63 protein-coding genes, 2 tRNA genes and 1 pseudogene (1 of these 66 running past the window's edge) are annotated in these 54,434 nt (G+C 61.1%); 46 read left to right on the top strand and 20 right to left on the bottom strand.

Features of this window, described 5'->3' with window-relative positions; genetic code table 11:
• The 5 genes from ACFOJE_RS21365 to ACFOJE_RS21345 all read left to right on the top strand — a co-directional run.
• Positions 1-247, top strand: partial view of a sulfonate ABC transporter substrate-binding protein gene (locus tag ACFOJE_RS21365; protein WP_377817032.1) — the final stretch only. Its footprint begins 716 nt before the window's first position; the window shows 247 of its 963 coding nt (coding positions 717-963); its start codon lies off the left edge, out of view; the stop codon is at positions 245-247.
• Positions 248-356: 109 nt separating this feature from the next.
• Positions 357-1,502 (top strand): FMNH2-dependent alkanesulfonate monooxygenase, encoded by a 1,146-nt coding sequence (ssuD, locus tag ACFOJE_RS21360; RefSeq protein WP_377817031.1) that lies wholly within the window; start codon positions 357-359, stop codon positions 1,500-1,502.
• Between the two features lie 33 nt (positions 1,503-1,535).
• A complete protein-coding gene (gene ssuC / locus ACFOJE_RS21355) occupies positions 1,536-2,330 on the top strand; it encodes an aliphatic sulfonate ABC transporter permease SsuC (protein WP_377817029.1) in 795 nt (264 codons plus the stop codon).
• A complete protein-coding gene (gene ssuB / locus ACFOJE_RS21350) occupies positions 2,327-3,127 on the top strand; it encodes an aliphatic sulfonates ABC transporter ATP-binding protein (protein ID WP_377817028.1) in 801 nt (266 codons plus the stop codon). Before ssuC ends, ssuB begins: the two co-directional genes overlap by 4 nt.
• 28 nt (positions 3,128-3,155) lie before the next feature.
• Complete coding sequence (locus ACFOJE_RS21345; protein WP_377817027.1) at positions 3,156-3,371, top strand: TOBE domain-containing protein; 216 nt, start codon at positions 3,156-3,158, stop codon at positions 3,369-3,371.
• 30 nt (positions 3,372-3,401) lie between these two features.
• Here ACFOJE_RS21345 and ACFOJE_RS21340 read toward each other — a convergent pair whose 3' ends face one another.
• The gene (locus ACFOJE_RS21340) at positions 3,402-4,460 is read right to left on the bottom strand and encodes a 3-deoxy-7-phosphoheptulonate synthase (RefSeq protein ID WP_377817026.1); all 1,059 of its coding nucleotides are present in this window, start codon (positions 4,458-4,460) and stop codon (positions 3,402-3,404) included.
• A gap of 847 nt (positions 4,461-5,307) precedes the next feature.
• Between ACFOJE_RS21340 and gacA the strand changes: the two genes are divergently transcribed.
• From gacA to ACFOJE_RS21315, 5 genes are all read left to right on the top strand, one after another.
• Positions 5,308-5,952, top strand: a complete 645-nt coding sequence (gene gacA / locus ACFOJE_RS21335) for a response regulator transcription factor GacA (RefSeq protein WP_377817024.1) — start codon at positions 5,308-5,310, stop codon at positions 5,950-5,952.
• Positions 5,952-7,775, top strand: coding sequence for an excinuclease ABC subunit UvrC (gene uvrC, locus ACFOJE_RS21330; protein WP_377817023.1), 1,824 nt, complete (start codon positions 5,952-5,954; stop codon positions 7,773-7,775). The genes gacA and uvrC overlap by 1 nt, the downstream gene beginning before the upstream one ends.
• 32 nt (positions 7,776-7,807) lie before the next feature.
• The gene (gene pgsA, locus ACFOJE_RS21325; protein ID WP_377817022.1) at positions 7,808-8,368 is read left to right on the top strand and encodes a CDP-diacylglycerol--glycerol-3-phosphate 3-phosphatidyltransferase; all 561 of its coding nucleotides are present in this window, start codon (positions 7,808-7,810) and stop codon (positions 8,366-8,368) included.
• Between the two features lie 63 nt (positions 8,369-8,431).
• Positions 8,432-8,507, top strand: a tRNA-Gly gene (locus ACFOJE_RS21320).
• Between the two features lie 43 nt (positions 8,508-8,550).
• Positions 8,551-8,624, top strand: a tRNA-Cys gene (locus tag ACFOJE_RS21315).
• Between the two features lie 100 nt (positions 8,625-8,724).
• Here the strand turns inward: ACFOJE_RS21315 and ACFOJE_RS21310 are convergent.
• The 12 genes from ACFOJE_RS21310 to ACFOJE_RS21255 form a co-directional block, all read right to left on the bottom strand.
• A complete protein-coding gene (locus tag ACFOJE_RS21310) occupies positions 8,725-9,795 on the bottom strand; it encodes a phage integrase (protein WP_377817021.1) in 1,071 nt (356 codons plus the stop codon).
• Positions 9,796-9,797: 2 nt separating this feature from the next.
• The gene (locus ACFOJE_RS21305; RefSeq protein WP_377817019.1) at positions 9,798-10,034 is read right to left on the bottom strand and encodes a DUF4224 domain-containing protein; all 237 of its coding nucleotides are present in this window, start codon (positions 10,032-10,034) and stop codon (positions 9,798-9,800) included.
• Between the two features lie 51 nt (positions 10,035-10,085).
• The gene (locus tag ACFOJE_RS21300) at positions 10,086-10,730 is read right to left on the bottom strand and encodes a hypothetical protein (protein ID WP_377817018.1); all 645 of its coding nucleotides are present in this window, start codon (positions 10,728-10,730) and stop codon (positions 10,086-10,088) included.
• Entirely contained in the window at positions 10,727-11,725 is a 999-nt protein-coding gene (locus tag ACFOJE_RS21295) for a phosphoadenosine phosphosulfate reductase domain-containing protein (RefSeq protein ID WP_377817017.1), read from the bottom strand. Before ACFOJE_RS21295 ends, ACFOJE_RS21300 begins: the two co-directional genes overlap by 4 nt.
• A gap of 53 nt (positions 11,726-11,778) precedes the next feature.
• A complete protein-coding gene (locus tag ACFOJE_RS21290; protein WP_377817016.1) occupies positions 11,779-12,249 on the bottom strand; it encodes a hypothetical protein in 471 nt (156 codons plus the stop codon).
• Between the two features lie 63 nt (positions 12,250-12,312).
• Entirely contained in the window at positions 12,313-12,675 is a 363-nt protein-coding gene (locus ACFOJE_RS21285; RefSeq protein WP_377817015.1) for a pyocin activator PrtN family protein, read from the bottom strand.
• A complete protein-coding gene (locus ACFOJE_RS21280; protein WP_377817014.1) occupies positions 12,672-12,827 on the bottom strand; it encodes a hypothetical protein in 156 nt (51 codons plus the stop codon). Before ACFOJE_RS21280 ends, ACFOJE_RS21285 begins: the two co-directional genes overlap by 4 nt.
• Positions 12,817-13,101, bottom strand: coding sequence for a phage antirepressor KilAC domain-containing protein (locus ACFOJE_RS21275; protein ID WP_377817013.1), 285 nt, complete (start codon positions 13,099-13,101; stop codon positions 12,817-12,819). The genes ACFOJE_RS21280 and ACFOJE_RS21275 overlap by 11 nt, the downstream gene beginning before the upstream one ends.
• An 8-nt stretch (positions 13,102-13,109) precedes the next feature.
• Positions 13,110-13,658: a hypothetical protein gene (locus ACFOJE_RS21270; RefSeq protein ID WP_377817012.1), complete on the bottom strand. Its 549-nt coding sequence runs from the start codon at positions 13,656-13,658 to the stop codon at positions 13,110-13,112.
• Positions 13,655-13,834, bottom strand: coding sequence for a hypothetical protein (locus tag ACFOJE_RS21265; RefSeq protein ID WP_377817011.1), 180 nt, complete (start codon positions 13,832-13,834; stop codon positions 13,655-13,657). Before ACFOJE_RS21265 ends, ACFOJE_RS21270 begins: the two co-directional genes overlap by 4 nt.
• A gap of 284 nt (positions 13,835-14,118) precedes the next feature.
• Positions 14,119-15,807 (bottom strand): Shedu anti-phage system protein SduA domain-containing protein, encoded by a 1,689-nt coding sequence (locus ACFOJE_RS21260; protein ID WP_377817009.1) that lies wholly within the window; start codon positions 15,805-15,807, stop codon positions 14,119-14,121.
• 187 nt (positions 15,808-15,994) lie between these two features.
• Positions 15,995-16,816: a LexA family transcriptional regulator gene (locus ACFOJE_RS21255; RefSeq protein WP_377817008.1), complete on the bottom strand. Its 822-nt coding sequence runs from the start codon at positions 16,814-16,816 to the stop codon at positions 15,995-15,997.
• Between the two features lie 20 nt (positions 16,817-16,836).
• Between ACFOJE_RS21255 and ACFOJE_RS21250 the strand changes: the two genes are divergently transcribed.
• The 32 genes from ACFOJE_RS21250 (at position 16,837) to ACFOJE_RS21095 (ending at position 43,421) form a co-directional block, all read left to right on the top strand.
• Positions 16,837-17,076, top strand: coding sequence for a transcriptional regulator (locus tag ACFOJE_RS21250; protein ID WP_377817007.1), 240 nt, complete (start codon positions 16,837-16,839; stop codon positions 17,074-17,076).
• 335 nt (positions 17,077-17,411) lie between these two features.
• Positions 17,412-17,933 (top strand): phage regulatory CII family protein, encoded by a 522-nt coding sequence (locus ACFOJE_RS21245; RefSeq protein WP_377817006.1) that lies wholly within the window; start codon positions 17,412-17,414, stop codon positions 17,931-17,933.
• Complete coding sequence (locus ACFOJE_RS21240; protein WP_377817005.1) at positions 17,926-20,139, top strand: VapE domain-containing protein; 2,214 nt, start codon at positions 17,926-17,928, stop codon at positions 20,137-20,139. The genes ACFOJE_RS21245 and ACFOJE_RS21240 overlap by 8 nt, the downstream gene beginning before the upstream one ends.
• Positions 20,136-20,507, top strand: coding sequence for a PA0613 family protein (locus tag ACFOJE_RS21235; protein WP_377817004.1), 372 nt, complete (start codon positions 20,136-20,138; stop codon positions 20,505-20,507). Before ACFOJE_RS21240 ends, ACFOJE_RS21235 begins: the two co-directional genes overlap by 4 nt.
• A 669-nt stretch (positions 20,508-21,176) precedes the next feature.
• Positions 21,177-21,551, top strand: a complete 375-nt coding sequence (locus ACFOJE_RS21230; protein WP_377817003.1) for a hypothetical protein — start codon at positions 21,177-21,179, stop codon at positions 21,549-21,551.
• A gap of 3 nt (positions 21,552-21,554) precedes the next feature.
• Positions 21,555-22,304, top strand: coding sequence for a hypothetical protein (locus ACFOJE_RS21225; protein ID WP_377817002.1), 750 nt, complete (start codon positions 21,555-21,557; stop codon positions 22,302-22,304).
• 129 nt (positions 22,305-22,433) lie between these two features.
• Positions 22,434-23,021: a terminase small subunit gene (locus tag ACFOJE_RS21220; RefSeq protein WP_377817000.1), complete on the top strand. Its 588-nt coding sequence runs from the start codon at positions 22,434-22,436 to the stop codon at positions 23,019-23,021.
• Between the two features lie 4 nt (positions 23,022-23,025).
• Complete coding sequence (locus ACFOJE_RS21215) at positions 23,026-24,984, top strand: phage terminase large subunit family protein (RefSeq protein ID WP_377816998.1); 1,959 nt, start codon at positions 23,026-23,028, stop codon at positions 24,982-24,984.
• A gap of 13 nt (positions 24,985-24,997) precedes the next feature.
• On the top strand, positions 24,998-25,339 hold the full coding sequence (locus ACFOJE_RS21210; protein WP_377816997.1) for a hypothetical protein: 342 nt from the start codon (positions 24,998-25,000) through the stop codon (positions 25,337-25,339).
• Between the two features lie 25 nt (positions 25,340-25,364).
• Complete coding sequence (locus ACFOJE_RS21205; RefSeq protein ID WP_377816995.1) at positions 25,365-25,589, top strand: hypothetical protein; 225 nt, start codon at positions 25,365-25,367, stop codon at positions 25,587-25,589.
• Positions 25,589-27,049, top strand: a complete 1,461-nt coding sequence (locus ACFOJE_RS21200; RefSeq protein ID WP_377816994.1) for a phage portal protein — start codon at positions 25,589-25,591, stop codon at positions 27,047-27,049. The genes ACFOJE_RS21205 and ACFOJE_RS21200 overlap by 1 nt, the downstream gene beginning before the upstream one ends.
• The gene (locus ACFOJE_RS21195) at positions 27,046-28,173 is read left to right on the top strand and encodes a head maturation protease, ClpP-related (protein WP_377816992.1); all 1,128 of its coding nucleotides are present in this window, start codon (positions 27,046-27,048) and stop codon (positions 28,171-28,173) included. The genes ACFOJE_RS21200 and ACFOJE_RS21195 overlap by 4 nt, the downstream gene beginning before the upstream one ends.
• Entirely contained in the window at positions 28,170-28,517 is a 348-nt protein-coding gene (locus tag ACFOJE_RS21190) for a head decoration protein (protein ID WP_377816990.1), read from the top strand. Before ACFOJE_RS21195 ends, ACFOJE_RS21190 begins: the two co-directional genes overlap by 4 nt.
• Before the next feature lie 64 nt (positions 28,518-28,581).
• The gene (locus ACFOJE_RS21185) at positions 28,582-29,583 is read left to right on the top strand and encodes a major capsid protein (protein ID WP_377816989.1); all 1,002 of its coding nucleotides are present in this window, start codon (positions 28,582-28,584) and stop codon (positions 29,581-29,583) included.
• Positions 29,583-29,906 (top strand): hypothetical protein, encoded by a 324-nt coding sequence (locus tag ACFOJE_RS21180; RefSeq protein WP_377816987.1) that lies wholly within the window; start codon positions 29,583-29,585, stop codon positions 29,904-29,906. The genes ACFOJE_RS21185 and ACFOJE_RS21180 overlap by 1 nt, the downstream gene beginning before the upstream one ends.
• Positions 29,903-30,361: a hypothetical protein gene (locus ACFOJE_RS21175; protein ID WP_377816986.1), complete on the top strand. Its 459-nt coding sequence runs from the start codon at positions 29,903-29,905 to the stop codon at positions 30,359-30,361. The genes ACFOJE_RS21180 and ACFOJE_RS21175 overlap by 4 nt, the downstream gene beginning before the upstream one ends.
• Before the next feature lie 96 nt (positions 30,362-30,457).
• A complete protein-coding gene (locus ACFOJE_RS21170) occupies positions 30,458-31,189 on the top strand; it encodes a phage tail tube protein (RefSeq protein WP_377816984.1) in 732 nt (243 codons plus the stop codon).
• Positions 31,186-31,536 carry a phage tail assembly chaperone family protein, TAC gene (locus ACFOJE_RS21165; protein WP_377816982.1) on the top strand — a complete coding sequence of 117 codons (351 nt, stop codon included), beginning with the start codon at positions 31,186-31,188 and terminating at the stop codon, positions 31,534-31,536. The genes ACFOJE_RS21170 and ACFOJE_RS21165 overlap by 4 nt, the downstream gene beginning before the upstream one ends.
• Positions 31,537-31,565: 29 nt before the next feature.
• On the top strand, positions 31,566-31,832 hold the full coding sequence (locus ACFOJE_RS21160) for a phage tail assembly protein T (RefSeq protein WP_377816980.1): 267 nt from the start codon (positions 31,566-31,568) through the stop codon (positions 31,830-31,832).
• A 47-nt stretch (positions 31,833-31,879) separates the two neighbouring features.
• Entirely contained in the window at positions 31,880-32,557 is a 678-nt protein-coding gene (locus ACFOJE_RS21155) for a hypothetical protein (RefSeq protein ID WP_377816979.1), read from the top strand.
• A gap of 56 nt (positions 32,558-32,613) precedes the next feature.
• On the top strand, positions 32,614-34,989 hold the full coding sequence (locus tag ACFOJE_RS21150) for a phage tail tape measure protein (RefSeq protein ID WP_377816977.1): 2,376 nt from the start codon (positions 32,614-32,616) through the stop codon (positions 34,987-34,989).
• Positions 34,989-35,573: a hypothetical protein gene (locus ACFOJE_RS21145; protein WP_377816975.1), complete on the top strand. Its 585-nt coding sequence runs from the start codon at positions 34,989-34,991 to the stop codon at positions 35,571-35,573. The genes ACFOJE_RS21150 and ACFOJE_RS21145 overlap by 1 nt, the downstream gene beginning before the upstream one ends.
• Positions 35,573-36,172 (top strand): hypothetical protein, encoded by a 600-nt coding sequence (locus tag ACFOJE_RS21140; protein WP_377816974.1) that lies wholly within the window; start codon positions 35,573-35,575, stop codon positions 36,170-36,172. The genes ACFOJE_RS21145 and ACFOJE_RS21140 overlap by 1 nt, the downstream gene beginning before the upstream one ends.
• A gap of 4 nt (positions 36,173-36,176) precedes the next feature.
• Positions 36,177-36,578: a DUF6950 family protein gene (locus tag ACFOJE_RS21135; protein WP_377816972.1), complete on the top strand. Its 402-nt coding sequence runs from the start codon at positions 36,177-36,179 to the stop codon at positions 36,576-36,578.
• Positions 36,575-39,193 (top strand): phage tail tip fiber protein, encoded by a 2,619-nt coding sequence (locus ACFOJE_RS21130; RefSeq protein WP_449224146.1) that lies wholly within the window; start codon positions 36,575-36,577, stop codon positions 39,191-39,193. Before ACFOJE_RS21135 ends, ACFOJE_RS21130 begins: the two co-directional genes overlap by 4 nt.
• A 15-nt stretch (positions 39,194-39,208) precedes the next feature.
• Positions 39,209-39,544 (top strand): hypothetical protein, encoded by a 336-nt coding sequence (locus ACFOJE_RS21125; protein ID WP_377816971.1) that lies wholly within the window; start codon positions 39,209-39,211, stop codon positions 39,542-39,544.
• The gene (locus ACFOJE_RS21120; RefSeq protein ID WP_377816970.1) at positions 39,544-40,230 is read left to right on the top strand and encodes a hypothetical protein; all 687 of its coding nucleotides are present in this window, start codon (positions 39,544-39,546) and stop codon (positions 40,228-40,230) included. The genes ACFOJE_RS21125 and ACFOJE_RS21120 overlap by 1 nt, the downstream gene beginning before the upstream one ends.
• Before the next feature lie 80 nt (positions 40,231-40,310).
• Complete coding sequence (locus ACFOJE_RS21115) at positions 40,311-41,342, top strand: tail fiber domain-containing protein (protein WP_377816969.1); 1,032 nt, start codon at positions 40,311-40,313, stop codon at positions 41,340-41,342.
• 124 nt (positions 41,343-41,466) lie between these two features.
• Positions 41,467-42,012 carry a glycoside hydrolase family 19 protein gene (locus ACFOJE_RS21110; RefSeq protein ID WP_377816967.1) on the top strand — a complete coding sequence of 182 codons (546 nt, stop codon included), beginning with the start codon at positions 41,467-41,469 and terminating at the stop codon, positions 42,010-42,012.
• Positions 42,009-42,494: a hypothetical protein gene (locus ACFOJE_RS21105; RefSeq protein ID WP_377816966.1), complete on the top strand. Its 486-nt coding sequence runs from the start codon at positions 42,009-42,011 to the stop codon at positions 42,492-42,494. Before ACFOJE_RS21110 ends, ACFOJE_RS21105 begins: the two co-directional genes overlap by 4 nt.
• Positions 42,379-42,630 (top strand): Rz1-like lysis system protein LysC, encoded by a 252-nt coding sequence (lysC, locus tag ACFOJE_RS21100; RefSeq protein ID WP_377816965.1) that lies wholly within the window; start codon positions 42,379-42,381, stop codon positions 42,628-42,630. Before ACFOJE_RS21105 ends, lysC begins: the two co-directional genes overlap by 116 nt.
• A 170-nt stretch (positions 42,631-42,800) precedes the next feature.
• The gene (locus tag ACFOJE_RS21095; RefSeq protein ID WP_377816964.1) at positions 42,801-43,421 is read left to right on the top strand and encodes a PIN domain-containing protein; all 621 of its coding nucleotides are present in this window, start codon (positions 42,801-42,803) and stop codon (positions 43,419-43,421) included.
• A 232-nt stretch (positions 43,422-43,653) separates the two neighbouring features.
• Here the strand turns inward: ACFOJE_RS21095 and ACFOJE_RS21090 are convergent, their stop codons facing one another.
• The 4 genes from ACFOJE_RS21090 to ACFOJE_RS21075 form a co-directional block, all read right to left on the bottom strand.
• A complete protein-coding gene (locus tag ACFOJE_RS21090) occupies positions 43,654-44,382 on the bottom strand; it encodes a hypothetical protein (protein WP_377816963.1) in 729 nt (242 codons plus the stop codon).
• Positions 44,383-44,512: 130 nt separating this feature from the next.
• Positions 44,513-45,823 carry a phage antirepressor N-terminal domain-containing protein gene (locus ACFOJE_RS21085; protein WP_377816962.1) on the bottom strand — a complete coding sequence of 437 codons (1,311 nt, stop codon included), beginning with the start codon at positions 45,821-45,823 and terminating at the stop codon, positions 44,513-44,515.
• 339 nt (positions 45,824-46,162) lie between these two features.
• On the bottom strand, positions 46,163-47,971 hold the full coding sequence (locus tag ACFOJE_RS21080; protein WP_377816961.1) for an AIPR family protein: 1,809 nt from the start codon (positions 47,969-47,971) through the stop codon (positions 46,163-46,165).
• Positions 47,972-48,056: 85 nt separating this feature from the next.
• Complete coding sequence (locus tag ACFOJE_RS21075; protein ID WP_377816960.1) at positions 48,057-49,136, bottom strand: type I restriction endonuclease; 1,080 nt, start codon at positions 49,134-49,136, stop codon at positions 48,057-48,059.
• 159 nt (positions 49,137-49,295) lie between these two features.
• Between ACFOJE_RS21075 and ACFOJE_RS21070 the strand changes: the two genes are divergently transcribed.
• The 4 genes and pseudogenes from ACFOJE_RS21070 to ACFOJE_RS21055 all read left to right on the top strand — a co-directional run.
• Entirely contained in the window at positions 49,296-50,081 is a 786-nt protein-coding gene (locus ACFOJE_RS21070; RefSeq protein WP_377816959.1) for a nuclease-related domain-containing protein, read from the top strand.
• A 312-nt stretch (positions 50,082-50,393) separates the two neighbouring features.
• Positions 50,394-50,843 carry a hypothetical protein gene (locus ACFOJE_RS21065; protein ID WP_377816958.1) on the top strand — a complete coding sequence of 150 codons (450 nt, stop codon included), beginning with the start codon at positions 50,394-50,396 and terminating at the stop codon, positions 50,841-50,843.
• A 978-nt stretch (positions 50,844-51,821) separates the two neighbouring features.
• Positions 51,822-52,205, top strand: a complete 384-nt coding sequence (locus ACFOJE_RS21060; RefSeq protein WP_377816957.1) for a DUF2750 domain-containing protein — start codon at positions 51,822-51,824, stop codon at positions 52,203-52,205.
• Positions 52,180-52,287 (top strand): annotated as a pseudogene (locus tag ACFOJE_RS21055) (IS1595 family transposase); the annotation flags it as partial. The gene ACFOJE_RS21060 and the pseudogene ACFOJE_RS21055, both read left to right, overlap by 26 nt.
• A 472-nt stretch (positions 52,288-52,759) precedes the next feature.
• Here ACFOJE_RS21055 and ACFOJE_RS21050 read toward each other — a convergent pair.
• The 3 genes from ACFOJE_RS21050 to ACFOJE_RS21040 all read right to left on the bottom strand — a co-directional run.
• Complete coding sequence (locus ACFOJE_RS21050; protein WP_377816956.1) at positions 52,760-53,809, bottom strand: tyrosine-type recombinase/integrase; 1,050 nt, start codon at positions 53,807-53,809, stop codon at positions 52,760-52,762.
• A 1-nt stretch (position 53,810) separates the two neighbouring features.
• A complete protein-coding gene (locus tag ACFOJE_RS21045) occupies positions 53,811-54,047 on the bottom strand; it encodes a DUF4224 domain-containing protein (RefSeq protein WP_377816955.1) in 237 nt (78 codons plus the stop codon).
• 105 nt (positions 54,048-54,152) lie between these two features.
• On the bottom strand, positions 54,153-54,434 hold a 282-nt coding region (locus tag ACFOJE_RS21040), incomplete at its 5' end, for a transposase (protein WP_377816953.1).

Raw genomic sequence — 54,434 nt, 5'->3', positions numbered from 1 at the left:
GGGCGAGTGGGTCAAGGGCAACGAGGCCCAGGCCACCACCCAGGTCGCACCGTTGCTGGGTCTTCCCGAGGACATCGCGAAGCTGGCGGTCGAGCGCCAGGGCTACGGGGCGCTCTTCATCTCGCCGCAGGTGACCGAGGCGCAACAGAAGATCGCCGACACCTTCGCCGACCTCAAGCTGATTCCCAAGCGCCTGAGCGTCAAGGACGTGATCTGGACGCCGCCGGCCAAGGTGGCGCGGCAATGAGCTTTCGCCGCCAGGGATGGCGGCGCCCGACGATAGCCAATCCGCAGCGCCGGCCCCGTGCATTCGCCGGGCGACGGCAGACGACCCGATTTCGCAAGGAGACCACTCCATGAGCCTCAATATCTTCTGGTTCCTCCCCACCCATGGCGACGGCCACTACCTGGGCACCTCCGAAAGCGCCCGCACCGTGGATCACAGCTACCTGCAGCAGGTGGCCCAGGCCGCCGACCGCCTCGGCTTCGGCGGCGTGCTGATTCCCACCGGGCGCTCCTGCGAGGACTCCTGGCTGGTCGCCGCCTCGCTGATTCCGGTCACGCAGCGGCTGAAATTCCTCGTCGCCCTGCGTCCCGGCATCATCTCGCCGACCGTGGCCGCGCGTCAGGCTGCGACCCTCGACCGACTTTCCGGCGGCCGCGCGCTGTTCAACCTGGTCACCGGCGGCGCTCCGGACGAGCTCGCCGGCGACGGACTGCACCTGTCCCATGCCGAACGCTACGAAGCGGCCGACGAGTTCACCCGTATCTGGCGCAGCCTGCTGGCCGGGGAGACCGTCGACTTCGCCGGCAAGCACATCCAGGTGGAGGGCGCCAAGCTGCTCTATCCGCCGACCCAGCAGCCGCATCCGCCGCTGTACTTCGGCGGCTCCTCGGAGGCGGCCCACGAGCTGGCCGGCGAGCAGGTCGACCTTTACCTCACCTGGGGCGAGCCGCCGGCCGCGGTCGCGGAGAAGCTCGACGACGTGCGCCGGCGCGCCGCCAAGCACGGCCGCCAGGTGCGCTTCGGCATCCGTCTGCACGTGATCGTGCGGGAAACCAACGACGAAGCCTGGCGGGCGGCCGAGCGCCTGATCAGCCATCTGGACGACGAAACTATCGCCCGTGCCCAGGAATCCTTCGCTCGCTACGACTCGGTCGGCCAGCAGCGCATGGCCGCCCTGCACGGCGGACGTCGCGACAAGCTGGAGGTGTCCCCCAACCTCTGGGCCGGGGTCGGCCTCACCCGCAGCGGTGCTGGCACCGCCCTGGTCGGCGATCCGGACACCGTGGCTGCACGTATCCGTGAGTACGCGGATCTGGGCATCGATACCTTCGTGTTCTCCGGCTATCCGCATCTGGAGGAAGCGTACCGGGTCGCCGAACTGCTCTTTCCCCGTCTGGATCTGGTTCGTCCGCAGGCACAAGGGGCCGCCGGACTCGCGCCGGTGGGCGAGATCGTCGGCAACGACCTGCTGCCTAAGACGGCGGTAGTCGGTTGAGACTGCCAGCCGACCTGCACGGGGAATCCTGAAATGAGCCTTATATCCCTCGACACCCTGACCCGGCGCCTGGCGCCCTGGGCCTTGCCGCTGGCGCTGCTGGCGATCTGGCAGACCGCGGTGAGCACCGGCTGGCTGTCCAGCCGCATCCTGCCGGCGCCGAGCGCGGTGCTGCAGGCCGGCTGGGCGCTGCTGGCGAGCGGGGAGATCTGGAACCACCTGGCCATCAGCGGCTGGCGCGCCGGTGTTGGCTTCGCCATCGGCGGCGGCCTGGGGCTGCTGTTGGGGCTGGTCAGCGGGCTGTCGCACTGGGGCGAACGCCTGCTCGACAGCTCGGTGCAGATGATCCGCAACGTGCCGCATCTGGCGCTGATCCCGCTGGTGATCCTCTGGTTCGGCATCGACGAGACCGCGAAGATCTTCCTGGTCGCCCTCGGCACGCTGTTCCCGATCTACCTCAACACTTACCACGGCATCCGCAACGTCGACCCGGCGCTGCTGGAAATGGCGCGCAGCTACGGGCTGTCGGGCTTCGCCATGTTCCGCCAGGTGATCCTGCCCGGCGCGCTGCCGTCGATCCTGGTCGGCGTGCGTTTCGCCCTCGGTCTGATGTGGCTGACCCTGATCGTCGCCGAGACCATCTCCGCCAGCTCCGGCATCGGCTATCTGGCGATGAACGCCCGAGAATTCCTGCAGACCGACATCGTGGTGCTGGCGATTCTGCTCTACGCGGTGCTCGGCAAGCTGGCCGACGTCGCCGCCCGCGCCCTGGAGCGTGCCTGGCTGCGCTGGCATCCGGCCTATCAGAGCAAGGAGACCGCTCGATGACCGCATTGCATTCCCTCAATCGCGGCACCTCGCTGAGCCTGCGCGGTCTGCGCAAGGACTTCGGCGAGCGCCGGGTCCTCGCCGACATCGACCTGCAGGTGCCGGCCGGGCAGTTCGTCGCGGTGGTCGGTCGCAGTGGCTGCGGCAAGAGCACCTTGCTGCGTCTGCTGGCCGGGCTCGACCAGCCCAGCGGCGGCGAACTCAAGCTGGACGGCGGCTCGCTGGCCACCGCCCGCGACGGTATCCGGCTGATGTTCCAGGATTCGCGCCTGCTGCCCTGGAAGCGGGTGATCGACAACGTCGGTCTGGGCCTGTCCGGCAACTGGCGGCCGGACGCGGAGGAGGCGCTCGCCGCGGTGGGCCTCGCCGACCGCGCCGGCGAGTGGCCTTCGTCCCTGTCCGGCGGGCAGAAGCAGCGCGTCGCCCTGGCCCGGGCGCTGATCCATCGGCCCCGCCTGCTGCTACTCGACGAGCCGTTGGGCGCGCTGGATGCGCTGACCCGCATTGAGATGCAGCAACTGATCGAGAACCTCTGGCGCGAGCACGGTTTCACCGTGCTGCTGGTGACCCACGACGTCAACGAGGCGGTAGCGGTCGCCGACCGGGTGATCCTGATCGAGAAAGGGCACATCGGGCTGGACCTGCCGGTGCGATTGCCCCGTCCCCGTACCCGCGGCTCGGCGGCGCTCGCCGCGCTGGAGGCCCGGGTTCTCGAACAGGTGCTCGGCCAACCCGCTGCGCCCCAGACCCCCGAACCCGTTTCACCGCTGCCGAGCGAACTGCGCTGGGCGCTTTAACCATACCCCCCACACTGAGGAAGACCCCATGACCATCAAAGCCATCAACGTTCGCAACCAGTTCAAAGGCACCGTGCGTGACATCATCGAAGGGCCGGTGCTGTCCGAGATCGATGTGCAGACCGCCGCCGGCATCGTCACCTCGGTGATCACCACCCGTTCTGTCCGCGAGCTTGAGCTCACGGTCGGCAGCGAAGTGATCGCCTTCGTCAAATCCACCGAGGTGTCCATCGCCAAGCTGTGAAGCGCCGGGGCTTCGGCGTGCGGCGCCGGATCAGGCGCCGTGCCGCAGCCGTTCGGCTGCCCGCAGCAGCAGCCGCTCGGTTCCGTCCCAGCCCAGGCAGCCGTCGGTGATCGATACCCCGTAGCGCAAATCGCCGGAAAGCGGCTGGCAGCCATCGAGCAGATGGCTCTCCAACATCACCCCGCGCAGCGCGTCCTGCCCGGCCAGACGCTGGTCGATGACGCTCTCCAGTACAGCTGGCTGGCGCAGTGGGTCCTTGCCGCTGTTGGCGTGGCTGCAGTCGACCATGATTCGCGGCGTTATGCCGGCGCGCTCCAGCGCGGCCCGTGCAGCCGTCACGCTCGCCTCGTCGTAGTTCGGCCCGCTATGCCCTCCGCGCAGGACCAGGTGGGTGTCCGGGTTTCCGTGGGTCATCACCTGGGCCGGCCGGCCGTGCAGGTCGAGGCCGAAATGGCCATGGGGATGGGTTGCCGAGCGCATGGCGTCGCAGGCGATGCCCAGGCTGCCATCGGTGCCGTTCTTGAATCCCACCGCCAGCTCCAGCCCGCTCACCAGTTCGCGATGAATCTGCGATTCGCTGGTACGCGCGCCGATTGCCGCCCAGCTCAGCAGATCGTCGAAATAGCCGGCCACCAGCGGTTGCAGCAGTTCGGTCGCCAGCGGCAGACCGAGTTCGAGCATTCCCAGCATCAAGCGTCGGGACGAGGCCAGACCATCGGCCATGCCACCGCTGCCATCCAGCTGCGGGTCGTAGACCATTCCCTTCCAGCCGACCGTGGTACGTGGTTTTTCCATGTAGGCGCGCATGACCAGCAGCAGCTGGTCGTCGACCTGCGGGGTCAGTTCGGCGAGTCGCTGGGCGTAGTCCAACGCGGAATCCGCATCGTGGATGGAGCAGGGGCCGACCACCACCAGCAGGCGCGGGTCGTCGCCGTCGAGTACGGCGCGCACGGCTTGGCGGTCAGCCCGTACCTGGTCGGCGAGCGGCGCCGAGAGCGGTAGACGCTGGTGAAGCTCAGCGGGTGTGGGCAGCGCCTGGATCGTCTGGCGACCGCGGGATGGCAGGGCGGGAGTAAAGTGAGAATTCATTGATGGTCATCCTCGGCCGGCGCGGTCGGCAGCGAACCGCGCACGGCGCTCTATCTGTGTTTTCGACTCGATGTAATGAGGTGATCGGCGCTGTCGCAAAATCGCCAGTCAGATTGGCTGAAGTCGTAAAGGAGGTATTCGGTGCACATGGATCGGTCCTCTGTTTTGTCTCGATCGATTTGTTCAGCCCCGGAAAAGCAAAACCCCCGGTGGGGATGCCGACCGGGGGTTCGTGAAGCTTTGGTTGGCGACCCTGCTGAGGTGGGCCGCCTGTCTGGATATTAGGCGCGCCCTTGGCGAAACCAATACCCATAGAAGAAATATCCTGCTGCGGTCGCCATTCGGGCATGCGCGCCTGCGATCAAGGCGCGAACGGCCTTGGTGTGGGCGAATGGCTCGATGTGGGCGAAGTGCGGCATGAATCATCTCCGTTGATGGGCATTAACTTACTGCATCGAGCGCTGTGGATCAATGACCGTGCGACCGACCCTCCTGTCTTGGGGGCCAGTGCCGAAACCCCCGTCCTAGACCGGATGTAATGGATCGTTAACCGACCGAACGGTACTATCCCCCGTCTCCCATTCGCTCGATTCTCTGTTACCATCGACGCGCTTAAAACAATGAATTCCATCTGGGTGGCTCTGCTGTTTCTGAGGAAACTGGGGCGGCTGTAAGAGGCATGGTGTCTGGGTTGTGTGGGGTTCTGCCGGATCGGTTAGCAAGCGAACGGCTTTGCCTCCGCCATCTTCTCGTCGAATAGGATCGGTCTTGTCTGACCGATCCCTCAGAGTCGAGCGTTCTTCCAATAGGCCGCCTTCTGCGGTGTTGACGCGATACGAGGTGTCCGTTGATTAGGGTGCTTGTGGTCGACGACCATGATCTAGTGCGAGCCGGTATAACCCGAATGCTGGCTGATATGGATGGCCTGAAAGTGGTAGGGCAGGCCGAATCGGGCGAGGAAGCCCTGAAAAAGGCCCGCGAACTCAAGCCGGATGTGGTCCTGATGGACGTCAAGATGCCGGGCATCGGCGGCCTGGAGGCTACGCGCAAGCTGTCGCGCAGCAATCCTGACATCAAGGTCATTGCGGTTACCGTCTGCGAGGAGGATCCGTTTCCGACTCGTCTGTTGCAGGCCGGTGCCGCCGGCTATCTGACCAAGGGGGCGGCGCTCGAGGAAATGGTCCAGGCCATCCGCCTGGTCTTTGCCGGGCAGCGCTACATCAGTCCGCAGATCGCCCAGCAGCTCGCTCTCAAATCCTTCCAGCCGCAGCAGAGCGGTTCTCCTTTCGATCTGCTGTCCGAGCGGGAAATCCAGATCGCTCTGATGATCGCCAACTGCGAGAAGGTCCAGAGCATCTCCGACAAGCTCTGTCTGTCCCCGAAGACGGTCAACACTTACCGTTACCGGATCTTCGAAAAGCTTTCCATCACCAGCGATGTCGAGCTGGCGCTGCTGGCGGTTCGACATGGCATGGTCGACGCTTCCGCCTGATGTCCGAGTCCTTCGATAGTTCCGCTTTCCTGGCTTCCTGCAGCAGTCGTCCCGGTGTCTACCGGATGCTGGACAGCGAGGCCAGACTGCTTTACGTCGGCAAGGCGAAGAATCTCAAGAAGCGGCTTTCCAGCTACTTCCGCAAGACGGGGCTGGCACCGAAGACCGCCGCGCTGGTCGCCAGGATCGCGCAGGTCGAGACTACCATCACCGCCAACGAGACCGAGGCTCTGCTCCTGGAGCAGACGCTGATCAAAGAGTGGCGTCCGCCCTACAACATCCTGCTGCGCGACGACAAGTCTTACCCTTATGTGCTCCTGTCGGACGGCGACTTCCCGCGTCTCAGCCTGCATCGGGGCGCCAAAAAGCAGAAGGGGCGCTATTTCGGTCCGTATCCCAGCGCTGGCTCGATTCGCGAAAGCCTCGGCCTGCTGCAGAAGGCTTTCCAAATCCGCCAATGCGAGGATAGCTATTTCAAGAACCGCACCCGTCCCTGCCTGCAATACCAGATCAAGCGCTGCAAGGCGCCCTGCGTGAGGTTGGTCGATCCCGCGGAATATGCCGAGGATGTGCGCCATTCGGTGATGTTCCTCGAGGGACGCAGCAATGCGCTGGCTGAAGAGCTGTCGACCGGCATGGAGCAGGCCGCTGCGCGGCTGGATTTCGAGCGCGCTGCCGCATTGCGCGACCAGATCGCCTTGCTGCGTCGGGTTCAGGACCAACAGAGCATGGAGGGCGGCAGCGGCGATGTGGATGTGTTGGCCGCCGTGGCCAATCCGGGGGGAGCCTGCGTTCACCTGATCAGTGTGCGCGGTGGGCGGGTCCTCGGCAGCAAGAATTTCTTCCCCCAGGTGGGCATCGAGGAAGGGGCAGGGGAGATACTGGTCGCCTTCATTGCCCAGTACTACCTGGGCAATCCCGAACGCGATCTGCCGGGCGAGCTCATCGTCAACGCCCAACACGAGGATTTTCCGACCCTGATTGCCGCCCTCGGGGAGGCACGCGGTTGGGAACTGCAGATCAGTCAGCGCGTGCGGGGCACTCGTGCGCGTTGGCAGCAACTGGCGGTGACCAACGCGGAGCAGGCGCTCGGAGCACGACTTGCCAATCGTCAGCACGTAGCGGCCCGGCTCGAGGCGCTGGCCGAGGCCCTTGGCCTGGACGAGCCGCCGCAGCGCATGGAGTGCTTCGACATCAGCCATTCCAGCGGTGAGGCCACCGTGGCGTCCTGTGTAGTCTTCGGCCCGGAAGGGCCACTGAAGTCGGACTACCGGCGCTACAACATTGAGGGCGTCACTGCCGGCGACGATTACGCTGCTATGCACCAGGCTCTGACTCGACGTTTCGGCAAGATCAAGGCAGGCGAAAGCAAGTTGCCGGATATCCTGCTGGTGGACGGCGGCAAGGGTCAGTTGGCGATGGCTCGGGAGGTCATGCAGGAGTTGGCGGTTCCGGATCTGATCCTGCTTGGCGTCGCCAAGGGGGTGACCCGCAAGCCGGGGCTGGAAACCCTCTACCTCAACGATGCAGCCCACGAATTTACTCTTCCGGCCGATTCGCCGGCACTGCATCTGATCCAGCAGATCCGCGACGAGGCTCATCGCTTCGCCATCACTGGGCATCGGGCACGTCGTGGAAAGGCTCGGCGCACCTCCAGCCTGGAAGATGTCGCTGGGATCGGCCCCAAGCGCCGTCGCGAGCTGCTCAAGCATTTCGGCGGCCTTCAGGAGCTTTCCCGGGCCAGTGTCGACGAGATCGCCAAGGCCCCCGGAATCAGCAAAAAGCTTGCAGAGTCAATTTATGCGACTTTGCACAGCGAGTAGAATTCTCCGTTTCCTTCTGCTCAGTAGTGCCGATGAATATTCCCAATCTTCTTACCGTTCTGCGCGTTCTGCTGATTCCGGTTTTCATATTCCTCTTCTATCTGCCGTTCGCCTGGAGTTATCTCGCGGCCAGTGCCGTCTTTGCGCTGGCGGCCATCACCGACTGGTTCGACGGCTATCTGGCCCGGCGCTTGCATCAGAGCACGCCTTTCGGCGCCTTCCTCGATCCCGTCGCCGACAAGCTCATGGTCGCCGTGGCGCTGGTCCTGCTGGTGGAAGAACATGCCAATGTCTGGCTGACGCTGCCGGCCATGATCATCATCGGACGAGAGATCATGGTATCGGCGCTACGTGAGTGGATGGCCGAACTGGGCGCACGGGCCCAAGTTGCCGTCTCCAATCTGGGCAAGTGGAAGACCACTGCCCAGATGGCGGCCCTGGTGCTCCTGCTGGCCAATCCGCCGGTAATGAGCCTCTGGGTCATTCTGGGCTATGTGCTGCTGCTCGTCGCCGCGGCGCTTACGCTATGGTCCATGTTCCAGTACTTGCTGGCTGCCTGGCCCCATCTCAACGGATCTGCCAATAAGAAATAAACGGTTTTTGAATCAAAGGCTTGACTGGCACTTTCGAATCTATAGAATGGCGCCCGTCACCACGCGGGAATAGCTCAGTTGGTAGAGCACGACCTTGCCAAGGTCGGGGTCGCGAGTTCGAGTCTCGTTTCCCGCTCCAGTTTGTTTCGTTGAGTGCAGTAGTAGGGCGCTTAAACGTTTGAGGCCGGGTGGCAGAGTGGTCATGCAGCGGATTGCAAATCCGTGTACGCCGGTTCGATTCCGACCTCGGCCTCCACTATGAAAGCCCCGTAGATTCAGGTCTACGGGGCTTTTTCATTTCCAGCTTGTGCAGATGCGATTTCCATTATTTTGGGATCGTTTCCACTATGCGGACATCAGCGGGTTGGATTCACAACTTCGCCGACACGCCGGTAAACCGTCTTGGTGATCTGCTCCTTGGTGTGTCCAAGGAGCCGGCTTGCCTCGGTCAGGCTATCGATTTCACTGGCCGCCTTCGGCCGGATATCACTAAAGCGGAACTGCTTGATCCGCTGGGCCAGGGGCTCGTCGCCGGTCGCCAATGCAGTGGCTGCAGCCTTCGATCTAGCCTCGTCCCATCGGTTGCGCATCATGGCGTAGCTCATGCGCAGACCTCCGGCGTTGGTGATCAGCCTGGAGCTGGTTATGCCTGCAAGCTTGCGCCTTTCCAGCAAGCCGTCGATGAACTGGCCAAGGCCTGTCGCCCGCTCCCCATCGTAGAGCCGGATACGGAGCTTTTTGTTCGTCTTGCCCTGGGCCACAAGCAGGAACTCTCCACTCAGATCGCCAGTGCATGCCTTTAGGGTATCGGCAGGCCGCTGGCCCGTGAGGTAGGCCAGATCCATCGCATCGCGCAGTTCCTGGCAGGCCTGGGCGTAGACTGCCGACCAGACGTCGTCCGCTGCGTAGTAGCCCCTGGCTTTTTCCTTGTTACGCCGCACGCGAGCGCAGGGGTTTTCCTTGTCGGTGTGGCCCCACTCACGAGCCATCGTGAAGACGTGGGACAGCAAGGCGATCTCGCGGTTGCCGCGGGTTTTCGCTGAGCGACCATCTCGGTACTGGGCAACTATGTGCGGCGTGATTGCCTCGATAGGAGCAGAGTCAAACGCCCTACGCAGATTCTTCAGTTCGGTCCGATTATCGGCCTGGGTGCGGGGAGCCTTGGTGGGAATGATCTCGCGCTCATACCGGTCGAATAGCTCCTTCATGAAGCGGACGACCTTCGGAGTGGTTGTGCGCTCCAGGCGTGCCCACTCGATACGTGCCTCGTTGAGGTCGGTCCCGAGAGGGATTTCCTTGCGCTTGCCTTTCTCGTCCTTGCCCAGGTAGTAGTACCCGACCCAGAGCTTGCCGGACTTCAGTTTTCGTTTGCGGGATATCATCCGAATCGGTAGGTCCCGGTTCTCTGGGTTCTTCTGCCTTCCCATGTTCAACTGACTCGCGACAGATCAAGGGTCCAGGGTTCCTCTACGGCTACGGCTCCATTCGGCCGCACGCCGGCCAACTTCAGGCGGGCGTAGATGCGCCCAACAATCGGCTTGTGTGCCGCGTTGAGTTCGTATTCCCAACCACGGATGGTCAGCCATTCAATCTGCTTCTTGGCTGAGCTGGCACCGATCATGTCGGTTAGCTCTTCCCGTGAGAGGAACTCAGATGGAGTTTCCATAGGCAAAACTTCTCCTGCCCCGGTGCTGGCCGGGGAGTGCTGATGGTGGGGTTATGGCTGGATCCGTTCGAACTCGACGGCCCATACCCAGGGGTTTGTGTCCCAGTCGCCGCCGGTTGAGATCCATAGGTCGCGGAACGCTGGTTGCGGGTACTTGTGAGCGACTCCGCCTTCGTCTGTGGCGAACCACATGCGATGGTCGCGGTGAATACCCTCCGCCACGGCCTGCTCATAGGTAATGTCCTGCAGCCGCTCAACCCGAACGTCTGTCACCTCCAGCAAAATGCGGGAAGCCCAGCGGGGCATGTGGATGCTGGGGCGCCAGTTGCAACAGTAGTTGTCGTCCGGATCGAAGTGCTCGCAGGAGCCGCCCGAGGCGCGATAGGTGCAGTGCGCGGGGTTTTGATAGCGCTTCATGTCCTTGAACCAAGACGGGTCCGCCTCCTGCTCGTCACTGGAAACGAGCGGACCCTGCCAGGTTTCGCGCACCCACAGCCGATCGCCGGGCTGGCCGAAGGGACAGGCGCGGTCGATTACATGCTGGGGCTCTTTCTCCAGCACCAAGGCGCCGGGCGCGTAGATGTTGCCTAGGTCAGGATGTCTGACCGGCTTGGCTACGCGCCGCGTGACTGTCTTCCGGCCGTCGAGAATGGCGCGCACCATGGCGTCGCTGAACAGTATCGGACGTTCCTTCATGCTGCCTCCTCAATCGGCCGCCAATCGCTGTCGCACAGGCCATAGGCGCTGGAACAGGCCGAGGCGTCGACTTCCCCATCGCTGGCCAGCAGGTCGTACTGGATGCCGCCGCGGGTGGTGCGTGACCACTCGACGGCTTGGCGAATGTTGGCGATTGCTACGATCTGCTGGGCATCCATCTCCTTGATCGAGCCCTGCTGATGCTTAGCGCTGGCCCCAGCAAAGAACGTAGCGCCGCCGCGCTTGCTGGCCTGGCGTACCAAGCTCTCCCAATGCTCGATGCGGTCGATGTGCTCGGGCCAACGGGCGGCGATCTCGCGCAGTTCGGACTTGCGGCAGTTGATACATGGCATGCATCCGACCCGGCCGGCGCCCATGGTGTAGAGCGGGTTCGGCTTGATACCCATGCAGCGATGGGCCTCGAACACTGCGGCTACATCCCATTTCAGAATCGGCCGGTAGTTGAACAGGCCACCGCCCACCTGGTCGCATTCCGGCAGGTAGCGGCGGGCCTCGGATTCCTCGCGGCGTACGCCCTGCCACGACAGGATCATGTTCTCGCCGTCCATCAGCGGCAGCATGACCTGCTCGATGATGACGTTACGCTTGAGCTCCTCGGTGCAGAACTGTGCCCGGCGGCTAGGGAAGCGTCCCTTCCAGATGCATAGATCGAGGAAGGGGATGCCGGTCGGATGTAGCACATCCAGGGCCGCTCGCACGATGCTTTCGGCTACTCCCTGAGCACGCCACTGGGTGGCAACGAACTGTCGCTTACGGGCGATTCGTTCAGAGAAGTCGGCGCGGCGGCGCTCGATGGTCACGCCGGTGGCATGCTCCAGGTAATCGAGGTACTCCAGCGTCAGCTCGTGCTCGTTTCCGGTGTCGGCGAATACGGCGTGCAGGTTCGGTGCCCCCATGGCGATGGCGAGCAGCAAGGTTGCGGTGCTGTCTTTGCCTCCGGAGACACTGACGATGTTGTACTGCTGTCCTGTCACGTGATCTGCGCCATGGGGGAGGGAAGGCTGCAGCGGGATGCAATAGAAGCCACTCATCCAACCACCCTCCCAGCCGCCGCCATCTCCCGCCGCCTATCCGGCGTCACTCCCAGCAACGCCCCCAGGTTGTTGCGCGTCGATTTGGGGGTGAGCAGGGCGGCTTCCAGTGTCATGCCCTGGCGCATACGGCGGCGGACGTGCTGGGCGCAGACCTGGGCGCCGAACGCCTCCACCAGCTCCTCGATGGTGCCGGTCACGCCGCGCAGGGTGCGCTTGGCCTTTTCGTGCTTGGCCCGGCCGGCCAGGGCGCTGGCTTTGCGCATGGCGTCGGTATAGAGGCCGCGCTTGCGAGCGGTGGCTGCCCGATAGCCGCAGGAGCGGTTGGGCCCCGGAAACTCCACCGGGCCGATCAGCTCCAGCACGGCCTCGAAGCTGTCGCGGCTGTAGCCGAGCAACTGCCGGGTCTGGGTCTTGCTGTGCCCGGCTTGGGCCATGGTCCGGATTTGCGCGCCGACGTCATTCATGGCAGCCAGCCCTCCCGCGGGGCTGGGCCCCAACGGCAAAATCACTCTTCATCTGGTGTGCTCCTAACGGTGTGCGAATGCCGACTGCTCGGCGTCATGGTCGCCGCCGGCTGGTGGTGACAGCCGGCGGGCGAGGTCTTCGTCTGCCTGGTAGGCACGCGCCTCGATGTACGCGGCCAGGTGGCGGATGTGGACGTACAGCAGGCGCTTGTTGCTGATGGCCACCGAGGTGAGCGGCAGTGGAATGCGCTCGGTGCCGATGGCCGCCTTGAACGTCTCCGCGTTCATGTTGCGGAAGTAGCGCTCGCGCAGCTGTTCGAGGGGTATCAGCTCGTCGCCGAAGATGCGGAACAGCCGCTCGATCGCGTCGGCTTGCGGCGCGAGCGTCAGGCGCAGGGGCTGCTGGGCGTGGTCGATGTGGCTCACTGCTGCTTCTTCCTTATCGGGTGGTTCCAGGCGATCTGAACGTGCTTCTTCACCAATTCCCGGAGTTCCGCCGGCACCTCGGAGAGCGCCTGCTGGCGTTCCTCCTTGGTGCGCAGCTCGAGAATCCGGGCTGCGTACTCCCTAGGCCACATCGCTGCGGTCTGCCGGGAGCGGCGGCAGCTCGATGCCGAGCCGGTCCGCCAGCCAGCGGATGCCGGCCTGAGTCACGCGGGTGGAGCGGCTGTACTGCATGCCGCAGACCGGGTGGAACCAGTGGCCTTCCTTCACGCGCAGATAGTCGCGGTCGCGGGCCGGATGGGCGGGCAGGTTCTCCGGCGTCAGCAGGCCCTCTTCGCGCAGGCGGGCGATGAGCTGCGGCCGGGTCAGGCCGAGCTGCGTGGCGGTGTGCTTGAGATCGCGGTCCATGGCACACCTCACGCGGCCCGAGCAGCGCGGTGGCTGGCGATGAGCTGCCCGACCTTGCGCTCCAGTTCCCGATAGGCCTGCTCGCGATTGGCGGGCAGAACCATGCCCAGGCAGGTGCCTTCGACCTCGATCTCGGCCCGCGCTTCGCCGCTCCATCCGGTGCGCATCCGCAGGCAGACCTCCAGATCGTCGACCGGCAGCTCATGCGTGCCCCGGCCCCTGCCGATCGCACTGCGCAGCGCGATCTCCATGTCGCTGGCCAGCTCGTGCTCGCCGGGCTCCGGAATGCCGGTGGGGCATTCGCCGTTGGCGATGCTCTCGATGAAGCGAGCCAGACGCGCCGGGTTCGAACCGTTGCGGCGGTCCAGCGTGAGGCTGTTGCAGCTGCGGCCCATCTCCACCCGGACATGGATCGCGGCGCTGCATGGCTCGATGGTGACCCGCGCCTGCATGGAAACGCGGTCCGCGTTGTGCAGGGTATGGGTGAAGGTACCGCTCAGGTTCAGCTGAGCCCGGAGACGCACGCCGGCATTGGCCGATAGCTGGAGCCTGCTCATGCGGCGAACCCTCCGTCGTTCGGGTCGAAGGGGGCGGGCAGGGGCGTCTTGCGCTCGCTGAGCCTGGGCTTGCCGCCGCGGACGACGACGAGACGGCCGGTCGCGGCCTGAAGGCGCTCGATTAACTGGCGGTTGGAAGCGCACGCCGGATGGACGTGCAGGGTGGCGGTGTGCATGTGGGCCTCAGCTCTGTGGTGGAGAGATGAGGTAATTAAACCTAATGTTTATTTTTCGGTCAACACTGAATGTTTATTCATCCTTTTCAAATGCATTCAAACCTCGGCGACGCGGGGTTTGAGTACCGCGGGGGCAGGAGAATCAGCGCTCTCTACGACAAGCTGGCAATAACTTTTATTATTATGATTGCGCTGTTTACGCACTGTATTGCCTACAGTACTATTTGTAAAAACTTGAAAAGGTGGTTGTTAGGATTTTTGAATTATTAGTCTCTAGTATCTTTTTACCCCTCTAGCCAGTATGGCAGAAGATCTAATGTTTGCGCATAGTTAGTGTTTTCAATTCTCTTAAGATTCCTCCGATTAAGCATCCAAGCTAACTCTTGTTGAGTGAATGATTGTTGAATGGCATGAAATACGCTGTTTAGTTTTATTCCACTTTCAGTGCTGGTTCTCAATTGCCAGCTTGCCATGGTGTGATCATGATCGTTTATGGCACCAACTAACAAAGAGTACTCATTAAGTAGTATTCTAGAGTATCTGGCTGGGTTGAAGCTGGAAAAGACTTCGCTATTTACAGCTCTGTACGGATTTACATAACATTCATTGTATTTAAAATTCGCAGAATAGAATAGGTAGAGATACATTTCCCTGTAATACCCTTGGATATCAATCATGGCCATAAGCCAGTTGGTGGTCGCCTTGTAAACTTCAATATCAGAAAATTCATGGGTCGAGCCTAGTCCTAATAAATTTTTAGGTAGGCAGTGCTGAATCAAATACCTTAATATCGCCTTCCTGGCCAAGGAGTCTATTTCAACGTCGAATGCCTGTCTCTCTTGATGACAGGTGGCAGGATCAGGAGGGAGCGTGGAGAAGCCATGATTGTCCAGTGGTAAGTAGTTGGTGTGGTTTATACAATATGCTTTAGTTTTATACTCATTCCTGTATCTTTCTGTCTCTGAAACAAAATATGGCGAAAATAGGCTGAGCACCTGATATTTGTGTGTTATGAAACTGCCTTCAAAAGAATCAAATCCATTAAATAATCGATTCTCGCACCCCGGCCACTCGCAACAATTTGAGGATCTTATAAAAGCCTCCATTTGTTGTTCGGTGTCAAGGGAGGTGGAGCTACCACGGTCACCATAACGGCCTAAAGCTTTAACTTTCCATGGGTCAGTCTTAGGGGGGCGGTTTTGCTGCCATAACTTGACTTGCTCTTTGGTTTGCGTATCAAGTGATTTTATGGTTTCAGGGCCGAAGGTAAGTGTTGCTGGAGTCATGTTATCCAGTAAGCCCCTATGTGCCCTGCTAAGGTGCTTTACAATGAGTTGGTTGCTGGCTTTGGAAAGAATATTTTTCTTTCCAGTGCTATAGGGAAGTGCAGATATAATGTCTTCATAAGTCCATATATCAATATTTATTGATTGGCTGTGGCTCTCCAGAGTTTGTCGATACTCTTGTCCGGTGGGTAAGGCGCCGGAGATGATTAATAAATAATTGATTCGAGGGGCGTGGTTTCTGATCTCCTCGGGAAGGAAACATTTAAGATCCTTAAGAGGATCAGCCTTTTCTTTATAGTTTGTTAAATAGCGCCTCCAGCTATTTACCTGGTAAAATGCCGATGTAAAATCGCTATGGAATCCTTGGGTATTGTTCTTGAGGAAGATCTTTTTCGTGGAGCTCTCAAGCTCAATCAGTGTTATGTGTACGTTGCCTGATAGTATAGAGATATAGGCGAAGTCAGTGATAAGGTTCTTGGAGATTTGATATTTTGAAATTACAGTGTTGCAGAATATTCCGCCAGGAGTTAGGTGGGGTGTTGGTATTAGTTCTGAGTGTTTTTCCATAAATTCTTGGATGGCGTTTTCATTTCCCCTGTCATTCTTTTTTCTGGTGCTTTCTTGTTTGTCGCCATATAGTATTTTTCGAAACTCTAATATTAAATTCATTTTGTTTTCGGATGACATGTTTCTGTCTAGGTAAGTTATTCGAGGGATTAATTGTGAGATCATGCAAAAGTATAAATAAAGCATGGTCCGGGTCGATCGAGAAGTACTGCATGTCCTCCTAAATAGGCTTCTTTTTTATCCTTGGCAGCAAGGAATGGAGGCTTTTTTTAAGTAAGAACGAGTGCAATGTGCGTGAGGCATCTCGTCAAATCAACGGTCCCGATTTCAGCGGCCGCACCGTTGACCACCAGAATACCCGGCCTAAGATGCGGATTTGCTGGTCCTGCTGCTGCTGAAGATTATAGTCCTCGTCCTGGTGTTCCTCCCGATTGAAGCTGCGCAGGCGGATGCCACCTCCAGGCAGGCGGTAGAGGAACTTCACTCGTAGCATACCGTCGTGCTCCAGGGCGTAAATCTCGCCATCGATGACATGAGTGATACTACGATCCAAGCCGATAGTGGCACCGTTCATAATCAGGGGCTCCATGCTGTTGCCCGAGACGGTAGCGCATACGGCTTGGGAGGGGCTAACGCCAGCTGAGCGCATGGTGGCATAGGAAAACCTGAGCTTACGGTCCTCTATTTCCCGCACAGCAGTACGACCGCTGCCGGCCGCGAGTTCGACTTCCTTGTACAAGGGAATCTCTACCTCGTCGTCATCTAGAGGCGTACCGTCATCCCATGGAGACAAGGGCTCAAGATGGACCTTGCTTCCCGCTTCTACCGGCGTTGACTGTCCGCTCGCTGAAGTGCAGGGCTGCTGATTGGGGGGGCTGTCTTTCTCGCCATCAGCCAGCCACCGTGCATCTACTTGAAGATGGTCGGCAACCTTGAAGATTCGGGCCTTGGGAATGCCCCGGTTGAACCAGTTGTTGACGTGCTGAGGTTCTACGCCCATTGCTGTGGCGAAATCTCGGTAGGCGATGCCTCGCGCGTCAAGAAGATCACGAAGGCGTTTTCCGGAAATATTCATAAACATCGAGTTTAGGGGGTAGACATTCCGTGTAAATAAACGTAGCGTGTACACATGCTTTTCTTGTATACGGAATGTTTATGACTGATTCAGCCTTGGAGAGAGCTATCCGGGTGGCCGGCGGTGGACGTGCATTAGCTCGCAAGCTGGGAGTAAGCCCGATGGCTGTTTCTCAATGGAAAAAGCGGGGCGTTCCCGCCGAGCGTGTTCCCGCCGTTGTGCGCGCCACCGACGGTGCCGTCCAGGCCCACGAGCTGCGCCCCGATCTGCCCGAGCTTTTCCCGGTGCCGGCCGATTCGATCGCCGCCGCATAAAAAAACGGGCGGCCTAACCAGCCGCCCGCTGCCCGAAGCCCTCACCACAAGGGCTCCGGGCGGTGCATCGAGCCCGACGGGAGCACACCACGTACACTCGTCGGGTCCGGGCACCTGACCGGGGCACGGATGCCCCGGGTTGCCAGCCTTTCCACCACAGAGCCGCTGGCTGTAACGGCGGGGCGTTCGCGGAGCGAGCGCCTCGCCATCGGGGGCGCAGGCGGCCTTTCCACCACAGAGCCGCCGCCTGCCTATGACCACCTTGCGAGTGACCACGGCGTGACTTTACCAGAGCTCCTGCGCCGCGGCACTGGCAGACTTCGGGGATTACTGCCATGAGCCGAGCCGATTCGGGCCGCGCCGACCGGGCCCAGCGCGAGATTCTGCCGCTGCGCCTTGCCCTCTACCACGCCTGCCGGGAGTTCCCCGGCGGCACTGCGGCCATCGCCGCCATCTACGGTCGCAACCCGACCACCCTCCAGCACAAGATGAGCCCGACCCAGCCCACGCACTCGCCGAACCCGGACGAGATCGAGGAAGTGACGGCCGCCACCCGCGACCCGCGCATTCTGGATTCGCTGATCGAAGCCTTTGGCGATGCGGCCTGGGTGGACCTGCGCGCACTGCTGCAGGGCTTCGACCCGCGGCAGGACTTGCCGGGCGTGCTCAAGGCGGTGGGGGACACCCTGCAACGCCAGTCGGCGCTGACCGACTCCATCGCCCGCCACCTGGCCGACGACGGCCGCATCGACCGGGAAGAACTCGCCGAGTGCAAGCTGCACCTGCGCCGCACCCAGGGCGCGCTGCTGGCCCTGGAGCGGATGCTGGAACGCGAGGCGGAGGCGTGCCATGGCTGAGCGAATGGACGAGGTTCTGGATCAGTTCCGGCAGTTCGGCCTGGCGGTCGAGCTGCCGCTCTGTTTCGGCAAGCTGACCCGGGTGAAGGCGGAGGGCGACAAGGACCGGGCCCGCACGGGCTGGTACATCGCCCACGAGTACTGCACGGAGAAGGGCGAGACGTTGGTTTTCGGTGCCTTCGGCAACTGGCGCCTCGGGGTGACGGAGAAGATCAAGCTCAAGGGCGTGAAGCTGACCGAGGAGGAGCGCGAGCTGATGCGCGCCCGCCAGGAGGAGGCGAAGCGCCGGGCCGCCGAGGCGCAACAGCACGCTGCGCGGCGGGCGGCGAAACGGGCGGCGTCGCTCTGGCCGAGAATGGCGGAGAAGGGCGCGAGCCCCTACCTGCAGCGCAAGCAGGTGGTCGGCTTCGGGGTGCGCTATGCGCCGCGCAGCGGGGCGCTGTTGGTGCCGATGCGCAACGCCCGGGGCGATCTGGCCGGGCTGCAGGTGATCTATCCGGCGCTGCAGGCGCAGCTGGGCCGGGACAAGAGCTACTGGCCGGCCGGCATGGCGAAGGAGGGCGCGTTCCATCTGATCGGCCCGCATCCCGAGCCGGGCGAGCCGCTGCTGGTGTGCGAGGGTTACGCGACCGGCGCCAGCCTGCACATGGCGACCGGTTGCGCGGTGGCGATCACCTTCGACGCGGGCAACCTGCTGCCGGTGGGCAAGGTGCTGCGGGAGCAGTTCCCGGGCCGGCCGCTGATCTTCTGCGCGGACGACGACTGGAAGACCACCCGCCCGAACGGCGGGGCCTGGAACCCCGGCGTGGAGAAGGCCACGAATGCGGCCACCATTCTCGGCGGCCAGGTAGTGGCGCCGTCGTTCGGCGGCGAGCGCGAGGAGAAGTGGACGGACTTCAACGATCTGCACGTGGCCGAGGGGCTGGAGGCGGTGCGCCGGCAGGTGCTGGCGGTGGTCCGCCCGCCGGCGGCCGGGGGCTGGAAGGACAAGCTGCAGCGCAGCGAGACGGGCGCGCTGATCGCCCATGCCTTCAACGTGGCGCTGATCCTGGGCAACGACGAGCGCTGGAGCGGGGTGATTGCCTATAACGCCTTCAGCTCGAAGATCGTGAAGCGCCGGGCCGCGCCCTATGGCGGCGGCACCGGGGAGTGGAGCGATTTGGACGATGCGCGGGTGGTGATGTGGCTGGCCGAGCAGTACAACCTGCGGACGAAGGCGGCCGGCGTGATCGAGGCGGTCAGTGTGGTCGCCAACGATCATGCCTTCCATCCGGTGCGGGAGTATCTGAAAGGGCTGGAGTGGGACCGGGTGCCGCGTCTGGAGGGCTGGCTGTCGCTGATCTTCGGGGTGCCGATGTCGCCCTACACGATGAAGGTGGGCAAGCGCTGGATGATTTCGGCGGTGGCGCGGGTGATGGAGCCCGGCTGCAAGGCCGATGCGGTGCTGATCCTCGAAGGGGCGCAGGGCGCGGGCAAGTCGACGGCGCTGGCGATCCTGGGCGGCGACTGGTTCATGGATACGCCCTTCAACCTGGGGGACAAGGACGGGTTTCAGGTGATCCGCGGCAAGTGGGTCATCGAGCTGGGCGAGCTGGACAGCTTCAACAAGGCGGAATCGACCCGGGCCAAGCAGTTCTTCTCCGCCTCCGTCGATACCTACCGGGAGAGCTACGGCCGCCGGGTTCTGGACGTGCCACGCCAGTGTGTTTTCGCGGGGACGACCAACCAGGAGGAGTACCTGAAGGACACCACCGGCAACCGGCGCTACTGGCCGGTGACCTGCCAGAAGGTGGAGCTGGAAGCATTGCGCGAGCTGCGCGACCAACTGTGGGCTGAGGCGGTGTTCCGCTACCAGTCCGGCGAGTACTGGTGGGTGCAGCGGGAGGAGGCCGACCAGTTCGCCGAGGAGCAGGATGCCCGCTACACGGTGGATGCCTGGGAATACCCGATCCGCGAGTGGCTGGAGGACCCAGCCTCGGGCGAGACCGTCACCGCCGACCGCATCCTGCAGGGCGCGCTGAAGCTGGACTACGGCCACTGGGGCCGGCCGGAGCAGATCCGGGTCGGCTACATCATGCAGCGGCTCGGCTGGCGACGGGAGCGGCTGGCGGCCTCGAAGAAGAGCGGCGTCCGCCCCTGGGGCTACAAGCGGCCGGAGAGCTGGCGGGTAGCAGCGGCGGCTGTGGTCGAGGAGGAGCCGTTTTGATCCGGGAGATCGACGACCTGCTGCGGGCCTGGGCGGAGCAGCGGGCCATCCGTGAAGCCTTCCCGGGCCCCGGCAACGTGCGCTGTACGCTCGGCATGCTGATCGACAGCCAGGGCGTGGTCATCCCCACGACCAAGCGCTCCCGAGGCCTGGACGATCCGCGCTTCCCGGTGACCGAACTGGTGGTCAACGGGCTGCGCCACGATCTGAAGGTGCTGGTCTACGAGCACTACCTGCACCACCCGCTCAGCACGCCCGCCCAGAAGGCGCGGGCGTTGGGCTATTCCGGGACCAGCGCCTACTACCGGGCGCTGGGCACGGCGCACGAGCACGTGCGGGCGGCGCTGCGGCAGAGGATGGCGGCGTGAGGAGCGCGCGCCTGCCGGTGTCCCGTCTGTCCCATCGAGCGGAGCGGGTTGGGACGTGGGCAGGCCGCGCCCTTGCTGGCGTCGTCCTATGTCCCAGCGAATGCGCCTGTGCGCGCATAGGCGCCCGTAACGAATACGCGCGGGCGCGCAGCGTGTGATTAACCTCTCCCTCTATATAAGGGGGGATTTGATGGGACATAGGACAGAGCCTTACGAATCAAGGCGTTTGGCTGTCCCATCCGATTGGATCGGATGGGACGAACAGGACAGCGGGGGAAGGAAGAGCAAGCCAGGGAGGGAGCAGTCCGATATTGCGGGGATTTTTCCGGGACGTTGGGGGGATTTTGTGGGGGTGGCAGCGGCAGGGGCTTGCTGCCATGGGAATCGGGAGGTAAAAAGTCGTCATTCTTGTATAGGTGCGACCGCAGCAGGCGGCGCCCCGATCCCCCGAAACCCGGCCCCCGCGCCGGGTTTTGCGTTTCTCCGGTGCTGTGGGGTTCCCCGCCCTGGTCACCAGCACCCGCCGGCGCCAGCCGGCACCTATCGCTCCTTTCGTTGGGAGAGCCATTGCCCGCCGCGTGCGGGCCTTTTTATTCCTGCGGTCCTGCCCCGGCGATGACGGGGCGCTGGACAACTATTCGCCCGAGAGGGCTATCGAGCATGCAGACAATGACTGAACCCGCCTCGACCGCTGCCGGCGGTATCGCGCTGTACAAGCTGGGCATCCTCGCCGCTATCGGTTCCGCCGTGGTGGCGTTCGTCGTGATGGCGATGACGACCCCGCGCACAACGCGCGAGTTCGTCGTGGCGATGATCTGCACGATCGTCTCCAGCATCTGCGGCGGTGCCGGGGTGGTGCGCTGGTTCGATCTGACCAGCTGGATGCTGGACGACATCGGCATGGTGGCCATCGGCGGAATCATCTTCGCCTGCGGGTTGCCGGCCTGGGTGATCGTGCGGGCCTGGTTCAACTGGAGCGAGGCGCGCCGGTCGGTACCGCTGCCGGAGATGGTCAAGGAGTTCCGGGATGAGACGGGGATGTAACCTATGGCAAATTCGATTGAGATCTCGGCCCATGTCGATGTGGGGGAAATCAGTCGCAAGCTGTCGGATCTAGCCAAGAAGCAAATCCCGTTTGCTACTGCTTTAGCACTTACCCGCACGGCTCAATTAGTCAAGAAGGGTACGTTGGATGTGATGCGGGCGCGGCTCGATAGGCCAACGCCGATCACGATGAGCAGCGTGTTCGTCAAGCCGGCAACCAAGGCAAGGTTGGAGGCCAGAGTCTGGTTCAAGGACTCGTGGTCGTCCGGAATTCCGGCCGATCGTTACATGCAGCCTGCTGTGCTTGGCGGAGCTCGCCGGCACAAGCGCTTCGAGAAGGCGCTGATCTCCAGGCAGATCATGAAACCGAATCAATACGCCGTCCCCGCTAAGGAATTCCTGAACCAGTACGGCAACATCACCGGCGGGCTAGCCAAGAAGGTGCTGTCTGGACTCGGGGCTGCTGAGATGACTTCCGGCTACAAGGCCAACGCCACCAATAGCAGGCGCAGCCGGCGCAAGGGAAATGCCGACCGCTTCTTTGTTCTGCATGGTCTGGACCGCAGCAGCGGTATCTGGGAACGCAAGGCCACCAGATGGGGCGATGCGATCCGCCCGGTGTTTCTGTTTGTCGACGCACCGTACTACAAGGTTCGCATTCCCTTCGAAAAGATCGCTGCGAACATCGTCAAGGCGCATCTGCAGCGCGAGTTCGAGCAGGCGATGACCAAGGCGCTGGCTACAGCAAAGTAAAGCGCCGGGGGCCCCTATGACGTTGAGAGTTCACGGGTAATTCGTGCCGCGCTCTCGCGGTAGCGGCTGGGTTGCCAAGTTAGTTGACGCGGGTTGACAGGTTTACGCCTCGGTTGACAGGTATTCCCCATGATGACTCTTAGCAGAACGGAGTTTGCGGCAAGCCGCGGCTGGTCGCGCCAGTACGTTGGCAAGCTGGCCAAGCAGGGCCGCCTGGTCCTGACGGCCGACGGCAAGGTCGACGTCGCCGCCACCGAGGCCCTGCTTCAGCGCACCGCCGACCCCAGCAAAGCCGGCGTTGCCGACCGCCACCAGCGCGAGCGCGTCGAGCGCGGCGTGACTGCCCATCTGGCCCCAGCCGCGCCGCCGCTGGATCCACCGCCGCCGCCCGCGGGTAATGACGGCGAAGCCATCGACTTCCAGAAAGCCCGCGCCCGCCGCGAGCACTACCTGGCGCGCCTGGCCGAGAACGAATCCCGCAAGAGCGACGGCGAGCTGGTCGAGCGTGCCGTGGTCGAGAACGCCGCCTTCGCCACCGGCCGTATGCTGCGTGACCTGCTGCTCGGCCTGCCCAAGCAGATCAGCGCCGAGCTGGCCGCGGTCAGCGACCCCTGGGAACTCGAACGCCAACTGACCGCCGGCCTGCGCCGCGTGCTCGAGGACGCCCAGCGCCTGAGCGCCGCCGACCTCGAGCACGCCATCAACCCGCAGAGCTGATCCCATGACCCGGTATGCCGACGGTGCCGAGCAGTACCGCTCGGCCTACCTGCGCGGCCTGCAACCCGACCCGGAACTCTGGGTCGATGAGTGGGCCGACCAGTACATGCGCATCCCCCGCGAGACCGGCGCCGCCGAACCCGGCCCGTACCGCACGGAGCGCACGCCCTACGCCCGCGAGCCCATGCGCTGCCTGTCGCCCAGCCACCCGGCCAAGCGCGTGGTGACCATGGTCGCCTCCCAGCTGATGAAGACGCAGATCGCCCTCAACTGGATCGGCGGCTGCATCCACATGGCCCCGGCCAACATCCTCATGCTGCTGCCCAGCCTAGCCCTGGCCAAGCGCGTCAGCGGCCGCGTCGGCAAGACCATCGACGCCACCCCGGTGCTGCGTAAGCGGGTCGCCGCGCCACGCTCGCGCAATGCGAGCAACACCATGGATACCAAGGAGTTTGAAGGCGGCACTCTGTATGCCACCACCGCCGGCTCCGCGTCCAACCTTGCCGAGCTGGCCGCCCGCTACATCTACGGCGACGAGATCGACCGCTGGGACGTCGACGTCGACAACGAAGGCGACCCGATCGAACTGGCCGAAACCCGCGCGAGCACCTTCGGCCGCCACGCCAAGGTCTACTTCTCCAGCTCGCCCACCATCAAGGGCGCCTCGCGCATCGCCGACCTGTTCGCCCAGAGCGACCAGCGCCACTACTACGTGCCGTGCCCGCACTGCGGCGAGCGGCAGGTGCTGGAGTGGGAAAACCTCCAGTACACCGACGACTACCGCCAAGTGCAATACCTGTGCTGCACCTGCGGCTGCCTGATCGACGAACACCACAAGGGCGAGATGCTCGCCCGCGGCGAATGGCGGGCGCATGCCGAGGGCGACGGCGAGACCGTCGGCTTCACCCTCAACGCCCTGTATGCCCCGCTGGGCTGGGTCAGTTGGCTCGGCCTGGCCAAGCAGTACGACAAAGCCAAGGCCGCCCAGGACAAGGGCGACCTCGAACCCATGCAGGTGTTCTACAACACCCGCCTGGCCCGCCTGTGGGACGCCGCCCAGGAGATGACCAAGGCCAGCGAGCTCAAGGCCCGCGCCGAGGACTACCCGCTGGGCAGCGTGCCGCGCGGCGCGCTGATCCTCACCGCCGCCGTCGACACCCAGCACAACCGGCTGGAACTGCTGGTGATCGGCTGGGGCGAGGGCATGGAGCGCTGGGTGGTCGACCATCAGGTGATCATGGGCGACCCGGCCGACGAACGCACCTGGGCGCTGCTCGACGAGAAGCTGAAGGTCCGCTACCGCCACGTCAGCGGGGTCGAGATGGCCATCTGCGCCACCGGTATCGACTCCGGCGGCCACCACACCGACGAGGTCTACCAGTTCACCCGCCTGCGCCGCTGGCGGAACGTGCTCGCGCTCAAGGGCTCGAGCCGGGCAGGGCGCCCGGTGCTCGCCCAGCGCCCGTCGAAGGTCGACGTCACCTGGCGCGGCACCACCCACAAGGAAGGTGCCGAGCTGTGGATGATCGGCACCGACACCGCCAAGGACTGGATCTACAACCGCTATGCCCTGGGCGAAGGCCCCGGTGCCCTGCACTTCAGCAAGGACCTGCCGGACGACTTCTACGACCAGGCCGTCGCCGAGCGCAAGATCGCCCGCTACGTGAAGGGCCACAAGCGCATCGAGTGGATCAAGGGCAAGGCCGACCGCAACGAGGCGCTGGACCTGCTGGTTTACAACCTCGCCATGGCCCACCTGCTCGGCCTCAACCGCTACCGCGAGGCCGAGTGGGCCAAGCTGCGCCAGGCAGTCAGCCAGGGCAGTCTATTCGACGCCCAGGCCAATGCTGAAGAAGCACCCGTACCTGCGCCACTGAAAACCGCCAGCCCGCCGCCCGCCGCTCCGGCGCCGGTCGCGCTGGGGCGCCGCCGCTCCGTTAGCGGCTATCTCAACCGTCGATAGCGTGAGGTACCTCATGATAACTACTGAAAGCTTGCGGCAGCTGAAGCGCATTGAGCTGATGTCCAAGGCTGACTTTGAGATGGCATGGGCACTGGCAGACTTCCCAGATTCCTTTGGCTATCAAGACACCATGAACGGGCACCAGACAAAGAGCTTGGTAGCCCGCATGCTGATCTTGGGTACCGCGGTGAAGGAAATCTGCCAGCGTTGTTCACTTCAGGAGCGTCAGAGGAAGCGACTGCTGGAGTACGCAATAGATGTGTACTCCCAGCTCTTTCCACGGGTAGGCCTCATGTTCATCTACGACTTCGAGGTCGAATCCGAGCGCCAGATCCGCCTGTCTCCCGCCCAATAGCACCACCTGACGCACCGAGGCCACTATGACCACAGCCGCCCAACGCCTGGCCGAAGTTCAGGCCGCGATCCAGGACCTCCTCGTGAACGGCCAGGAAGTGCGCCGCGGCGACCGCAGCCTGAAGCGCGGCGATCTGGACAGCCTGCGCCTGCTCGAAGTCCAGTACGCCGAGCAGGCCGCCGCCGAAGCCAGCGCCGCCGCACCGCGCTCGCGTGTCTCCCGGCTCTACAGTCGAGGCAAGGGGATCTGATGAGCCGAATCAAACTCACCCCCAAGCGCATCAAGGCCAGCTACGACGCCGCCGGTACCGGGCGCCGCGCCGCCGGCTGGGATGCCCCCGACGCCGCGCTTAACACTCTCGCCGTGCCCGCCCTGCGCACTCTGCGCAAGCGTGCCCGGGCCGCTGTGCGCAACGACCCCTACGCCTACAGTGCGATCGACCGCCGCGTCAGCAACCTGATCGGCACCGGTATCACCCCGCGTGCGCGCACCCAGGACAAGGACCTGCGCAGTGCCCTGCACGACCTCTGGGAAGACTGGGTCGAAGAGTCCGACGCCGATGGCCTGCTCGACTTCTACGGTCAGCAGGCACAGATCGCGCGCATGGTGGAGGAGAGCGGCGAATGCTTCGTCCGCCTGCGCCCGCGCCGGCCGGAAGACGGCCTCGCCGTCCCCCTGCAGCTGCAGGTGCTGCCCCCGGACTTCGTCCCCCTGGACAAGACCGAGACCACCCGCAGCGGCAACCGCATCAAGGCCGGTATCGAGTTCGACCTGCTCGGCCGCCGGGTCGCCTATTGGATGTACCGCCGGCATCCCGGCGATGCTCTGGACGCCGGCCAGTACCCGCAGTTGGTGCGCGTGCCGGCCTCCGAGGTGCTGCATATCTTTGAGCCCACCGAGGCCGGCCAGTTGCGCGGTGTTCCGCGCCTGTCCCCGGTCCTGCTGCGGCTCAAGTCGCTGGACAACTACGACGACGCCGTCCTGTTCCGCCAGGAGGTGTCCAACCTGTTCGCCGGCTTCATCCGCAAGCCGGCGCAGGATGCCTCGTTCCAGAGCCTCGACCCCATCACCGGCACGGCCGCGCAGTACGACAGCGACGGCAGCACCCCGATGGTCGGTCTCGAACCCGGCTCCATGCAGGAGCTGCTGCCCGGTGAGGAGGTCGAGTTCAGCGACCCGCCGGACGCCGGCAACACCTACGTCGACTTCATGCGGCAACAGCTGCAGGCCGCCGCGGCCGGCGTGGGCATCCCCTACGAGCTGCTCACCGGCGACATGCGCGGGGTCAACGACCGCCTCATGCGCGTGGTCCTCAACGAGTTTCGCCGGCGCATCGAGCAGCTGCAGTTCGGCCTCTACGTGCATCAGCTCTGCCGCCCGGTCCGCGCCGCCTGGCTCGACATGGCCTACCTGTCCGGCGCGTTGTCCCTGCCGGACTACAGCACCCGCCGGCGCGACTATCTGCGCACCCGCTGGGTACCGCAGGGCTGGGCCTACATCAACCCGGTGCAGGACGTGCAGGCCCGCCAGATGGAAGTCGCCGCCGGCTTCACCAGTCGCAGCGAGGTGGTACTGCGCAGCGGCTACGACGCCGAGCAGATCGACCAGGAAAACGCCGAAGACAACGCCCGGGCCGAGACACTCGGGTTGCACTACGGCAGCACCGCCACGGACGCCGCGATCACCGACCCACAGGATCCGAACCCATGAATCAGCAACGGCAACACCCGCGCATCCTCAATCGCGCCCCGGGCGCCCAGGCCTCGGCCGACCAGCACTGGTACCGTATCCAGGCGGCTGGCGAGGGCGAGCAGCGCCGCATCGAAATCGAGATCTACGGCGACATTGGCTTCTGGGGCATCACCGCCGCCGATTTCATCCGCGACCTCAAGGCCCAGGACGACGGCATCTCGCCGGTCACCGTCGCCATCAACAGCCCAGGCGGCGACCTGTTCGACGGTATCGCCATCCACAATGCCCTGCAGCGTCTTGGCGAGCGCGTTACCGCGCGTATCGACGGTGCCTGCTACAGCTCGGCCAGCGTGGTCGCCAGCGGTGCCAGCCGTGTCACCATGGCCGACAACGCCCTGTTCATGATCCACAACCCCTGGACCTACGCCGCCGGCGACAGCGAGGAGTTGCGCAAGGTCGCCGACATCATGGACCAGGCTCTCGAAGGCATCGTCGCCAGCTACCAGCACCGGCCGCTGACCATCGACGATGCCGAGCTGCGCCGCTTGATCGCCGCGGAAACCTGGCTCACCGCCGTCGAGGCCCAGACCATGGGCTTCGTCGACGAGGTCACCGCCGGCAGCGGCATCAAGGCCAGCCTCGGCCACAACCGCATCCTCAATCGCTACCAGCACGCCCCGCAGCAGCTGCTCGCCCAGCAGGACGAACCGCCGACCCCGGAGCCCGACCCAGCCCCCGAGCCCGATCCGGCTCCCCAGCCCGAACCCGAGGCCTTGGCCCTTGCCGCAGAACTCGCCGCCGGCTGCCAGCAGGCCGGCCTCGCCGACCTGACCGAGGTGCTGATCAAAGCCAGCGGCCTCAAGAGCCGCGCCGCCGTGCAGGCTGAGCTGGCCCGCGCCAAGGCCGTGCGCGAACTATGCATCGCCGCCCGCCTGCCGGGTGAAGCCAAGACGCTGATCAGCGCCGGCCTCGATGCCGACGGCGCCCGCGCCACGCTGTTCGACAAGCTGGTCGGCCGCGGCTTCGGCGAGATCGACAACACCCCTCCGGCCACCGAGCCGCCACCCACCGGCGTCAAAGCCGTCGACCCCGGCGCGATCTACGCGCGCCGCAACCAAGCCTCGAAAGGAGCTCGTAAATGACCATCAAAACCGAAGGCGTCCACGCCGGCGAAGTCCTCCTCTCGGAGGCCAACGGCACCCGCTCGCGGGAAGAAATCACCCTGGCCGCCACCACTGTGGTGCTGCCCGCCGGCCAATTGCTGGGCAAGGTCACGGCAACCGGCCTCTATGCCCCCTATGCGCCGGCCGCTACCGACGGAACCGAAGTCGTCGGCGCCGTGCTCTACGCCCCGGTGGGTAGCTCGACGGCGGAGCAGCGCGCGCTCTGCATCGTCCGCGACGCCGAAGTGAAGCGCGCCCTGCTCACCGGCCTGGACGCCGCCGGCGAAGCCGACCTGCTGGCCCTCGGCATCGTCTGCCGCTGATCCCGACTACCCCGACACCCCCAACCCCGCCACGGCGGGGTTCATTCTTTCTGGAGCCCATCCCATGGCAGAAATCAGCATTTTCGAAGACGAAGCGTTCAGCGTGCAGAACCTGGTCGCCGGCCTCAACGACGAGCCGCACATCCCCGGCCAGATCAGCAACTCCGGCCTGTTCGTCGAGTCCGGCAGCACTACCGTCACCCAGCAGATCGAGAAGAGCGGCAACACCCTCGAATTGGTCCCCGCCGCCTCCCGCGGCGCCGCCGGCCTGGTGGTCAACGGCGCCAAGCGGCAGCTGATCCCGTTCAACTGCGTGCACCTGCCGCAGACCTTCACCATCCTCGCCGACGAGATCCAGGGCATCCGTGCCTTCGGCTCGCGCACCGAACTGCAGGCCGTGCAGGACGTGGTCAACGCCCGATATATCCCGGTCATCAACCAGCTCGCCGCCACCCATGAGTTCCAGCGCGTCGGCGCCCTCAAGGGTCAGATCATCGACGCCGACGGCACGACCGTGCTGAACAACTTGTTCACCGCCTTCGGCCTGAGCCAGCAGAGCCAGGCCATCGGCTTCAACGCCGACGCGGCTACCTCGACCGCCGACGCCGACATCGTCGCCGCGCTGGACAAGCAGGAAGACGCCCTCGGCAACGCCAGCTCCACCGGTGCCGTCGCCTGGTGCGGCAAAGCCTTCTGGGCCAAGCTGATCAGCGACGGCCGCATCCGCGAGGCCTATCTCAACCACGAGGCCGCCGCCGCCCTGCGGGGCGATCGCCGCCAGCAGTTCGAGTACGGCGGCGTCTTGTGGATCCGCTACCGCGGCAAGGTGGGCGGCGTCGCCTTCATTGCCGATGGCGAGGCCTACCTGGCACCCGAGGGCGTGCCGGACCTGTTCCGCACCATCTTCGCCCCGGCCAACTACATGGAGACCGTCAACACTCTCGGCGTGCCGTACTACGGCAAGCTCGAGCGCTTGCCATTCGACAAGGGCGTGCTGGGCGAGGCGCAGTCCAACCCGCTGCACATCTGCACCAAGCCGACCGCCGTTATCAAGCTGACCGCCTGATGGCCGCCAGCTTCAACGTCATGACCGCCGCACTCGATGCAGCCGTCATGGCCGCGCTCAACGACGGCCTCGCCGACTACCTCGATGCCGCGGGCAATCCTGTGGCATCTGACGTGACGGTGATCGTCGACCGAAACCTAGAGCGCGCCGGAGCGGACGGTATGTTCATTTCGATTCCGCTAGCGATTACCTGGCGCAAGGTGGAACTATCCACTGCGATCAGCGGAGGCGTCTTCACTCTCGGCACTGAGCGCTACCTCGTCGAGGGGATAGTCAGCGACGACGGCTACATGATCACCGCATCCTGCATGGAGACCCGATGACCAACCCTCTGACTGCCGCCCGCCAGGCGCTGCTGGCACGACTGCAGAGCATCTCGCCCGACAATGGCTACCTGACCGGCGCAGGAGCCAACGTCAAGAGCGGATGGGTCAACGAGATCCTGCAGGAGCGCCATCACAGCTTTCCGCTGATCGTCGTGCAGCCGGACAAGTCGACACGACAGCCGGAAGCCATGGGCGGCGGCGACATCACCATTCCGATGGCCTTCAACGTCGTGGGCGCTGTCCAGGTCGGCATCGACTACGAACAGGCCATCGACGACCTGACGCTCGACTTGGCGCGCTGCCTGCTTTCGCAGGACCTTGGCCCGCTCTCCTGGGGATCGCCAGGCATGCACAGTGTCGCGATCGCCGCGCCGGAGATTTTTCCCCCGGGCGATGGTCTCGCGGTGGCGACGGTTCTGGTTCGCGTCGAGTTCTCGATCCTGACCGATTGATCGCCGGCCGCCGTCCCGCTCGATAACCGCAACATTCGATAACCCGCCATGTGCGGGTTTTTTATCGCCTGAAAACCCGTACTGGAGAATCCAGCCATGGCCAAGCTCACCCAGGGCACGCAGATCTACGCGCTTGCCCCAAAAGCCAGCAATCCCGCCGAGTTCGAGGTATTCGAAATCGAGGGAGCTACCGCATTCAATCCCGGCGGAAACCCGGCCGACCAGATCGAAACCACCAGCCTGAGCGAGACGGTGCGCAGCTACCTGCGCGGCCTACGCACGCCGGGCCAGGCCAGTCTCACGATCAATACCGACCCGCGCAACGACTCCCATATCCGCCTGCATCAGCTGTCCGAGGATGACTCCATCGAGGATATCGCCTGGGCCGTAGGCTGGTCGGATGGGAAGGACATTGCACCCGGTCTGGTAATGGCCGGGACTCTGGCCGAGATGACCGTGACCGATGGCGGTAGCGGCTACACCACTGCTCCTACCGTGACCATCAGTGGGGGTGGCGGTACCGGTGCGACCGCCGAGGCCACCCTCTCCGGAGGCGTCGTCACCGGCATCGCCATCACCAACCCGGGTAGCGGCTATACCTCGGCGCCGAGCGTCGCTATCGCCGGCGACGGCACCGGGGCTACGGCAACGGCAGCCGTCGCCATGCAAACCGACTTCTCGCTCCCGAACACCCGCACCTGGTTCGTCTTCCGTGGTTACGTGAGCGACTTCCCCTTCGACTTCTCTGCCAATGCCGTGGTGACCACCGCCGCGACCATCCAGCGCTCCGGCGGATCGGCCTGGATCAGGAAAGGAGCCACCGCATGATTCTAACCATCGATAGCCTGAAGGAGATGGGTGCCTTCACCGGCGCCCCGGTCGAGCGCGAGATCACCTGGAAGCAGGGCGACAAGGAGCTGACCGCCACCGTCTACGTGCGGCCGCTGTCCTATCGTTCGGCTGTCAGCGACCTGTCGGCGATGAGCGGAAAGACCGACGCCGTCGCCGGCCGGATCGCCGCCTGCATCTGCGATGCCAAAGGAAATCCGGTATTCACGGCTGCCGACATCACCGGCGAGGCCGACCCCGAGCGCGGACCTCTGGCCGGTAACCTGACCATGGCGCTGTTGGCTGTCATCGGGGAGGTCAACCAGTTGGGAAAGACGCCGAGCTGACAGAGATCGAGGAGGCCTGGTGCGAGCTGGTGCTGAACGGCATCGGCGGTCGCACCATCGTCGAGGCGCAGGGGCGTATCAGCTATCCCGAGTTCCTGCAGTGGATGCGCTACCGGCGCCGGCGAGGTAGCCTCAACGTCGGCCAGCGAGTGGAAATGGCCATCGCATCGCTGTCAGCTCTGTATGCCAACGCTCACCGGAAGGAGCATGCTCCTGCCTTCAAGTGGTATGACTTCGCACCTCATCACGAAGAGCCGGAGCTGACGCTGGAGCAGGCGATGGCTAATTGGGCATAGATACTGGCGCTTTGGTACCCTCCAATTTTTCGTTGTGAGGGATTTCCATGGCAATAGCCAAGTGTAAGGAATGCGGTGGTCAGGTATCTACCAGTGCTAAGACATGTCCGCACTGTGGAGCAAAAGTAAGGAGAAAAGTAGGGGCTATCGGATGGGTTTTCGTGCTTTTTGTAGTTCTTCCTATAGCTTGGAATTATGGAGAATGGCTGCAAAAAGCTACGAGCGTAGAAGATAAAGAATTTGTCTCTCAGGATTCTGCGGTATCGATATCAGAGCATGGTAAATCGCCAGCAAAACCGGTGGAAAAATGGTATAGGTATGAATACAAGGACCAGATGACAGATGAAGTCATTATTGTTCTAAAGAGCAGATCGTTGAACTCAACAGTTTTCGACTTCCCATATCAGATGCCTGGTGGGTCTTATCTGACGCTTAATTTCCGAAAGCATGGAAATGAGCTTGATGCTTTTCTAAGCGTAGATAAAGGCCAGATGCTGTGTAGTTACAGTGACTGCTATTTCAATTTGCGAATCGGTAACGGCCAAGTTAAGAAATGGGCCGGGCTTCAAAGTACGACGAATAACAGCGAAATTATGTTTGTTAGGGATGCCAAGCAGTTAGAAAGTATTGTTAAGAGTGGTGGGAAGCTCCGTATTGGGATTGATTTCTATCGAGCAGGAATCAGAGCATTCGATTTCGATGTTGGTGAGTATCCAGGATTTTAATATATGCTGTATGAAAACCCGCTTCTGCGGGTTTTTTATTGTCCGGAGAAAAGTTAATGGCTGGTAAATCCATAGGAGCCTTGTCGATTGATCTAGTCGCCAAAGTTGGAGGTTTTATTTCCGGCCTGGATAAGGCCGCGCGTAGTTCAGCTGTATGGCGCAATCAGATCGTGCAGAGCATGACTGTGGCCAGTAAGGCTGCTGGTGCTGCCTCTGCCATTGTCAACGGCGCGATGGCTGTATGGATCAAGTCCAGTATCAACTCGGCGGCCGAGCTGAAAAATTTTGCCCAGCTCGCCAACAGCTCGACTACCGAATTCCAGAAGTTCGCCGCTGGCGCCCGTACGGTCGGCATCGATAACGAAAAGCTGGCCGATATTTTCAAGGATGTGAACGACAAGGTCGGCGAGTTCCTGACCACCGGGGGCGGTGAGCTCAAGGATTTCTTCGATGTGGTAGCGCCAAAGGCAGGCGTCACAGCAGACCAGTTCCGCAATCTCTCGGGGCCGCAGGCGCTCGGGCTGTTCGTCGATACCCTGGAGAAGGCCGGCGCCAATCGGCAGGAGATGACTTTCTTCATGGAGTCCCTCGCCGATGATGCGACAGCCCTGATTCCGCTGTTGCAGAACGGCGGGAAGGGCATGCGCGACTTGGCGAGCGAGGCCGAGAACCTAGGCCTGATCCTATCCGAAGAAACCATCCGCGGCGCCAAACAGTTCAATGACGACTTGGACCTGCTTGGCTGGGTCGCCAATGGAGTAGGTCAGCAGATCGCCGCCGAGCTGCTGCCGGAGCTGCTCGAGCTGACCAACGAACTGCGCGATCCGGAGACGGCGAAGGCCGCCACCACGATGGCTAAGGCTGTTGTCGAGTCGTTCTCAACGATTACCACAGGCGCCCGCGAAACAGTCGGCTTCATCAAATGGGCTGCCGAGGCCGCGGCTGCATTCATGAACGGCGCCGCCGGCGATGACATCGTGCGCCTGGAGGATCAGCTGAAGGCTCAAGAACAGGCGTATGCCAAGTTTAAGAACCTGTACCAAGACCTTGTGCTGCCGGATGGCAAGGTTGCTGGCTGGCTGACGGGCAAGACGAAAGACGAGCACGAGGCTGCTATTGCAGCCACCAAAGCCCAGATCGAGTCGTATTGGAAGCTTCAGGGGCTACTGAGCAATCCTCCGAAGATCGAGCCGCCAAAGCCAGACGGGAAGCCAGGCGGTGGTACCGGCCTGAACATCGACCTCTCGGCAGGTGGCAAGACGAAGACCGATGCGGAGAAGGCGGCCAAGGCCATAGCCAGCCAGATTGCCGCGCTTGAACTCCAGGCCAAGACTCTCGGCATGACGGAGGACCAAGAAAAGCTGTTCAAGCTGTCCCTGGACGGTGCCACCGATAGCCAGATCGCCCAGGCGCGGGCCGCTTTGGAAGTTTCCTCCGCCTACGAGCAACAGAAAAAAGTACAGGAAGACTACAAGCAACTGGTCGCCGATCTGCGCACCGACGAGGAGAAGCTCACCGACCAGATGCATGCCCGCTTGGCCGTGCTCGACGCGATGAAAAACATCACGCCGGATGAGCGGACGAAGGTCGCTGGGCAGATCGCTGACGCGACAACCGCGCCGCCCCCTCAATATGAAGGGCTGGATGCGGTGGTGGGCGGCCCGTTCAGCGAACTGCTGAAGATCAACGATGCAGAAAGCGAGCTGGAGAAATGGTATTCGACCCAGCTGGATATGCTGGATCAATTCCGAAAGGAGCGTGCAGATCTGACGGCTACCTGGGATGCTCAGGAGCTGGAGGTAAAGCAGCAGCATGAGGATGCGCTAGCCAAGATCGAGCAGGCCCGCCAGCTCGCGCAGCTTTCTGCTGCGGAAAGTATCTTTGGTGATCTTGCCGATATAACTAAGACATTTGCCGGCGAGCAGTCAGGTCTCTATAAGGCGATGTTCGCGGTGCAGAAGGCGGCGGCGATTGCGCAGTCCATGGTCGCCATCCAGACCGGTATCGCTATGGCTGCCGCCAACCCCTTCCCGATGAACCTTGTAGCCATGGCGTCCGTTGCAGCCGCCACAGCCAGCATCGTCGGGAACATTGCAGCGATTGGCATGGCCCACGACGGCATCGACTCGGTACCGGAAACCGGAACCTGGTTGCTGCAGAAGGGAGAGCGCGTCACTACCGCTCAAACCTCGGCCAAGCTGGATCGGACGCTGAACGCCATTCAGGCGGGGAACATTGACAGGAGCGGAAATGGCAGCGGCGGTGGAACGACCATCCATCAGACCATCACTGTCAACGGTGACGCCAGCCAGCAAACTATCCAGGCGCTCAGACAGGCCGCCCAGCAGGGGGCCCAGCAGGCATTGTCGGCCATCGTCAGCGATGCCAATCGCAACGGGCCGATTATTCAGACCATCAGGAAGCGCCTCTAATGCCTATCGCATGGCCCGCCACCCTGGAGCCGCAGGAGATGACCTGGGGCATGACCTACAACAACCGGGCCTTCACCTCGACCCTGAGCAATGCCCAGCAGATCGTGGGATTCCCGGGCGCGTACTGGCAGTGCAGCCTGTCGTTCGATGGCCTGAGCGACCGGAAGGAGCGGCAACTGACGGCACTCTTGGGCCGTCTTCAGGGCCAGTTCGGGACGGTCAATCTGCCGGCCTTCACCCGTCGGCGGTCGGACGATATCGGCAGCCCGGTCGTCACCATGGCCGAGGCCCTGGCGACCACCATGCTGCTCCGGGGCGTTACGCCCAGCCTCCAGGCCTTCCGGGCGGGGGACTACATCACGGTCGCCGGCGTCATGTACGAGATCACCGACGATGCCACGGCCGGCGCCGATGGCACGGTGCTCGTCAGCTTGAACCGCCGCATCCGCCAGACGGTGCTCAGCGGCACGCCGGTCGAGTACCGCAACCCCTCTGCCGAGATGCGCCTGACCACCGATGCCTACTCGCTGACCCGGCGACCGATGGTCGCCAGCGGCAGCATCGAACTGCGCGAGGCCTTCTGATGAGCAGCGTGTTTCCCTTCAGCCAGCAGGTCGTGGACATCATCGCCGGCGGCAACTTCATGGTGGTCTACGCGGCCCAGCTGGCGTTCAAGACCGGCACGGTCTACGCCCACACCGGCACCGGCCAGCTCATCCTCGACGGGCAGCCGTACGACGGGGTCGGTACCCTCGGCGAGGTCGGCAGCTCCCAGGAGACGGAGGAATCCGGCTCCAGTCTGTCGGTTTCTCTCACGCTGTCCGGCATCGACTCGTCCGTGATGGCCGAGACCAACCTGAACGGCTGTCGGGGGCGACCGGGCAAGCTGCTGTTCGTGGTCGTCGCCGAGGACGGAAGTTATGCGGCCGACACCCTGCTCTCGGGGCGCATGGACGCGGCGCAGATGTCGTTCGGCGGCAATGCCGACACCAACAGCATCACCGTCACCATCGTCGACCGCATGGCCGAGTGGGACCGGACCGGTACCGAGCGCTGGACCGACGAGAACCACCGGGCCCGCCACGGCGACGACGACCGCTTCTTCTATGCCGTCGCCCAGCTCGCCAGCTGGCCGATCTACTGGGGCGCCAAGAAGGATGCCCCGGCCTTCACCTACGAGTAAGACCATGCGCCATCGCGATTGGGCGTTACGCCTGCACGACACCTTCAAGGCCTCCCTCGGGAGGCCTTTTTCATGGGGCGAATTCGACTGCTGCCTGTTCGCGGCGGACTGCTGCCGCGCGGTCTGCGGCATAGACCCGGCCGCACCGTACCGCGGCCAGTACGCCAGCGAGGCCGGCGCCAAGCGCGCCCTGGCAACGATCCACGGCAGCCTGGAGGCCGCCTGGGATGCCTGCTTCGAACGAGTCGCCCCGGCGTTCGCCCAGCGCGGCGACGTCGGGCTGTACGAGGGGCCGGCTGGCCGGGCCATGGCCGTGCACTGGGCCGGCGACTGGTGGTCGACGGCGGAAGAGGGCGTGCGCCGCATTCACTGTACGCCGCTGTTGGTTTGGAGGGTTGAGGCATGAAAGCGGTCAAATCCGCCGTCAAGCTCGGCTGGGCACCGATCAAGGTTTTCTACGATCCGGTCGGCGCCTTCCATGACGTCATGAGCGGCGTCAAAGGGATCTTTTCCGGTCTGAGCATGACGCCCAAGCTCGGCTCCAACGAGCCGTCGGCGCAGACCGTGCGCTCGTCGAAGGCGCCGGCCCGCTACCTCCTGGGGCGGGTCAATACGGGCGGCGTACTGGCCTGGGTGCAGGAGCAGGCGGGCAGCGAGGCGCAAAAGGAGTGGCTGCACCTGGTCTACGTCCTGTCCGAGGGCGCCATCGCCGGCATGGACGAGATTACCCTCGACGAGCAGCCGATCGCCAGCTTCGGCGGAAAGGCGACCTATGAGGTGATCATCGACCCCGTCGCGGCGAACGCCTATCTGCTCGCCAACTGCCCGGACTGGCAGGAAACCCAGATCGGGCGCGGCCTGTCGTTCGTCCGCCTCTCCCTGAAATACGACAGCGAGAAATTCCCCACCGGCATTCCGCAGTTCAGCTGCGTGGTGCGCGGCCGTGCCGATATCTACGACCCGCGCAGCGGCGCCGAGGGCTACAGCGAGAACACCGCGCTGCACCTCCTCTGGTTCCTGCGCCATCGCTGCGGCGTGCCGGACGACGAGATCGTCTTCGAGACCTTCGCCGCGGCCGCCAACGTCTGCGACGAAACCGTCACCAACCCGGACGGCACCACCAGTCCGCGCTATCGCACGGCCGCCGTGATCGGCGCCGACGAGAGCCGGGCCGACGTGCTGAAGAAGCTGACCGACTCTTGCGGCGGACGGCTGCTGCGCGTGGGCGGCAAATGGATGCTGCAGGCGGGCGCCTACTACGGTCCCGCCGAGTTCGAGATCACCGAGGACATGGTGATCGGCACCATCACCGGCACCACCGAGGTCGGCAACGATTCGGCCATTAACACCGTGCGCGGCACCTTCATCGATCCCTCCCAGGCCTGGGCCGAGACCGACTATCCGGATGTGGTCGTCGATGCCTGGGTCCTCGAGGACGGGGGCGAGTCGGCCGAGTCGCTGTCGTTCGGCTACGTGACCGATGTCTACCAGGCCCAGCGTCTGGCCAACCTCGAACTACGCCGCCGGCGCGCCGGCGGCACGCTCAAGATCCCGCTGAACTTTGCCGGCTACAACTGCCGGCCGGGGCGGGTGGTCAGCGTTAACCTGCCATCCCTGAATATCGCCGGCGAGTTCATCGTCAGCGACTGGTCGATGGATGCGAACAGCGCCTGCTCGGTCACGCTGGCCCAATACGGCGCCCAGATCTTCGACGATGCCGTGGGCCAGCCCTACTCGCCGCTCGGCTTCATCGCCCTGCCGGCCGGCGGGATCGGCGCGCCGACCGGCCTGAGCTGGACGCCGCTCGATGCGGGGGAGACGGTGCAGGGCCTGCTGTCGTGGACGGCCCCGTCCGTCATGCTCAACTACTACAGCGTGGTGGTGCGGCAGAACGGTGTGGCCATCCAGGCCATTCAGGTGCCGGGGGCGGCGACTCAGTGCCCGATCAGCGGGCTGACTGCCGGCAGCTATACCCTCAGCATCTCGGCCCAGGGCCCGACCGCGCGCTCGGGCGAGGCGACCATCGGTGTCGAGATCAGCGGGCCGCCGGTGCCGGAAACCTGTGCCGTGCAGGCAACGGTCGATACCCTGATCCTGACCCCCGGCAATGTGCTGAAGCGGCTCAACGGCGGCACCTATGAGTTCTACTACGCCCTGAGCGACAGCGTGCCGCCCGAGCAGGCCACCTATCTCGGGCAGGGGCTGTCCTTCGCGCATACTGGCCTGTCGTTCGCCACGACCTACTACTACTTCATCCGCTCGGTGAATGCCTACGGCAAAAGCGGCTTCCTGGCGGTAGCGGGAACCACCTCGGCCGATATCGGGGCGCTACGAGAGGCCCTGGCCGGCCAGATCGGCGAGACGCAACTGGCCCAGCACCTGGTGGACCGGATCAGCCCGCCGCTGGCCGGTGGAGACTGGTTGGCCGGCGACGAGCAGATTCAGGCCGGCGTCTGGTCCCAGCAGTACGAGCGGGAGACGGCGGATAGCGCGCTGGCCGTGCGCATCGATACGGTCGAAGCCGCCGCCGGCGAGAACAGTGCCGCCATCCAGCAGACCAGCCAGGCGCTCGCGTCGCTGGATGGCAGCCTGCAGGCGATGTGGTCGGTCAAACTGCAGGTCACCCAGGACGGCAAGTACTACGCCGCCGGCATGGGCCTCGGCATCGAGAACACGCCCGCCGGCCTGCAGTCGCAGATCCTGTTCCAGGCGGACCGGTTCGCCGTCATCAACACCGCCAACGGGGCGATCAGCACGCCGTTCGTGATCCAGAGCGGGCAGGTGTTCATCAATTCGGCCGTCATCGGCGACGGCACGATCACCAGCGCCAAGATCGCCGGCTACCTGCAGTCGACCAACTATGTCGCCGGCCAGACCGGTTGGAAGCTGAGCCTGGACGGCCCGTTCGAAATCAATGGGGCAGTCGCCAATAAGGGGCGGATGATGATGAATAACCAGGCGATCAAGTTCTGGGATGCGAATAACGTCCTGCGCGTCCAGCTCGGCGATCAGGAGGCCTAAGTCATGTCCTATGGAATGCGGTTATTTGACGGGGCAGGCGCTGCGATTCTTGATACCAGCAGTTTCACCTACCAGGTGATCTTCACCACCGTCGTGGACTTCCGATCCGCCACCGGTAACGAGACTCGCACCTACTCGATACCAGACTTCGATCCGGCCAAGTGCTGCGCGGTCATGCTGCCGATAGACGACTACACCGTCGACTACGGCGACTACTGGAACTCCTGTCCCTACATCAAGCAGAGCGAGCTTACCGCAGGCTCCATCAAGGTCTACAACTACCGCCCGGAGTACAACGACGGCATGTTTACGAAGACCCGAGTCACCCTGATGGTCTTGAGGTTTGCCTGATGACGTACGGTTTCCGCGCGATCAACGACAGCAGCCGGGTGCAGATCGACTCCATGACCCCCACGCTGTGCCTCTTGGCTGAGGGCACCTACGCCGCGTCTGGCACCAACAAGGTGACGCTCCGCTTCCCCAGCCCGATCACCTCCCAGATACCGCCCCTGGTCTTCCTGCACCCGACCGACCCGACGACGATAGCCTGGGAGTTACGGACCTACATCCAGGTTGCCCTGGTTGGGACCCCCGGAAACTGGACCGGATTCAGGCTGGAGACCTACAACGTGAACGGCAGGCCCCATGGCAAGTGGTTCGTGGCCTCCAGTGACGTCTCCCCGAGCGCGGACTACGGGATGCGGCTATGGGACGAGACCGGGAAACTGCTGTTCGACTCGGACAAACCGTCCGTTCTGTTCACAAGGGCGCTGTGGCCGTGGACCTACGCCGGGAAGATTGGGGCCACCGCCCTCCCGTACTGGCTGTCCGGTTCCAACAACGCCTTGACTACCGACGAGTACCTACTGCTCAACCCGTTCGCCATGGACGACCTAGGGGTCAACACCTCCGGGGCCATGTGGGGGGTGTGCGTCGACTACCCCAACAACAGGGTGTTCCTGGTCGACTGGGCCCAGGGCGGGTATAGCCTGGTGGGACACAAGCCGCTGGTCTATGCCAAGTTGACGGCAACCTAAACCCTGGCGCTATGCCGCCCTACTAATTTCACACTTCATCAGCCCGCCATGTGCGGGCTTTTCTTTTTCTGGAAGTCAGCATGACAAAGCAGACCATCAATTACGGCGCCGCCGGCAGTGGCTCGGGCGGCGATACGGCGCGGACAGCCCTCCAGAAGCTCGAGACGAATTTCAACGAGATTTTCAGCTCCGCGGGAAGCGCAGCCAATGCCAAGGCCCTGAATGAGCTGGCCGGGGACGCCGACCGCTTGCCGTATTTCAGTGGGGTGGGCGTCCTATCGTTGTCAACTCTGACGGCGAGGGCTAGAACTCTACTCGCCGCAGGAAATCAGGATGGGCAACTGGCTGCACTTGGGTTGAGAGACTTTTCTGCGAGTATCAGCCTGTCGGGTGTTTATACCGGGGCTATCGAAGTTATATCTGCCACCCCCTATATCGATTTCAGGGATGGCCTGACGGAGGACTTCGATTTCCGGATTATTCGGACGACAAATGACGCGGTTAACCTAACGTTTTACGACGGAACCACCTACTACGTGGCTATCGATCGGTTCTCTCCTGCACAGGACGGGGCCAAAATGCTAGGAAATCCGAGCGGCCGTTGGTCTGTGCTTTATGCGGCCAGCGGTACTATCAATACCTCCGACGCCCGAGAGAAAACTGAAGTCCGCGCGCTGACCGACGGCGAGATCGCGGCGGCCCGGCAGCTCGCCCAGGAGATCGGCGCCTACAAATTCCTCGCGGCCGTGACCGAGAAGGGCGCAGACGCCCGCGAACATATCGGCCTGACCGTGCAGCGCGCCATCGAGATCCTGCAGGCCAACGGCCTGGAGCCTTTCAACTATGGCTTCATCTGCTACGACAGCTGGCCGCAGGTGACGGTCGACCATCCGGCGACCTATGAGCAGGTCCCGGTGACCGATGCCGATGGCAACGTCATCGGCTACGAGAACGGCGCACTGATCAAGGAGGCCTGGACCGAGGTCACGCAGGAGGCGGGCGACCGCTACTCGTTCCGCACCGACGAGCTCAACCTGTTCATCGCCCGCGGTCAGGCCGCGTACCTCGCGCAGCTGGAGGCGCGCATTGCCGCTCTGGAGCCGACCGCATAATCACCGCCGATTCCACCGCTGAGTCGACATGACTGAGCGTGGATGACTACAAAACGCTGACCAGTTTGAGCCGCCTTCACCAATAGCCCGCCCATCGCGGGCTTTTTTTCGCCTGGAGAAACCCATGCCCATCACTGAGCAGCAGTTGCTGCAGATTATGCCCCACGCCGGCCCTCGTGCCGGCGTTTTTGTGCCGGTTCTCAACGCGGCCATGAAGCGCTGGCAGATCACTACGCCCCGGCGGATTGCCGCCTTTCTCGCCCAGATCGGCCACGAGTCGAGCCAACTGCGCTACACCCGGGAAATCTGGGGGCCGACGCCGGCCCAGGCGCGCTACGACCTGCGCACCGACCTCGGCAACACGCCGCAGGCGGACGGCGACGGTAGGCGCTACCTCGGCCGCGGCCTGATCCAGATCACCGGGCGGGCCAATTACGCGGCGGTGAGCATCGCCCTGTTCGGCGACGACCGCCTGCTCCGGCAGCCCGAGCTGCTCGAGCAGCCGGAGTGGGCGGCGGAATCCGCCGGCTGGTTCTGGTGGGTGAAGGAGCTGAACGGCCTCGCCGACCAGGGCCGGTTCGCGGACATCACCCGCCGGATCAACGGTGGACTGAACGGACAGAAGGAGCGGCTGGCCCTGTGGTCGCGGGCCACGGAGGTGCTGGCATGAGCCTCGCCGATCTGATCCCCGTGCAATTCCGCCTGCTGGCCGCCGTCGGTATCGCCCTGGTCCTGCTGCTGGTCGGGGCCGGCCTCGTCTGGTGGGGGCTGTCGCCGCGCATTGGCCTGCAGTCCGCCCGCGCCGAACACGCCGAGCAGGCGCTCGCCGACTCGCAGCAACTCGTCGAGCGGCAGGCCGACGTGCTGGCCGAGCAGCAGAAGCAGATCGGCCAGATCACCGCCCTGGACCAGCGCATGCGTGCGCTCGAACAAACCATCACCCGCAATGCCCAGGCACAGAACCGCGCCCTTGAGGAGCTGAAACGCCATGACCAAGCCGTCGCCGATTATCTCGCCACTGTTGTGCCTGCTGCTCTTGGCCGGCTGTACGAGCGGCCCGAGACCACCGATCCCGCCGCCTACCACAGCCCGGATCAACTGCCCGCTGACCCCGTGCCGACTACCGGCGCGGCCGGCCCTGCACACCAATGACGACTGGCGCGCCGCTGTCGATGCGCTGGAGGGGGAACTGCTGAGCTGCGCCGGGCAGGTACTGGAGTGCATCGAGCGACAGCGCTTGCAGGCCTTGCCCGTCTCGCAGGAGGCGCCAGTACCTATGGCTCAGTAGATGTGCAGCGAGCTATCGCTCGGGCTGAGCGAGTGATGACGCATGCCGACAGGGGTTTTGAGGCATCTGTATCACGCCGTTTTCCATGCCGTAGACAGTTTCGCCAACATTGCGCTAGCTTCGCGGCAGCTCCGGCTAAAAAGCCGATGTGTCATCAGTATGGAGAAACGATGCGTACGAACTACATCCTCGTTGACTACGAGAATGTGCAGCCCAAGGACATTGGTCTGCTTCAGGATGGTCCCTTCAAGGTCAAAGTCTTTCTCGGCCCGACTCAGGCCAAAATCCCCGTGAGCCTCGCCACCTCGTTGCAGGTTTTGGGCACGAATGCCGAGTACATCCAGTTGGAGACGGCCGGCAGTAATGCGCTGGACTTTCATATCGCCTACTACATCGGTGTGCTCGCCACGGAAGACCCGACCGGTTTTTTCCATATCATCTCCAAAGACACCGGCTTCGACCCGCTGATCAAGCACCTCAAGGCGCGCAGGATTTTCGCCCAGCGCTCGCTCAGCATCGCCGAGATCCCTTACTTCAAGGCAACAGCGGCAGAGGACGGCAATAAGAACGCATGGGTCGATGCTGCCGTGGCCGATCTCGTGCGACGCAAGGCTTCTAAGCCGCGTACCCAGAAAACGCTGCTCAGCACCCTGGATGCCCTGTTCCGCAAGGAACTGTCCCCGCAGCAACTCTCCGAACTGCTCGATGACCTGTGCGTCCGTGGTCTTGTGAGGTTCAACGGAGCGCGGATCACCTATTCCTTGCCGAGTGAAGTTGTCAGAGCGTGTTGACTATCGGCGCTTCATGGCCTGCGCCTAAATCTTTCAACATAAAGAGCCCCTGCCACCCCGCAGGGGCTCTTTTTTGTGTCTGCAATTCAGCGGCTAGGCGTGGTCGGGGTGTAGCTGCAGCCGAACTTGCTCTTGAGCGCCGACCAGCAGGCGGTGGCGGCCTTACGCGCCGTGACCAGGGCTACTTGTACTCTGATGTTCGCTGGGCAGGCGCTGGGGCGAATGCTGTCTGCTATTCCTTGGCGGACAGCTTGGTAACGCGTATCACCTTGTTGCTGTCGTTGTTGATCTTCAGTACCTCGGTGCCGGCCAGCAGGAAGGTGTATTTCGTTGTCGCCGTAATCAGCATGCCCTGCTTCTCGCCCTGATCGGTCTGGATGATGTGTGTTTTCTGCAGTTGACTGGCAGGAGCCGAAAGTCCGTGCTGGGCGATATCTTCAAGACCAGATTTTTGCCCTCGGTTGAGGATGAGTATCGGCAGGATGACGAGTAGGAAGAGGACAAAGCTAAGGAGTACCGTTGTCTTTAGCTTCTCTTCTAATAAACTGGTTCGCTTGAAGTACCATACGATCCCCCCGGCCAAGAGCATGTAGAGTATGGCTTGTAGCACAGCCCCAATATGGGGAACATGTGAGAGTGGAATGATGGTGTCGAGAAGCAGAGAAATGTAGCCGTAGAAAAGCAAGGACGATATGCCAATATCTAGCTCGTTCATGCTGATACCAAAAGCATCGTATTCGCCAGCGAGCGCGCAGTAACCATACACCACGAGCAGCCCTTGCATGGCAACTGCGGCCAGTGCGACCAATTTTAGACTGAGCTCCAGATTGGTCTGCGAAGCAGCAGCTGGTGCCGTTGGCTGGTTGTTGGACTCGGGGAATGGTGCAGTCTGCTCGGCCTTTAGCCGAATCTCCGGGTTTACCAGCTCAACTCGAACGGTTTTGTCGCGTTTCCAGAACATCAATCGCCCCTAACTCGCCATGAAAGTCTAAGCGCGCGAATGATATGGCATAGAGGCAATAAGAGCCCTGAATAGAGCGTCGCGAAGAGCCCTTGCCACCCCGCAGGGGCTCTTTTTTTGTGTCTGCGATTCAGCGGCCGGGCGTGGGCGGGGTGGAGGGCTTCACGTTCACGTACTTCTGCATGTGCCGGCGGTCGCGCTGGAAGCCTTCGATGGCCTGCTGGATGTTGCTGGCCATCAGGCGCATGGTCACGTCCATCTGGCGCATCAGGTTCTGGTAGGAGCGCAGTTCGTAGTAGGCGCCGTCGACGCGGTAGCCGGCGTTGTGCAGGGTGTCGAGCAGCTCCAGGCAGGGGGAGTAGTCGCTCGTCAGCAGGTCGTTGTAGCCCACCACCAGATCGGGGCTGTTTGGGTTATCGCTACGAAACTGCTGCGGGTTCTTCGCCTTCCAGTCCTCGATGGGAAAGTCGATCGGCAGGCGGCCGAGTACCTTCGGCGCTTCCGGCTCCAGCCACTCGCCCTCCAGCTCGATGCGCGCCACCAGGCTCACCGCTTCGGTGAACTGCTCCGGGGCGATTTCCTTGTAGCTGCAGCCGAACTTGCTCTTGAGCGCGGACCAGCAGGCGGTAGCTGCCTTGCCGCGCCGGGCTTCGGGCAGGGCCTCGATGCGCGCCGCGACCAGGGCCTTGATCGCGCTTTGCTGCTCGCCGGACAGGCCGTTGGGGAGGGCGCGTGGCGCTGGGCTGGGCACGAACTGCTCAAGGGCGGCATCGAGCCACAGGCGCAGTGGTTCGGCGCGCTCGGGGCGGGCGTGGAGCAGGGCGAGGTCCAGGCCGCGGCGGTCGATCACGTTGAGCATCTGCCGGCCCACCTGCCGCTGCGACCGGTGCTCGGGGCGCAGGTGGCGGGTGACGCAGTAGGCGTCGCGCAGGCTCAGGGCGTTGGCCACGTCGGCCGCCACGAACCACAGCTCCTCGCCCTCGGGCACGATGCGGAAGGCGCGGTCGTTGTACGTCAGGCGGATCGGCACCGACGGCCCGGCCGGGGCGGTGGCCATCGTGCGCGGGTTCAGCGCCTCGCCCTGCTGCCAGTAAGCGGCGAGGGCGGCGAAGCATTCGCGCTGATACTGCACCAGCCGCTCGCGGATCTCCGGGCGCACGCGGGAGGCATCCACGCCGAACAGCCAGCCGTTGAGGTGGTCGAGGGGGAGGCAGACGAGTCCGCGCTCCTTGCCGTCTTCGGCAACCGTGGTCGTGATGACCATGGTCGATTTGAGGACAGGGTGACGCTGGATGCGTGCGTACTGTGACTTCCAGTCGAGGCCGATGGCTTCGCTGATGGGCTTCATCGCCACGAGGCGTTCGCCTGCGGGAGATGAGATGACGGTGAGATCGTGACCTTGAAAGCTGACGGTGCCGAGCTGGCTGCTGATGGCCGACATGGTGTTTTTCCCTTTGCAGTCCGTTGACCGCTTCCCCTCCGCCAAGAGGGGTGAGCGGAACCGTGCGGGTTGGCGGACCGGGCAAAGGAACCGGCGGGCCGTGAGGCCCCCTCACACGGCCCGCCCATAAAGGGTGCAGCCATGTTGCGGGCACAAAAAAACCGCTTACAGCGGCTTCGTGACCGCCTTTGCTAACCGGGCCGCCAAGCCCAGGTCGCTGGATTACAGCGACGAGGGAACCCTAGCCGTCTTGCAGAGGGGCGTCAAGAGTGAAGCCTAGAAATTGCTAGATGGCCCTATGCTCTTGTGGGGGGCTTTAGATATAGGGCCATCAAGTCTTTATTTATTGCCTTGAAGTTCTCGCGCCATGATGTTCTCTACTTCCTTCTTGAAATCCCGGATCTTCACCAATTCTCCATTTCGCTTGCGGCCATTACTTGATGAGTATGACTCTTTTGCCGACTCAAATATGGAGCAGGCTTTTTTAAAGGTCGAATCAAGTGTCTCTTCGTTCTTGAAAGAGTCGATTATTTTTTCAAGCTCACTCTCTGTTTTTTGTGAGTTCAGGTTTCCTATAGTTATTTTTTTTGTCATGAGCATACGGACTATCCAGCACACCCAGTACCTAGATATCTCATACTTTTGACTTATTTTTCCTTGTGCCTGAAGCTTAAAGTACAAAAACAAAAGGAGTGACGAGAAGTAATATGGAGCATTTACATGGTCTTCTTGGAAGATTTGCTTCTTCTGGCCTAGGTCGCGCAGAATTGTCACTGGATTCCTTGTTAGTATCAGGTGAGGCTCACCCAATACCACGGCAGTGAATGATCGAATCTGGCCATGCAAGTTAACCACCCTTGGTCGTTCTATTTTCTGCTCTGCGTTAGAGAATTCTTTCGAGCGGCGCTCATAAAATAACGGCTCCGGAGAAGACGCTGAGAACGCTTTGTAATAGTCCTGCAGCCGCTTGTGAAACTTTTCGAGTGATGCAAAAGCTTCAACAGGAACAGGGGTTTGCCTGTTAGTTGAACGAATCACCTTCGATATTAGATCATTGCTGTTTGTGTGTATTATTTTTACTGGGATGCTGAGAGGGGAGTTGGTTGAAAAGCTATCTTTGTAGCTAAATATCATGTTACTGGTTTGGCAGCCATTAACTATATAATAATCGCTTATCCTATAGTCCGTGGCCTGAAGGTTTGAGAAATTCTTTGCGACAATAGTTACCCCGTTGTTAAGGAGTATGAATTTATCTAGCATGTCTGTACTTGCTAGTGTCTCTGAGATTTCTGTGTTAACAGAGTTTTCTTCTCCTTGGAAGTCGCGAACATTTTCATAGAAGATGTTTTTTCTAATTCCACCGTCCGTCCCTGTGATTAGCTTCAGGAACTCATGAACTGGCAAATACCCTATGAATGCCTGAATTACATCGCTTATTTTTTCGCATGGAACATTTTTATCAAATGCTATATTTACATCATACTTGTTCTCTATTTCTGCATAAAAGTCTATCAGGTTGTCTGCGTTTATATGGGTTATTTTTACGTCTTGGACTTCATCTACAGATGAGAGGATTGACTTTATTTCGCTATCTATTAGGTTTTTCGACAGCTCGTCCCCTGTCTCTTTTCCAGTGGTAATAAAATACAGTTCGCACTTTGGTCTGGTATTGCCAAAGAATCTGGAGTTTTCTGGCTTATATAACTCGCTAATTAATTCCCTGGTCTCAGCTATATCTTCAGATTCTTGAATAACTCCTTCCTCATTGAAAATATCTTTAACTGCTTTGGTGAATTTCAAGAATTCACCAGAGTCAAACGATGTCGATCTTTTTGTTTGGATGAATACCAGTCTTGCGTCTATTCTTTTTGACTTTGCCTGCAGCTCCAAGTCATCTGCAGTAGTCATTAGAGTATTGTTTACAATGAGCCCAAAGGCATCAACTCCAAAGGTGCCGCCTGAGTCAATGTCTACGACCTTGAATGTCGATGGATCAGAAAATGCTTCAGGATCAATTCTTGAAAAGATTACATAATTTACAAAGTTTTCGAATATTTTTGACTCTTCAAGATGCTGCATCGAAAACTCTTCAGCGAAATCGTGCAACCTTCCAAGAAGGATTCTGTTTTTTATGACTTGACTGCTCATTCTCGTGAATCTGCCATCGAATGGATTTTATAAAGCGAGTAGAGGGGCAACGCTCTGCTTGTCCATTTATGGTTGCCCTGAATATTTAAGAGTTAAGATAAAAGCCGACGGTATCTCTCAGTTGGTCTGAGAAGTTATAGATGTCATCGAGGGCCTCAATGGGGTGTCGCGTCTCGTTTTTCTCTTTGTCGAAAATTCCGATATATTTTTGGCTGCGGTTGAAATGAAGCCGACAGATGGGCTTGCGGTTGTTATCGTCTAACAGGACGCCACAATAGCTTTGAGTATCACGCTGAACGATACGCTTGGCTTCTACGGCCGAGCGCACGATCGCTTTCACAATATGGAATCCCTCCATCTCTTCGATAGTGGTGACTACTTTATCGTCCTCTATTTTCTCAGGACTTATGTTCTCTTCGTGAGCGGGCACCGTACTTATGGCGCTGGCGCTTCCACTCATGGCTGACTTCAGTCGCTCATTCACTTGGTCGTTTAGAAACTGGGCCGCCGCCTTACGCGTCAGTTCGGAAAATTGGTCGCGTACCTTCTGCGTGATAATGCCGTCATACACGCGGGAGGCAATCAGCTTAACGAAATCCTCATCAGGCACGCTGAGCTGAGTAGCAATCACCTTCTTGATCTGGCTGACATACTTCAGCTCGCCCGCTGCATTGATGATAGATTCGACGTCGAATGCCGACTTCGTGAGCTTGAGCAGCTCGGGTACCACATATTCATCAATGTCGAGCAGGTCCAACTCTAGGAATGGTTTTTCATCCATTTTGTTCGGTGCGTCCAAGTCCGTGAAGAACTTGTAAACTTGACCATTTGTCAGGATCGAGATGCGCGCATTGGTGACGTGGAAATAGCGAAAGAGTTGAGAAGCATGATTAATGTTCAGCGACTCGCCTATCTTCTTGCACTCGATTAGTATCTGTACTTCACCATTTTTCAGAATGGCGTAATCAATCTTCTCGCCCTTCTTCGTGCCGATATCGCAGACGTACTCTGGCGTTACCTCGGTTGGATCGAATACGTCATATCCAAGCACGGTATTGATGAAGGGCATGACGAAAGCATTTTTCGTGGCCTCTTCCGTCTGGATAGCTGCACTCTGTTGGCGAATCTTGGCCGCTAAGCTGTTTAGCCTTTCGATAAACTCCATTTCAACCTCCTTGATAAATACCAGCAATCCTATTGCTATAGGAGGTATTATGGCAACTGGCTATCACTTTGATGCGAAAAAGCTAGCTCGTAGGGTAGACAACGCACAGCCTTACCTACCGCACAAAGCACCATCCTGTCGTAGCTGGAGATATAGAAATTGGACTTCACACCCGTAATCGCCCAGCTCTGGAAAACGGCCATCTGGCTTGCGCCACTGATGTTGTTGGTCGGCCTCCTGAAGTCGCCCTGGGTAAAGGGGTATATCGGCGAGCTGCTGGTTCGTCTGTTCGCGCACTGGCAACTGGATAAGCAGACATATCGCCGTCTGCACAATGTGACGCTGACGACACCGGACGGTACGACGCAGATCGACCATGTGTTTGTCTCGCGCTTCGGCATCTTCGTGCTCGAAACCAAGAACATGAATGGCTGGATTTTCGGCAACGAACAGCAGGCGCAGTGGACGCAGAAACTCTACAAGCAGAGCTTCAGGTTCCAGAACCCATTGCGGCAGAACTACAAGCACCTCAAGGCGCTGGAGGCGACGCTCGGTGTGGCGCCGGAGCATCTGCATTCGGTGATCGCCTTCGTCGGCGGCAGCACCTTCAAGACCCTGATGCCGGCGAACGTCACCGAAGGCATCGGCTTTATCCGTTACATCAAGTCGTTCCGAGAGCCGGTGTTCAGCGAGGCCGAGGTGGAGGCTCTGCTGCGTGCGCTGCAGGACGGCCGCCGAGCACCGACGCTCGCTACTCACCGCGAGCATGTGCAGAACCTCAAACGCCGCAGCGATCCCACGGCCGAGCGTAAATGCCCCAAATGTGGCAGCCTGATGCTGATTCGCACGCTGAAGACCGGCCCGAAAGCAGGGCAGCAGTTCTGGGGTTGCTCGGCCTTTCCCAAGTGCCGAACGCTCCAGAGCCTCGGAGGAGGCAGCGGGTAGGGTAGGCAACGGCGCAGCCTTGTCTACCGATGCCAACGGTGTGTAATCGCAACGCGAGTTACCCACCCTGTCGGATAGGAGTTGACTGGGAGAGGCTATGCGCGAGGTTGAGAGCAGGCGGGGTCGGACTTTATAGTTGGATAGCTAACTGCTGGCGCCAGCAGTGTATAGCGTATAACGTCGCAAAGCGGCCAGCTTGGCCGTGAAATCAGCGGCGTAGAAGGGAGAGCTGAGGCAAAGAGAGTGTTATCCACCAGTCCCATTTGGCGAGCTATACGCCATTTGTTGTCTATCTGTAGTTAGATAATCAGCATGCACGAAGACATGATCTATATTCCAGTCAGCGCAAGTAAATGGTTTCTGCAAATCATTTACTCTGCAATTTTATTTCTAGTTGCTATAAAGCTAACCAACACAATCTTTGCCATTACGGCAGTTACAGCCTTGAACGCAGCCTTGCTAGCGAGCCCCAAATCAGCGGTCATCGATACAAAAAGAAAAATATTGACCTATTTCTACAGAAAGCCGTACTCACTAATTCTCAGAAGGCAAGTTGATCTATCAAGCTACTCTCGAATTTACTCCCAAGTCGAAAGTTATGCGGGAAGGTCGTTACACCTGAGTGGGCCCAGAGGTGAGCACTTGGTTATTGCAAAATTTGACCAAAACCCTACATCGGCAAATCAACATATTCAGGAGATCACGCAGCTCAGGAAAAATATTGCTAGCAAACTTGGAATACATGACGGCGGAGAGGCTTGACCTCTAACTTATAGTTCAAGCAAGTAGGGTAGACAACGGCACAGCCTTGTCTACCGATGCAAACGATGGGCAATTGCTTTACGAGTTGCCCACCCTGCAAGACTAATGATTGGATTTTGGTTGGTGATCATGCGAAAGATAAGTTGTACGTTGCTCTTCCTCTTCCCGGTTTTGGGTTTTGCTCAAGAGGTAACGATAGAGTCGGAAGGGCTGTCGCCTGCGCCGGTTTCCGTGGCCAGACTGATTTCGGAAAGTCAGGCGGTCTATGAGAAGTCGGAGTTTCCCCCGTTGCTTAGTCTTTTGATTAATGGTTTCCATGCTCCTGTGTCGGAAATGCTCTCGGGGTTGCGTTAAAACTTTTATTGGCTGGTAGTGTTAATACCTAAGGACGTCTGGGTGAAGTTGATTTTGATGCCGCATATGATTGCTGATTACTGCTCGATAATAATTTCTTTTTTGGCAACAGTGGTCGCTTGGAGGAAGGTCTCTCACAGGGGCTTATTCTTTATGGTGTCATTGTTGTCCTTGTTTGGAGTGTGGAGGGTTGTGGAGTTTATTTCGAGTGTCTTGCAGGGTTTAATTTGGAGGCGTGAAGGCTTCTCAATGGATAATATGAATTATTATTTGCAGTTTCAGAGTGAAGTTTGCAGCTATGTGTATTTATTGTTAATGCCGATTCTCCTGAGGCGTCTATACCTTGCGTTGCGCAAGCGAGTAGGGTAGACAACGGTGCAGCCTTGTCTACCGATGCAGACGGTGGGTAATCGCTACACGAGTTATCCACCCTACGGGCTATGCAATGATCCGATTAGCAACTTGCCAAGTGCTGATGGCCTTGGTGTATAACGTCGCAAAGCAGCAATTATGACTGCGAAACCAGCGGAATAGACAGGGGCGCAAGCATGGCAAGGAATATTATACACCACGCCCGTCCGGGGAGTTATACACCATTTTGTCTCTATTTATAGTTCGGTGCATATGAGTATTGCAGCCTCCCATGCTTCAGAGTTTTATCGCGAGGTAGCCGAATCGGGGCGAGTCTGGGGAATTAAAGACACGGGTGGCTTTCCAGCCCCTATTAATAGTGATGGGAGTCGGGCTATGCCATTTTGGTCTTCTGAGTCACGTGCTCTTAAGGTGATTCATGGCGTGCCTGCCTATAACAGCTTCGTTCCTGTGGCTATAGAGTGGTCAATATTTTGTGAGCGCTGGGTGCCTGGGCTTGTCCGGGATGGCTTGCTAGCTGGTGTAAATTGGTCAGGCCTATCAGCAAAGGGTTTTGACGTTTCACCAACCCATCTACAAAGGAACGTCGAAGAATTCCGCAGGCGCCTAATGTTACTGGTGCCAGTCAAATCCTGATGCTGTTTTTGAGGCCATTAAATCTGGTGGCGGCCTGCCAAGGTATCGCTGCAAGCCCTGTGGTATGACCAGCAATGTACTCTAGCCAATCTTTCCGGGCCTGTAGGCTGCCTAGGCCAATGAGGGAGTTCTAAGCGTCTAGCTCGAGGCTTTCCTGTCCTGAACGCCTGGCTCTCTGCTTGGCGATTTTTGCGCTTGGTGTAAAGCGACTACTTGCAAGTGATTGAGGTTGCCCGGACAGGCGAGGAAGGGGAGAAATTCGTCCAGAACGGGGCCTGGAATGCGGGGTAAATCGTTTCCACTTGGGGAAAGCGAGGCCGCGTGGCTCTAGGGCTGTAAGCAAGACAAAATTTCCCAGTAGTGGAAACGGTATATTGCTAACCTATTGATATGAAACAGAAATAGTATCGGATTGCAAATCCGTGTACGCCGGTTCGATTCCGACCTCGGCCTCCACTATGAAAGCCCCGTAGATTCAGGTCTACGGGGCTTTTTCATTTCTGCGCCAAAGCCATGTTGTTGCATTAGTTTTCACACGCGTGCGAAAACTTTTGCTATTTCGATGGTTTGGCGATGGCGCCGACGCGCCTATAGACACGCTTGGTAATGCCCTCGGTCGAGTGCCCGAGCAGCACGCTTGCGTCTGACAAGTCTCGAATTTCGCTGGCAGCCTTTGGCCGGATATCCCGGAACTGGAACTGCCTGATCCTCACAGCCAGCTCTTGCTCGCCAGCTGCTGCTGCCTTGATGGCAGCCGACTCACGAGCATCGTCCCAGCGATTTCGGAGCATCGGCCATGACACGCGCTGGCCGCGTCGGTTGATGACCAAGAAGGGCGAAAGGTACTCGGCATTCCCTTTATTGATCCTCTCGACCAGCTTGCCGAGGCTGTTGGGCTCGCCATCGACCTCGACCTGGATGCGCAGTTTCTTGTCGGTCTTTCCCTGCCGCACCAGCAGGTAGCCGTCGACAATGTCGTCGCGGCGCATCGCGAGCACGTCAGCCGGTCTTTGGCCGGTCAGCAGAGCCAGATCCATGGCATCACGTAGCTCATGGCAGGCCTGCGCATAGACCGCTTTCCAGACTGCATCATTGGCGTAGTAGTCGCGCGGTTTTTCCTTGTTCTTGCGTACCCCTTGACAGGGGTTGGCCTGCTCGCACAGTCCCCATTCGCGTGCGATGTTGAACACGTGGGAGAGCAGTGCGATCTCGCGGTTCGCCCGGGTCTTCGCCGATCGCGCATCGCGATACTGAGCGATCATTGCAGGCGTGATGGCCTCAATTGGTGCGCTGTCGAACACCGCCCGCAGCTGTTTCAGCTCAGCCTTGTTGTCTCTCTGGGTGCGCGGTGCTTTGTAGGGGATGATGTCGCGCTCATAGCGATCGAAGATGGCCTGCATTGTCTTGAGGTCGGCTGGCGCTTCCTTGGCCTCGAGTTCTGCCCAGCGCAACCGGGCCTTATTTAAGTCCCGGCCCAGCGGAATGACTTTCCCGTCAGATCCGCGGTAGTAGTAGCTGATCCAGACCGTTCCGTTCTTACGCTGCCGACAATGGCGATACATATTGATGGGAAGGTCTCGATTATCTGGATTGCGCGGTCGCACTTCAGTTCACCTTGGAAAAGTCGGGTGTCCAGGTTGGTTTTGGTTGCGTGGGGGCTGATGGCTGTACCGCTGGAGTACCAAGCATCTGGCGGGCATATAAGCGCCCAACGAGGGGGCGCCCTCCGCGGCTCTGGACGTAGTGCCATTGGCGCTCATCCAGCCAGCGACGTTGCCAGGCGCGCTCTTTATAGCCGGTGATTTCCTCTAGCTCTTGTTCGGAAAGAATCTCGCTTTCCATGGGCAATACTTCTCCTTCCTGGCGATAGCCAGGGAGTGCAGTGGCTTGGGGGGAGTTGGGCTCCACAGGGCGATGGCGACTCGCCAGTAGCGTGGATTCGGAGTATTAGGCTCTGTACGAAAAGTACTGCCGTAGGCACCGCAGCGTACAAGCCAGCGTGACCATGGCGGCAAAACTTCTTGTTAGCTTATCGTAACGGGTGCCAATCCTACGGCTCTCCTTCAACCAGCCGAACATCCGCTCGATGATGTTCCGTTGCCGGTATTTAGGACGGTCGAATAGTCGAGGAGGCCCCGGTTTAGGCTTGCGCTTCATGGTTCGCAGCGGAATTACCGGCTGCATCCGGTAGCGGTCGCAGTACTGGCGCAGATGCTCAGCATCGTAGCC

Source organism: Azotobacter bryophylli, from assembly GCF_042643485.1.
GTDB lineage: Bacteria > Pseudomonadota > Gammaproteobacteria > Pseudomonadales > Pseudomonadaceae > Azotobacter > Azotobacter bryophylli.
The sequence above is the reverse complement of the archived record's forward strand: the minus strand, read 5'-3'. Positions and strand labels throughout refer to the sequence as shown.

Coding starts and splice junctions, on each gene's coding strand:
- ssuD (WP_377817031.1), top strand. CDS start 357: ATGAGCCTCAATATCTTCTGGTTCCTCCCCACCCATGGCGACGGCCAC.
- ssuC (WP_377817029.1), top strand. CDS start 1,536: ATGAGCCTTATATCCCTCGACACCCTGACCCGGCGCCTGGCGCCCTGG.
- ssuB (WP_377817028.1), top strand. CDS start 2,327: ATGACCGCATTGCATTCCCTCAATCGCGGCACCTCGCTGAGCCTGCGC.
- ACFOJE_RS21345 (WP_377817027.1), top strand. CDS start 3,156: ATGACCATCAAAGCCATCAACGTTCGCAACCAGTTCAAAGGCACCGTG.
- ACFOJE_RS21340 (WP_377817026.1), bottom strand. CDS start 4,460: ATGAATTCTCACTTTACTCCCGCCCTGCCATCCCGCGGTCGCCAGACG.
- uvrC (WP_377817023.1), top strand. CDS start 5,952: ATGTCCGAGTCCTTCGATAGTTCCGCTTTCCTGGCTTCCTGCAGCAGT.
- pgsA (WP_377817022.1), top strand. CDS start 7,808: ATGAATATTCCCAATCTTCTTACCGTTCTGCGCGTTCTGCTGATTCCG.
- ACFOJE_RS21310 (WP_377817021.1), bottom strand. CDS start 9,795: ATGGGAAGGCAGAAGAACCCAGAGAACCGGGACCTACCGATTCGGATG.
- ACFOJE_RS21305 (WP_377817019.1), bottom strand. CDS start 10,034: ATGGAAACTCCATCTGAGTTCCTCTCACGGGAAGAGCTAACCGACATG.
- ACFOJE_RS21300 (WP_377817018.1), bottom strand. CDS start 10,730: ATGAAGGAACGTCCGATACTGTTCAGCGACGCCATGGTGCGCGCCATT.
- ACFOJE_RS21290 (WP_377817016.1), bottom strand. CDS start 12,249: ATGAATGACGTCGGCGCGCAAATCCGGACCATGGCCCAAGCCGGGCAC.
- ACFOJE_RS21280 (WP_377817014.1), bottom strand. CDS start 12,827: ATGTGGCCTAGGGAGTACGCAGCCCGGATTCTCGAGCTGCGCACCAAG.
- ACFOJE_RS21275 (WP_377817013.1), bottom strand. CDS start 13,101: ATGGACCGCGATCTCAAGCACACCGCCACGCAGCTCGGCCTGACCCGG.
- ACFOJE_RS21270 (WP_377817012.1), bottom strand. CDS start 13,658: ATGAGCAGGCTCCAGCTATCGGCCAATGCCGGCGTGCGTCTCCGGGCT.
- ACFOJE_RS21265 (WP_377817011.1), bottom strand. CDS start 13,834: ATGCACACCGCCACCCTGCACGTCCATCCGGCGTGCGCTTCCAACCGC.
- ACFOJE_RS21260 (WP_377817009.1), bottom strand. CDS start 15,807: ATGTCATCCGAAAACAAAATGAATTTAATATTAGAGTTTCGAAAAATA.
- ACFOJE_RS21250 (WP_377817007.1), top strand. CDS start 16,837: ATGTTTATGACTGATTCAGCCTTGGAGAGAGCTATCCGGGTGGCCGGC.
- ACFOJE_RS21245 (WP_377817006.1), top strand. CDS start 17,412: ATGAGCCGAGCCGATTCGGGCCGCGCCGACCGGGCCCAGCGCGAGATT.
- ACFOJE_RS21240 (WP_377817005.1), top strand. CDS start 17,926: ATGGCTGAGCGAATGGACGAGGTTCTGGATCAGTTCCGGCAGTTCGGC.
- ACFOJE_RS21230 (WP_377817003.1), top strand. CDS start 21,177: ATGACTGAACCCGCCTCGACCGCTGCCGGCGGTATCGCGCTGTACAAG.
- ACFOJE_RS21225 (WP_377817002.1), top strand. CDS start 21,555: ATGGCAAATTCGATTGAGATCTCGGCCCATGTCGATGTGGGGGAAATC.
- ACFOJE_RS21220 (WP_377817000.1), top strand. CDS start 22,434: ATGATGACTCTTAGCAGAACGGAGTTTGCGGCAAGCCGCGGCTGGTCG.
- ACFOJE_RS21215 (WP_377816998.1), top strand. CDS start 23,026: ATGACCCGGTATGCCGACGGTGCCGAGCAGTACCGCTCGGCCTACCTG.
- ACFOJE_RS21210 (WP_377816997.1), top strand. CDS start 24,998: ATGATAACTACTGAAAGCTTGCGGCAGCTGAAGCGCATTGAGCTGATG.
- ACFOJE_RS21205 (WP_377816995.1), top strand. CDS start 25,365: ATGACCACAGCCGCCCAACGCCTGGCCGAAGTTCAGGCCGCGATCCAG.
- ACFOJE_RS21200 (WP_377816994.1), top strand. CDS start 25,589: ATGAGCCGAATCAAACTCACCCCCAAGCGCATCAAGGCCAGCTACGAC.
- ACFOJE_RS21195 (WP_377816992.1), top strand. CDS start 27,046: ATGAATCAGCAACGGCAACACCCGCGCATCCTCAATCGCGCCCCGGGC.
- ACFOJE_RS21190 (WP_377816990.1), top strand. CDS start 28,170: ATGACCATCAAAACCGAAGGCGTCCACGCCGGCGAAGTCCTCCTCTCG.
- ACFOJE_RS21185 (WP_377816989.1), top strand. CDS start 28,582: ATGGCAGAAATCAGCATTTTCGAAGACGAAGCGTTCAGCGTGCAGAAC.
- ACFOJE_RS21180 (WP_377816987.1), top strand. CDS start 29,583: ATGGCCGCCAGCTTCAACGTCATGACCGCCGCACTCGATGCAGCCGTC.
- ACFOJE_RS21175 (WP_377816986.1), top strand. CDS start 29,903: ATGACCAACCCTCTGACTGCCGCCCGCCAGGCGCTGCTGGCACGACTG.
- ACFOJE_RS21170 (WP_377816984.1), top strand. CDS start 30,458: ATGGCCAAGCTCACCCAGGGCACGCAGATCTACGCGCTTGCCCCAAAA.
- ACFOJE_RS21165 (WP_377816982.1), top strand. CDS start 31,186: ATGATTCTAACCATCGATAGCCTGAAGGAGATGGGTGCCTTCACCGGC.
- ACFOJE_RS21155 (WP_377816979.1), top strand. CDS start 31,880: ATGGCAATAGCCAAGTGTAAGGAATGCGGTGGTCAGGTATCTACCAGT.
- ACFOJE_RS21150 (WP_377816977.1), top strand. CDS start 32,614: ATGGCTGGTAAATCCATAGGAGCCTTGTCGATTGATCTAGTCGCCAAA.
- ACFOJE_RS21145 (WP_377816975.1), top strand. CDS start 34,989: ATGCCTATCGCATGGCCCGCCACCCTGGAGCCGCAGGAGATGACCTGG.
- ACFOJE_RS21140 (WP_377816974.1), top strand. CDS start 35,573: ATGAGCAGCGTGTTTCCCTTCAGCCAGCAGGTCGTGGACATCATCGCC.
- ACFOJE_RS21135 (WP_377816972.1), top strand. CDS start 36,177: ATGCGCCATCGCGATTGGGCGTTACGCCTGCACGACACCTTCAAGGCC.
- ACFOJE_RS21130 (WP_449224146.1), top strand. CDS start 36,575: ATGAAAGCGGTCAAATCCGCCGTCAAGCTCGGCTGGGCACCGATCAAG.
- ACFOJE_RS21125 (WP_377816971.1), top strand. CDS start 39,209: ATGCGGTTATTTGACGGGGCAGGCGCTGCGATTCTTGATACCAGCAGT.
- ACFOJE_RS21120 (WP_377816970.1), top strand. CDS start 39,544: ATGACGTACGGTTTCCGCGCGATCAACGACAGCAGCCGGGTGCAGATC.
- ACFOJE_RS21115 (WP_377816969.1), top strand. CDS start 40,311: ATGACAAAGCAGACCATCAATTACGGCGCCGCCGGCAGTGGCTCGGGC.
- ACFOJE_RS21110 (WP_377816967.1), top strand. CDS start 41,467: ATGCCCATCACTGAGCAGCAGTTGCTGCAGATTATGCCCCACGCCGGC.
- ACFOJE_RS21105 (WP_377816966.1), top strand. CDS start 42,009: ATGAGCCTCGCCGATCTGATCCCCGTGCAATTCCGCCTGCTGGCCGCC.
- ACFOJE_RS21095 (WP_377816964.1), top strand. CDS start 42,801: ATGCGTACGAACTACATCCTCGTTGACTACGAGAATGTGCAGCCCAAG.
- ACFOJE_RS21090 (WP_377816963.1), bottom strand. CDS start 44,382: ATGTTCTGGAAACGCGACAAAACCGTTCGAGTTGAGCTGGTAAACCCG.
- ACFOJE_RS21085 (WP_377816962.1), bottom strand. CDS start 45,823: ATGTCGGCCATCAGCAGCCAGCTCGGCACCGTCAGCTTTCAAGGTCAC.
- ACFOJE_RS21080 (WP_377816961.1), bottom strand. CDS start 47,971: ATGAGCAGTCAAGTCATAAAAAACAGAATCCTTCTTGGAAGGTTGCAC.
- ACFOJE_RS21075 (WP_377816960.1), bottom strand. CDS start 49,136: ATGGAGTTTATCGAAAGGCTAAACAGCTTAGCGGCCAAGATTCGCCAA.
- ACFOJE_RS21065 (WP_377816958.1), top strand. CDS start 50,394: ATGCACGAAGACATGATCTATATTCCAGTCAGCGCAAGTAAATGGTTT.
- ACFOJE_RS21060 (WP_377816957.1), top strand. CDS start 51,822: ATGAGTATTGCAGCCTCCCATGCTTCAGAGTTTTATCGCGAGGTAGCC.
- ACFOJE_RS21045 (WP_377816955.1), bottom strand. CDS start 54,047: ATGGAAAGCGAGATTCTTTCCGAACAAGAGCTAGAGGAAATCACCGGC.